This is a genomic window from Streptomyces sp. NBC_00285, from assembly GCF_036174265.1.
Taxonomy (GTDB): Bacteria; Actinomycetota; Actinomycetes; order Streptomycetales; family Streptomycetaceae; genus Streptomyces.
The window spans coordinates 10,034,195-10,091,458 of record NZ_CP108055.1 but is presented as its reverse complement, the minus strand read 5'-3'; the positions used below and the strand labels follow the sequence as shown (position 1 = coordinate 10,091,458).

At 69.1% G+C, this 57,264-nt stretch carries 49 protein-coding genes and 7 pseudogenes (2 of these 56 only partly in view); 24 read left to right on the top strand and 32 right to left on the bottom strand.

Annotated features, from left to right (window positions below; all coding sequences use genetic code 11):
* From OHT57_RS46115 to OHT57_RS46095, 5 genes are all read right to left on the bottom strand, one after another.
* On the bottom strand, window positions 1-303 hold the 5' portion of the coding sequence (locus OHT57_RS46115; RefSeq protein ID WP_328752953.1) for a helix-turn-helix transcriptional regulator. Its footprint begins 525 nt before the window's first position; 303 of the gene's 828 nt are visible here — the first part of the coding sequence; its start codon is at window positions 301-303; its stop codon lies off the left edge, out of view.
* Window positions 304-456: 153 nt separating this feature from the next.
* Window positions 457-1,095 (bottom strand): isochorismatase family protein, encoded by a 639-nt coding sequence (locus OHT57_RS46110; protein WP_328752952.1) that lies wholly within the window; start codon window positions 1,093-1,095, stop codon window positions 457-459.
* A 379-nt stretch (window positions 1,096-1,474) separates the two neighbouring features.
* Window positions 1,475-2,413, bottom strand: coding sequence for an NADP-dependent oxidoreductase (locus OHT57_RS46105; RefSeq protein WP_328752951.1), 939 nt, complete (start codon window positions 2,411-2,413; stop codon window positions 1,475-1,477).
* A gap of 116 nt (window positions 2,414-2,529) precedes the next feature.
* Window positions 2,530-3,357 carry a helix-turn-helix transcriptional regulator gene (locus OHT57_RS46100; RefSeq protein WP_328752950.1) on the bottom strand — a complete coding sequence of 276 codons (828 nt, stop codon included), beginning with the start codon at window positions 3,355-3,357 and terminating at the stop codon, window positions 2,530-2,532.
* A gap of 175 nt (window positions 3,358-3,532) precedes the next feature.
* The gene (locus OHT57_RS46095) at window positions 3,533-4,009 is read right to left on the bottom strand and encodes an IS3 family transposase (protein ID WP_328752949.1); all 477 of its coding nucleotides are present in this window, start codon (window positions 4,007-4,009) and stop codon (window positions 3,533-3,535) included.
* Window positions 4,010-4,141: 132 nt separating this feature from the next.
* Here OHT57_RS46095 and OHT57_RS46090 point away from each other — a divergent pair, with 132 nt between their 5' ends.
* Both OHT57_RS46090 and OHT57_RS46085 read left to right on the top strand, forming a co-directional pair.
* Complete coding sequence (locus tag OHT57_RS46090) at window positions 4,142-4,297, top strand: hypothetical protein (RefSeq protein WP_328752948.1); 156 nt, start codon at window positions 4,142-4,144, stop codon at window positions 4,295-4,297.
* 315 nt (window positions 4,298-4,612) lie between these two features.
* Window positions 4,613-7,204 (top strand): ABC transporter substrate-binding protein, encoded by a 2,592-nt coding sequence (locus OHT57_RS46085; protein ID WP_328752947.1) that lies wholly within the window; start codon window positions 4,613-4,615, stop codon window positions 7,202-7,204.
* Window positions 7,205-7,737: 533 nt separating this feature from the next.
* On the opposite strand, the gene OHT57_RS46080 is transcribed toward OHT57_RS46085, so the two are convergent.
* Both OHT57_RS46080 and OHT57_RS46075 read right to left on the bottom strand, forming a co-directional pair.
* Window positions 7,738-8,163, bottom strand: coding sequence for a hypothetical protein (locus OHT57_RS46080; RefSeq protein ID WP_328752946.1), 426 nt, complete (start codon window positions 8,161-8,163; stop codon window positions 7,738-7,740).
* Window positions 8,164-8,216: 53 nt separating this feature from the next.
* Entirely contained in the window at window positions 8,217-8,810 is a 594-nt protein-coding gene (locus OHT57_RS46075) for a TIGR03086 family metal-binding protein (protein WP_328752945.1), read from the bottom strand.
* A gap of 116 nt (window positions 8,811-8,926) precedes the next feature.
* Between OHT57_RS46075 and pdxR the strand changes: the two genes are divergently transcribed.
* Window positions 8,927-10,378 carry a MocR-like pyridoxine biosynthesis transcription factor PdxR gene (gene pdxR / locus OHT57_RS46070; protein ID WP_328752944.1) on the top strand — a complete coding sequence of 484 codons (1,452 nt, stop codon included), beginning with the start codon at window positions 8,927-8,929 and terminating at the stop codon, window positions 10,376-10,378.
* Here the strand turns inward: pdxR and OHT57_RS47635 are convergent.
* Window positions 10,317-10,700, bottom strand: a complete 384-nt coding sequence (locus OHT57_RS47635; RefSeq protein WP_443053571.1) for a transposase family protein — start codon at window positions 10,698-10,700, stop codon at window positions 10,317-10,319. The genes pdxR and OHT57_RS47635 overlap by 62 nt on opposite strands.
* A gap of 298 nt (window positions 10,701-10,998) precedes the next feature.
* On the opposite strand from OHT57_RS47635, the pseudogene OHT57_RS46065 reads away from it, so the two are divergent.
* Window positions 10,999-11,355: pseudogene (locus OHT57_RS46065) on the top strand (transposase); the annotation flags it as partial.
* A 266-nt stretch (window positions 11,356-11,621) separates the two neighbouring features.
* Here the strand turns inward: OHT57_RS46065 and OHT57_RS46055 are convergent.
* Window positions 11,622-12,230 (bottom strand): TetR/AcrR family transcriptional regulator, encoded by a 609-nt coding sequence (locus OHT57_RS46055; RefSeq protein WP_328752943.1) that lies wholly within the window; start codon window positions 12,228-12,230, stop codon window positions 11,622-11,624.
* 105 nt (window positions 12,231-12,335) lie between these two features.
* Between OHT57_RS46055 and OHT57_RS46050 the strand changes: the two genes are divergently transcribed.
* Entirely contained in the window at window positions 12,336-13,529 is a 1,194-nt protein-coding gene (locus tag OHT57_RS46050) for an MFS transporter (protein ID WP_328752942.1), read from the top strand.
* Between the two features lie 134 nt (window positions 13,530-13,663).
* Window positions 13,664-14,363 (top strand): annotated as a pseudogene (locus OHT57_RS46045) (ISL3 family transposase); the annotation flags it as partial.
* Here OHT57_RS46045 and OHT57_RS46040 read toward each other — a convergent pair.
* From OHT57_RS46040 to OHT57_RS46030, 3 genes are all read right to left on the bottom strand, one after another.
* On the bottom strand, window positions 14,356-14,661 hold the full coding sequence (locus OHT57_RS46040; RefSeq protein WP_328752940.1) for a transposase: 306 nt from the start codon (window positions 14,659-14,661) through the stop codon (window positions 14,356-14,358). The pseudogene OHT57_RS46045 and the gene OHT57_RS46040 overlap by 8 nt on opposite strands.
* A 225-nt stretch (window positions 14,662-14,886) precedes the next feature.
* Window positions 14,887-16,350: an RICIN domain-containing protein gene (locus OHT57_RS46035; RefSeq protein ID WP_328752939.1), complete on the bottom strand. Its 1,464-nt coding sequence runs from the start codon at window positions 16,348-16,350 to the stop codon at window positions 14,887-14,889.
* An 86-nt stretch (window positions 16,351-16,436) separates the two neighbouring features.
* Window positions 16,437-17,348, bottom strand: a complete 912-nt coding sequence (locus OHT57_RS46030) for a hypothetical protein (protein ID WP_328752938.1) — start codon at window positions 17,346-17,348, stop codon at window positions 16,437-16,439.
* Window positions 17,349-17,603: 255 nt separating this feature from the next.
* Here OHT57_RS46030 and OHT57_RS46025 point away from each other — a divergent pair, with 255 nt between their 5' ends.
* The gene (locus OHT57_RS46025; RefSeq protein ID WP_328752937.1) at window positions 17,604-20,492 is read left to right on the top strand and encodes an ATP-binding protein; all 2,889 of its coding nucleotides are present in this window, start codon (window positions 17,604-17,606) and stop codon (window positions 20,490-20,492) included.
* A gap of 713 nt (window positions 20,493-21,205) precedes the next feature.
* On the opposite strand, the gene OHT57_RS46020 is transcribed toward OHT57_RS46025, so the two are convergent.
* Genes OHT57_RS46020 through OHT57_RS46000 form a run of 5 tightly spaced genes read right to left on the bottom strand, consistent with a single transcriptional unit; the run spans window position 21,206 to window position 25,386 of the window.
* A complete protein-coding gene (locus tag OHT57_RS46020) occupies window positions 21,206-21,781 on the bottom strand; it encodes a hypothetical protein (RefSeq protein ID WP_328752936.1) in 576 nt (191 codons plus the stop codon).
* The gene (locus OHT57_RS46015) at window positions 21,778-23,172 is read right to left on the bottom strand and encodes a hypothetical protein (RefSeq protein WP_328752935.1); all 1,395 of its coding nucleotides are present in this window, start codon (window positions 23,170-23,172) and stop codon (window positions 21,778-21,780) included. Before OHT57_RS46015 ends, OHT57_RS46020 begins: the two co-directional genes overlap by 4 nt.
* The gene (locus tag OHT57_RS46010) at window positions 23,169-23,978 is read right to left on the bottom strand and encodes an ABC transporter ATP-binding protein (protein WP_328752934.1); all 810 of its coding nucleotides are present in this window, start codon (window positions 23,976-23,978) and stop codon (window positions 23,169-23,171) included. The genes OHT57_RS46015 and OHT57_RS46010 overlap by 4 nt, the downstream gene beginning before the upstream one ends.
* 32 nt (window positions 23,979-24,010) lie before the next feature.
* The gene (locus tag OHT57_RS46005) at window positions 24,011-24,829 is read right to left on the bottom strand and encodes a zf-HC2 domain-containing protein (RefSeq protein WP_328752933.1); all 819 of its coding nucleotides are present in this window, start codon (window positions 24,827-24,829) and stop codon (window positions 24,011-24,013) included.
* Complete coding sequence (locus OHT57_RS46000) at window positions 24,826-25,386, bottom strand: RNA polymerase sigma factor (protein ID WP_328752932.1); 561 nt, start codon at window positions 25,384-25,386, stop codon at window positions 24,826-24,828. The genes OHT57_RS46005 and OHT57_RS46000 overlap by 4 nt, the downstream gene beginning before the upstream one ends.
* Window positions 25,387-25,469: 83 nt before the next feature.
* Here OHT57_RS46000 and OHT57_RS45995 point away from each other — a divergent pair.
* Together OHT57_RS45995 and OHT57_RS45990 are read left to right on the top strand one after the other, a co-directional pair.
* Window positions 25,470-25,601 (top strand): annotated as a pseudogene (locus OHT57_RS45995) (MBL fold metallo-hydrolase); the annotation flags it as partial.
* A 343-nt stretch (window positions 25,602-25,944) separates the two neighbouring features.
* A complete protein-coding gene (locus tag OHT57_RS45990; protein WP_328752931.1) occupies window positions 25,945-27,234 on the top strand; it encodes an FAD-dependent monooxygenase in 1,290 nt (429 codons plus the stop codon).
* A gap of 327 nt (window positions 27,235-27,561) precedes the next feature.
* Here OHT57_RS45990 and OHT57_RS45985 read toward each other — a convergent pair whose 3' ends face one another.
* Window positions 27,562-28,425, bottom strand: coding sequence for a LysR family transcriptional regulator (locus OHT57_RS45985; RefSeq protein WP_328752930.1), 864 nt, complete (start codon window positions 28,423-28,425; stop codon window positions 27,562-27,564).
* A 92-nt stretch (window positions 28,426-28,517) separates the two neighbouring features.
* Between OHT57_RS45985 and OHT57_RS45980 the strand changes: the two genes are divergently transcribed.
* Complete coding sequence (locus OHT57_RS45980; protein ID WP_328752929.1) at window positions 28,518-29,252, top strand: SDR family oxidoreductase; 735 nt, start codon at window positions 28,518-28,520, stop codon at window positions 29,250-29,252.
* A 545-nt stretch (window positions 29,253-29,797) separates the two neighbouring features.
* Here the strand turns inward: OHT57_RS45980 and OHT57_RS45975 are convergent.
* Window positions 29,798-30,358, bottom strand: a complete 561-nt coding sequence (locus OHT57_RS45975; RefSeq protein WP_328752928.1) for a TetR/AcrR family transcriptional regulator — start codon at window positions 30,356-30,358, stop codon at window positions 29,798-29,800.
* A 94-nt stretch (window positions 30,359-30,452) separates the two neighbouring features.
* Here OHT57_RS45975 and OHT57_RS45970 point away from each other — a divergent pair, with 94 nt between their 5' ends.
* Entirely contained in the window at window positions 30,453-31,196 is a 744-nt protein-coding gene (locus tag OHT57_RS45970; protein WP_328752927.1) for an SDR family oxidoreductase, read from the top strand.
* A 9-nt stretch (window positions 31,197-31,205) separates the two neighbouring features.
* Here the strand turns inward: OHT57_RS45970 and OHT57_RS45965 are convergent, their stop codons facing one another.
* Both OHT57_RS45965 and OHT57_RS45960 read right to left on the bottom strand, forming a co-directional pair.
* Window positions 31,206-31,625, bottom strand: a complete 420-nt coding sequence (locus OHT57_RS45965; RefSeq protein ID WP_328753551.1) for a hypothetical protein — start codon at window positions 31,623-31,625, stop codon at window positions 31,206-31,208.
* Window positions 31,626-31,786: 161 nt separating this feature from the next.
* Window positions 31,787-31,981: pseudogene (locus OHT57_RS45960) on the bottom strand (recombinase family protein); the annotation flags it as partial.
* Window positions 31,982-31,995: 14 nt separating this feature from the next.
* Between OHT57_RS45960 and OHT57_RS45955 the strand changes: the two are divergent.
* The 4 genes and pseudogenes from OHT57_RS45955 to OHT57_RS45940 all read left to right on the top strand — a co-directional run.
* Window positions 31,996-32,133, top strand: a pseudogene (locus tag OHT57_RS45955) (winged helix-turn-helix transcriptional regulator); the annotation flags it as partial.
* A gap of 2 nt (window positions 32,134-32,135) precedes the next feature.
* A pseudogene (locus OHT57_RS45950) lies at window positions 32,136-32,534 on the top strand (transposase); the annotation flags it as partial.
* Complete coding sequence (locus OHT57_RS45945; protein ID WP_328752926.1) at window positions 32,531-32,998, top strand: hypothetical protein; 468 nt, start codon at window positions 32,531-32,533, stop codon at window positions 32,996-32,998. The pseudogene OHT57_RS45950 and the gene OHT57_RS45945, both read left to right, overlap by 4 nt.
* Window positions 32,999-33,140: 142 nt before the next feature.
* On the top strand, window positions 33,141-33,995 hold the full coding sequence (locus tag OHT57_RS45940; RefSeq protein WP_328752925.1) for a glycoside hydrolase family 16 protein: 855 nt from the start codon (window positions 33,141-33,143) through the stop codon (window positions 33,993-33,995).
* 765 nt (window positions 33,996-34,760) lie between these two features.
* On the opposite strand, the gene OHT57_RS45935 is transcribed toward OHT57_RS45940, so the two are convergent.
* Entirely contained in the window at window positions 34,761-34,931 is a 171-nt protein-coding gene (locus OHT57_RS45935) for a winged helix-turn-helix transcriptional regulator (RefSeq protein ID WP_328752924.1), read from the bottom strand.
* 345 nt (window positions 34,932-35,276) lie between these two features.
* On the opposite strand from OHT57_RS45935, the gene OHT57_RS45930 reads away from it, so the two are divergent.
* The 9 genes from OHT57_RS45930 (at window position 35,277) to OHT57_RS45890 (ending at window position 43,797) form a co-directional block, all read left to right on the top strand.
* Window positions 35,277-36,575, top strand: a complete 1,299-nt coding sequence (locus tag OHT57_RS45930) for a poly(ethylene terephthalate) hydrolase family protein (RefSeq protein WP_443053570.1) — start codon at window positions 35,277-35,279, stop codon at window positions 36,573-36,575.
* 139 nt (window positions 36,576-36,714) lie between these two features.
* Window positions 36,715-38,130, top strand: a complete 1,416-nt coding sequence (locus OHT57_RS45925) for a ricin-type beta-trefoil lectin domain protein (protein ID WP_328752923.1) — start codon at window positions 36,715-36,717, stop codon at window positions 38,128-38,130.
* Window positions 38,131-38,798: 668 nt separating this feature from the next.
* Window positions 38,799-39,398 carry a HutD family protein gene (locus tag OHT57_RS45920; protein ID WP_328752922.1) on the top strand — a complete coding sequence of 200 codons (600 nt, stop codon included), beginning with the start codon at window positions 38,799-38,801 and terminating at the stop codon, window positions 39,396-39,398.
* 54 nt (window positions 39,399-39,452) lie between these two features.
* Complete coding sequence (locus OHT57_RS47630; protein WP_443053569.1) at window positions 39,453-39,776, top strand: CGNR zinc finger domain-containing protein; 324 nt, start codon at window positions 39,453-39,455, stop codon at window positions 39,774-39,776.
* A gap of 249 nt (window positions 39,777-40,025) precedes the next feature.
* A complete protein-coding gene (locus OHT57_RS45910) occupies window positions 40,026-40,841 on the top strand; it encodes an oxidoreductase (RefSeq protein WP_328752921.1) in 816 nt (271 codons plus the stop codon).
* A gap of 153 nt (window positions 40,842-40,994) precedes the next feature.
* The gene (locus OHT57_RS45905; RefSeq protein WP_328752920.1) at window positions 40,995-42,068 is read left to right on the top strand and encodes an SMP-30/gluconolactonase/LRE family protein; all 1,074 of its coding nucleotides are present in this window, start codon (window positions 40,995-40,997) and stop codon (window positions 42,066-42,068) included.
* Window positions 42,069-42,123: 55 nt separating this feature from the next.
* The gene (locus OHT57_RS45900; RefSeq protein WP_328752919.1) at window positions 42,124-42,711 is read left to right on the top strand and encodes a TetR/AcrR family transcriptional regulator; all 588 of its coding nucleotides are present in this window, start codon (window positions 42,124-42,126) and stop codon (window positions 42,709-42,711) included.
* Between the two features lie 383 nt (window positions 42,712-43,094).
* Window positions 43,095-43,247 (top strand): hypothetical protein, encoded by a 153-nt coding sequence (locus tag OHT57_RS45895; protein WP_328752918.1) that lies wholly within the window; start codon window positions 43,095-43,097, stop codon window positions 43,245-43,247.
* Window positions 43,248-43,446: 199 nt separating this feature from the next.
* The gene (locus OHT57_RS45890; protein WP_328752917.1) at window positions 43,447-43,797 is read left to right on the top strand and encodes a DoxX family protein; all 351 of its coding nucleotides are present in this window, start codon (window positions 43,447-43,449) and stop codon (window positions 43,795-43,797) included.
* A gap of 536 nt (window positions 43,798-44,333) precedes the next feature.
* On the opposite strand, the gene OHT57_RS45885 is transcribed toward OHT57_RS45890, so the two are convergent.
* From OHT57_RS45885 to OHT57_RS45840, 10 genes and pseudogenes are all read right to left on the bottom strand, one after another.
* Window positions 44,334-45,251 carry an alpha/beta hydrolase gene (locus tag OHT57_RS45885; protein WP_328752916.1) on the bottom strand — a complete coding sequence of 306 codons (918 nt, stop codon included), beginning with the start codon at window positions 45,249-45,251 and terminating at the stop codon, window positions 44,334-44,336.
* 61 nt (window positions 45,252-45,312) lie between these two features.
* Window positions 45,313-46,375 (bottom strand): annotated as a pseudogene (locus OHT57_RS45880) (alkene reductase).
* A gap of 206 nt (window positions 46,376-46,581) precedes the next feature.
* Window positions 46,582-47,373, bottom strand: coding sequence for an SDR family NAD(P)-dependent oxidoreductase (locus tag OHT57_RS45875; RefSeq protein ID WP_328752915.1), 792 nt, complete (start codon window positions 47,371-47,373; stop codon window positions 46,582-46,584).
* Between the two features lie 199 nt (window positions 47,374-47,572).
* Window positions 47,573-48,136, bottom strand: a complete 564-nt coding sequence (locus OHT57_RS45870; RefSeq protein WP_328752914.1) for a hypothetical protein — start codon at window positions 48,134-48,136, stop codon at window positions 47,573-47,575.
* Window positions 48,133-49,161: a DUF4232 domain-containing protein gene (locus OHT57_RS45865; RefSeq protein ID WP_328752913.1), complete on the bottom strand. Its 1,029-nt coding sequence runs from the start codon at window positions 49,159-49,161 to the stop codon at window positions 48,133-48,135. The genes OHT57_RS45870 and OHT57_RS45865 overlap by 4 nt, the downstream gene beginning before the upstream one ends.
* A 420-nt stretch (window positions 49,162-49,581) precedes the next feature.
* A complete protein-coding gene (locus OHT57_RS45860; RefSeq protein ID WP_328752912.1) occupies window positions 49,582-51,006 on the bottom strand; it encodes a non-reducing end alpha-L-arabinofuranosidase family hydrolase in 1,425 nt (474 codons plus the stop codon).
* Window positions 51,007-51,318: 312 nt separating this feature from the next.
* A complete protein-coding gene (locus OHT57_RS45855; RefSeq protein ID WP_328753523.1) occupies window positions 51,319-51,627 on the bottom strand; it encodes a TetR/AcrR family transcriptional regulator in 309 nt (102 codons plus the stop codon).
* Window positions 51,628-51,720: 93 nt separating this feature from the next.
* A complete protein-coding gene (locus tag OHT57_RS45850; protein WP_328753522.1) occupies window positions 51,721-53,037 on the bottom strand; it encodes a ricin-type beta-trefoil lectin domain protein in 1,317 nt (438 codons plus the stop codon).
* Window positions 53,038-53,124: 87 nt separating this feature from the next.
* Window positions 53,125-55,107, bottom strand: a complete 1,983-nt coding sequence (locus OHT57_RS45845) for an alpha-L-fucosidase (RefSeq protein ID WP_328752911.1) — start codon at window positions 55,105-55,107, stop codon at window positions 53,125-53,127.
* A gap of 57 nt (window positions 55,108-55,164) precedes the next feature.
* Window positions 55,165-57,264, bottom strand: the 3' portion of a protein-coding gene (locus OHT57_RS45840; RefSeq protein WP_328752910.1) for a ricin-type beta-trefoil lectin domain protein. 309 nt of this gene lie beyond the right edge of the window; only the last 2,100 of its 2,409 coding nucleotides appear in the window; the start codon falls outside the window, past its right edge — the gene reads right to left on this strand; it ends in the stop codon at window positions 55,165-55,167.

Below are 57,264 nucleotides of genomic sequence, written 5' to 3'. Positions count from 1 at the left end.
ATGATCATCTCGTATGATCCGCCGGGGCGCCGCGATGCCGCCGAGGACGAAGAGGTGGTCGCGCTCGTTCAGGCTGAGCCGCAACGCCCGGGCGAGCGCGACAAGCATCCGTTCCGAGGGCGCCGGACCACGCTGCTGCTCGATCCGGCTGTAGTAGTCGGCCGACATGCCGGCCAGCGTCGCCACCTCCTCGCGCCGCAACCCACCAGTGCGGCGCCGCTGTCCGCGAGGAAGCCCGACATCCTCCGGCTGCAACACCTCACGACGCGCGCGGAGAAAATCCGCCAGCAACACCCGGTCCATCGTCCGACCTCCTCTGTTCGACACCCCCATCCTGGCGCGGACGGGAGAGCGGATGAAGGGCCACTTCATCAGGGGACGAGTTGTCCGTGGCTGGGCCGACAGCGGCGCACAGGGACAGCCGGACGGCCCTCATCCGCCCCCGGGCGGCATGCCTCATGCCGAACTCGGCCCAGTCTGCTGGAGGGCGGACAGGTAGGACTGGACACCCATGGCCATGGTCGGCACGTGCTCGCGCATCAGCCGCTGGAAGTGGGGTGCGGTCGCGGACCGGTGGTCCACGGTGAACTCCCCGGCCAGGGAGAACCAGGTGACCGGGGAGACGCCGGCCCGCACCATGCGCTCGACCGCGACGGCGTGGGTCTCGGCTGTCAGACTCGCTGTGGCATCCACGACCAGGTAGACCTCGTAGTCCTCGCGCAGCGCGCCCAGCACGGTCTGCAGGACGCATCCCTCGGTGGACACCCCCGCGATGGCGAGCTTGCGGCGCCCGGTCTCGCGTACCGCTCGTGCGAAGTCCGCGTCCAGAAAGCCGTTGAAGTTGCCGCCCCGCTCGACCACGGGGTGGTCCCCGATCGTCTCCTTCAGTTGCGGGTAGAGCGGTCCGGACGGCTTGTCGGGTCGGCCGTTGGTCACGACCAGGCCGCTTCCGTACCACAAGGCTGTCTTTGCCAGTCCGACCACGTTGTTGATGTGCTCCGCCGTGTCGTGCGACCGCAGCAGGTTGGCGAATCCGACGGCGTGGTCCACCAGGACGACCGTGGTGTTCTCGGGGGTCAGTGGTTCGAGGTTCACGAGGTGCTCCGATGGCTGGCGACGGCACTGATGACCGTCGCGGCATGAGTGGATTCAGCGTTGTCGATAACCGCTGTGCGCCGGGTCGATGAGTGCGGAGAGCCGGATCAGAGAACGACAGCATCCTGATGCGAGTGAGGCGGCCATCGTGAAGGCCGGACGCTCCGCGTGCGCCGAACACGGTGACAGCCGCGCCATCATCCGGGAGATCGCCCGGCAGGCCGGCTCACCCACGGCCTGATGATGCGGGCCTGTCCGTCGAAGGAACAACTGGTCATCATCTCGATGACCAGAGCCGCCGGGCCCGTCCGAACGTCCCAGGGCTGCGTCGCACGCAGGGAACAAGCCGGCGGCAGCACGCTGTGAGGGGCGACGCTGCCTAGACGAGTGCGGCGGGGGGAAGGACGATGACCTTTCCGGAGATCGGGCCCGCGGCGGCTTCGGCATGCAGAGCCGGCAGGTCGACCAGTGGCACCCGCCGGGCGATGTCGACACGCAGCTCGCCGGAGTCGACCAGCGTCACCAGTTGCGCCAGCTGGGCAGCGTCGCTGTTGACGAACAGGTCGATGCCGCGCACGCCACGTTCCTCGTCGGACGGAGCGGGCATCCACACCGTCGTGTTCACCACGACACCGCCGTCGCGGACCACACCGGCCAGCGCGGCCAGCTGCGCCGGATCGACCGGCGCGAGGTTGAGCACCACGTCGACCGGCTCAGCCAGTTCGGGAAGGCCGTGACCGAGAACCTCATCGGCGCCAGCCGCCTTGACACGCTCGCTGCTGCGCGGCCCGGCCGTGGCGATCACGTAGGCGCCGGCGTGCTTGGCCAGCTGCACGGCGTAGCCGCCGACCGCGCCACCCGCGCCGTTGACCAGCACGCGCTGGCCGGCGGTCAGCCCGGCGTGGTCGAAGAGGGCCTGCCAGGCGGTGAGGCCGACCAACGGCAGTCCGCCGGCGTCGGCCAGCGGAATGCTCGTGGGTGCCGGCGTCAGGATCCCAGCCGGTGCGAGGACGTATTCCGCGGCCGCGCCGGCGCCGGTCATCGGCAGGAAGCCGACCACCCGGTCACCGACCTCGACGCCGTCCGCGCCCTCGCCCAGCGCGTCGACCGTGCCGGCGACGTCGATGCCGGGGGTGTGAGGCAGAGCCACCGGGATGGGGCCCTGCATGAAGCCGGCACGGATGTTGCCGTCGACCGGGTTGAACGATGTCGCAGCCACCCGGATCCGCACCTCTCCGATGCCGGGGACCGGCTGTTCCACCTCCTCGTAGCGCAGGACGTCCGGGGTGCCGTACTTGTGGAAACGCACTGCCTTCATGGCATGCCTCAGCTTTCACAATGCGGGAACGAACTGATTCAGATTTGAATCAGTTGTGGTTGGAGCACGCTTCGACTTCGAAACGACGCTCAGGGGTGTGAGGGAGCCGAAAACCGCTAAGGGGCGACAGCGGCCAGGAGCTGGAGCTTGCGATGGCTCGGGGAGCCGGGCGTGGCGGTGAACACCAGCAGCTGCTGGCACTGCTCGGGATCTATCAGCATCTCGGAGTAGAGCTCCAGTTCACCCAGCTCGGGGTGCAGGTAACGCTTGAGGTCGTGGTGATGAGTCACCCCCACCTCATGCAACCGCCAGACCTCCGCGAACTCGGGACTGACATCGAGCAGAGCCGCGACGATCTCACCGGCCCTACCCGTGGGGTCCGCCGTGTACGCGTCCCGGATCTCCGCGGCGAACACCCTGCCCCGCAGCGAATGATCCTCCACCGGATACAGGCCGCGGACCTGCGGGTCATGAGTGAACCAGCGGTAGACCAGATACCGGGACAGCCCCGAGTACCGAGTGAAGTCACCGAGCAGCGCAACCGCCGGACGCGTCTGCAGCAACGCCTCACCGAACCGTGACAGCACGATGGCGGGCACGTCCGAGAGGCCGGTGACGATCCGCATCATCGTCGGCCCAACATGATCATCACGCACGATCCGCCGGGGCGCCGCGATCCCGCCGAGGACGAAAAGATGGTCACGCTCGCTCAGGCTGAGCCGCAACGCCCGGGCGAGCGCGACAAGCATCCGCTCCGAGGGCGCCGGACCACGCTGCTGCTCGATCCGGCTGTAGTAGTCGGCCGACATACCGGCCAGCGCCGCCACCTCCTCGCGCCGCAACCCACCAGTACGGCGCCGCTGCCCACGAGGAAGCCCGACATCCTCCGGCTGCAACACCTCACGACGCGCGCGAAGAAAATCCGCCAGCAACACCCGGTCCATCGTCCGACCTCCTCTGTTCGACACCCCCATCCTGGCGCGAACCGAAAATTAGATGAAGGCCGACTTTAACCGCGGACAAGTTGTCCCTGGCTGGGCTTCAGTCGGCCCGCCCGGGCCTGCGCATCTGCCTGCCGGACGGGCACCGTCCCCAACACCCGGACCACTGGCTCGAGACCTACCGGAGCGGCAGGGTGCGCTGCCCCGCGTTTCGCAGCCTCCGGTGATCTTGTTTCAGGCGTACTGCCAGGTCCGGCGGGCGGGGCACCGACGGCTCCGACACGGTGGTCCGCCGCCGCTGTCCGCGGCTCACGCTCTCCAGGCCCAGCACCACCATCAGCCGCTCGATGGTGCAGCGGGCCACGCCGATGCCCTTGCGCCGCAGCGCACGGGTGCTCCGCCGGCCCCCATAGGTGCTGCCGCCCGACTCGGCGTGAACTTGCTGGATCAGCGGCATGAGCTGCTTGTCACGGAGCCGGCGCGCGGACTTCGGCCGCTTCCTGTGGGCGTGGTAGGCCGACTCGGACCAGCCGAGCACCCGGCAGTCGGGCCCGACTCCGAAGCGGGTCGCACGCAGGCCGGCATCGCTGCGCAGGGGCGAGGTGTTGTTGATCCCGGCGAAGACGAGGCCGCGGGTGGGATCGCGGAAGATCACGCCCTCTTGCCGAAGGGCCTGGAAGACATACCCATCGCCAGGGGATGGCTGGACAACTCACCGGCCGTGAGGATCTGTCGTAGACCGTCGGCCTCGACGGTGCAGGGAACCTCTGAAGGGCTTTCGACCAGCATGAAGACATTCCTCAGCAAGACCAAGGGCGTGCTCGCCGCGGGGCTTGCGGTCTCCGCCCTCGCCCCGTCGAGGTCGGCGTGGGAGGCGTGGTCCGGTAGTGCGGCAGGTGAGGGCGGGGGCGCCCTGCGGTGGCGCGACATGCTCCGCCAGTAACGCCGAGGGAGAGGGGGCAACCGCCCCACGCCCCCCACCTTTTGTGTCTTCGAGGCACCTTTCGTGCACACGCGAGACGTGTGAAGCAAGACGGCAAAGAAGACATTCCGTAACGAGGTGCTGCCATCCGCCGGCGCCGAAATGATCCGGACCAGGCAGTAAGAGCCACTGGCGGACACAGACCAGTTGCCGACCGTATGCGCGTGGCATGTTGACCTCCCTACTTCTTCCCGGGAGGCCTGTGTGCCCAACTCTCCCGCCCCGTCGGATACGACACCGGCCTATCCCCGGTGGTCGGATCGTCTGGTACGCCAGTTGGACACGTTCGCGGCCAGGCGGTCCGGGGCCGAGAGAGTGCCCGCCCTGGTGCTCGGCAGGCAGGACGGCGGTGATCCGCGATGGCCTGCCTACCTCATCCGGGAGTACCAGCACCGGCTGGCAGGCCACGGCAACGCGCACGGCCGGATGGCGCACGCGCTCGTCGACGACGCTGAACTGAGCGGCGGCTTCCTCGCGGCGATCGACCGGATGGCGCTGAGGTTTCAGCAAACCATGCCGTCAGGGCGCCTTCGGCTGCGGGCCTTCCACACCTGCCGGGCCGTACTGGAGTCGGAGCGCGGCACGGGAGACCTCCAGTCGCAGCAGCAGCCCATCGTCGACGCGCTCTACGCGGAACTGTTGAAGCGACGATGGTCCCTGCGGGTCGGCGGGCACATGGCGGACTTCCTGGGACAGCGTGTTCTGACCGGCTGGCTGCAGGGAATCGTCGCCGCCGCGGTCGTCGGGGTTCCCAAGCTGTTCTACCGCTGGTTCCTGCGCCGCTGGGGGCTGAGGTGGGTGGCGGACGAATGCCGTACCGCCACCTTCCTGGACGCCGCCCTGTCCTTCTGCCGGGAGGGCGAACTGGACCGTGAGGACCCGCGCGTGCGGCGGATTCTGCTGCGCGCTCTTCTCACCGACCTGCGCGCAGCGACCCGGCGCAGGTCCCGGCTGAGCCATCTGTGGGCCCGGCGGCGCTGGTCCTTCGTCGTCCTCATCCCGGAGATCGACGCGGTGGACGGACCCGGCCGGGCTCTGCTGGGCACGTTCGCGGAACTGGCCGGTGACCATCCGTCCCGGCCCCTGCTGGTGCTCGCGGGCTGCGCGGGCCCGCCGCCGGACTACGCCGTCCCGCTCGGCGCCGACCTCGACCGGCCGAACGGCATCGCCGACAAGGTGTTCGCCGTCCTCAGCGAGGACAACGCCGAACCCGTACGTCTCGTCGCGCTGCCGGCTGAGGACGACACGGAGGGCACCGCAAGGAACAAGATCGAGAAGGGCAGCGGGATCACGGTCCGCAAGGACCACTTCCTCGACTGGGTGCGTCCCTCGGTGCTGCCGGTCCTGGCCCTGGCGACCGCGGCTTTCTACCTGCTCCCCGTCTCGCTCTGGCCGGGCACAGCACGTCCCGAACCGCCCTCGTGCGTCACGGTGCCCACGGGTGAACGTGTGGGGGTCACCGACGGCGAACAGTGCGATCTCGCCGTGCCCGGAGACCCCGGCAAGGAACTCCGGGAGCTGGAACGCCAGGTCGCCAAGGAGAACGCCCGGATCCCCGCCGGGCGGTACCGCACCCTTGTCTTCCTCGCGCCGCTCAGCCTGCAAAAGGGTGTCTACGACGATCCGCCGCTCGGCCTGCAGATCCTGCGCGGCGCGATCGCCGAGCAGCACCGGCTGAACGCCGGCGTCCGCCAGAACAAGATGCCCGTCCGCCTGCTCATCGCCAACACCGGCCAGTACTTCCAGTACGGCGCCCGCAACGACAAGGCGCCCAAGGACCCGGACGTCGCACAGATGATCATCGACCGGCAGCGTGAGGACCACATCGCCGCGGTCATCGGCATCACCCAGAGCCGCCGCCAGTCGCTGCGGGCGGTCCAGGAACTCGACCGGGCCAGCATCCCGGTCGTCGCCAACGGCGTATCCGGCAGCACCATGGTCGGACCCGACTCGCCGCAGCGCTACTTCCAGATCTCCGCCCCCAACACGCGCCTGGGCCCCGTCTTCGCCGACTTCATCCGCCACTCCCCCGAGATCCACCGCCTCACCGGGAGTCGGCCGCACGCCGTCGTCGTCTACGACCCGACCGATCCCTCCTTCAGCACGGACCTCAGGAACGTCTTCCTCCACGCCTACCAGCCCTACGGCGGCATCGAGGAGATCACCTACAGCGAGAAACCCGGAGCCACCACACCGGACAGCATCGCCACCGACGTGTGCAACAAGGTCTCCGCCACCCACGGCATCGTCGTCTACCTCGCACGGTCGGGCGTGCTGCCCAGCCTCCTCAACGCCATGCAGAGCGCCGGCGGGCAGTGCCAGCCGGCCCAGGGCACGACCATCCCGCTGATCGCCGAGAGCGCCCCCATCGACTTCCAGCTCGATCCCGCCCGGACGGCACGCGCCTACCCGTACATGACGCTGTTCTACGAGACGGCGAACGCCCCCACCTCCGACCCCCGCGACCCCTACGCCCAGTTCACCCAGGACTTCGCGGCCGTCTTCGGGCACCTGAGCGCCGACGCCGACGCGGCCGGCGGCTTCGACACCGTCGGCATCGTCTCCAAGGTCATCGAAAACCTGCTGCCGGCCTCCCCCGACGTCCAGCCCAACGACATCTACCTGTGGCTCACCGCCCACGGCGTGTCCCAGTACCCCGGCGCCTCGGGCGTACTGCGCCTGGACGCCAAGAACAAGTACCCGCCCGACAAGGCCGTCTACATCCGCGAGATCACCCAACCGGACGGCGCCACGACCACGCTGCTCAACTGCGGCATCCTGCCCGACCGGCAAAACCGCAGGACGTGGGGCACCGCACCGGACACCTTCCCCTGCCCCCGCAAAGGAGCGGCAGCACCGTTCGGCTGACACGGCTCCACGGCGTCAGTGGGCGAGCGAGGCTACGCTCGGGTCCGGCCCGAAATTGACGTCTGAAGGTCAGCCCGACAGATGGGATCAAGCTGCCCCTACGGGTTCGAAGCGGACGGTCAGGCCAAGGGCGTTGGCTTGACGACCGGTTCACCGGCGAGCGCTTCGAGAAGGCCCTGAACATCACCCTCGACTCGGTGGTGTTCCGCTCCTCCGGCCAGGACCTGACCACCGCCCGCACTACAGCGTGATGACCTCGCGCCTGGCCGAACCCGTCCTCCTGGGCCTCGCCGTCCGCAACCGCGTCAAACGCTGACCACGGCGGTCCTCTCCCGCGCGGTCACCCCCGCCTCCGGCAGTGGCAGGGCAGCCGCGCGGCCCGCCACGGGTTGGGCCAGCCGCCGGGGTAGTGCCGCAAGCGGCGACGGACCGGCGGCGGCTTCGCCAACCGGTACGGCGCCGCGCCATGCGCAGCCGGGACACGTCGATGAGCTGCTTCAAGTGCTCCTGGCCCTTGAGCTGAGAACCCGTTGTCAACCGCTTTGCCGTGGTGCCTCCCGCGCGGCACGGCAGCGATCGTCCGACGTCAGCCACGCCTCCGCGTCCCGCCAGATCCGCGCCGCGTCGACGTTCTCGTACTCCCGGATCACCGACCTGGTCGTACCTCGCTCGCGGTACGCATCCATGATCGCGACATGCTCCGGCAGGCGTACGAACCCCGCCAGGGCCCGCCGCCCGGTCCACACCGAGACCGATCCGCAGCGCCGGGCCAAGGGCGCGGACCACAGCCACATGCCGACCGCGCCGTCGAGATGCGGCCAGCGGCGCCGCAGCGCGAAGCCGCGACGCGCGATGCCGGGCAGGTCCCGGTAGTTGTCGCTGGTGAAGTCGGTGACGCTGACGATCAGCGGCCCGCTCCGGCCACCGCACATGGCGCTGTCGACGCTGACGCCATGCACCGCGACACGGTCGTCAAGGGAGTCCCCGGCCGGACCCTGGCACCAGCGGCTCCTCAGCATGGCGCCGGCTTCCAGGACGGGTCGCGCCCGAGCAGGGCGAGCAACCGGTCGCCCGGCGGGGCGTCGTCGGGGACAGCGATCCGTCGGCGGAACGCGGCACCGGCCCCGCGACCCTCGTCCGGGACCAGGGAGGCGACGCGCAACGCGGCGGCGGTGAGTTCGGCGGCGGGCTCCCACGGGGCACCGATCGTCACCGCGACGTCCCAGGCGTGCGCCACGTAGTCGAGCAGGTGGAAGCCGATCGCTGTCCGTCCGGGGACAGCGAAGCCCTCGCCCACCTCCGGCAGCACGAACCGCCGCTCCAGCACGTCGTCTTCCGCGAACGCCGCGGTGACCTCGCCGACCGACGCCTCATACGCTCCGGCCGGGTCATCACCGAGGTCGCCGTCGCGCCACACGGCCCACGGCTCGCCCGCGCCGCGGGCGGAGGCGGCGAACCCCTCGTTCTGGCTGACCAGATGGCGAAGCAGGCCGTACAGAGTCCAGTCCACGCACGGCGTCGCCCACCTCAAGTGGTCGGTCTTCACCCGGGAGACCACCTCCCCGGTCAGCAACAGCGCCTGGCGGTCCAGTCGTCGAATGTCCATGGCAGGAGCCTAAAATCCCACAGCGGCTCAGCTCCAGAGCCAATAAGCTGCCAAGTGATTGAGCCAATTGCCGGACCGAAAGCCAGCAACAGCCGAGCCGAAAGCAGAAAGCCGGGATGGACGTCCACGTCAGGCTCGACGGACAGCGCGACCTGTCCGGCCAGATCTACCGCCAGCTGCGCACCGCGATCCACGACGGGCTGCTACGGCCCGGCGACCCGCTGCCCCCGACCCGGGAGTTGGCCCGCCGCCTCGCGGTGGCCCGCAACACCGTCGGCGTCGCCTACGAACGGCTCGTCGCCGAGGGCTACGCGGACAGCAGGGTCGGCTCCGGGACCTATGTGCGTACGACGGGCCTGCCCACGCGCGGGGCCGCGACCGCCACCGATACCACCGGCTCGGGACTGCGCCCCCGCGCCCTGTGGGCGGGCTTGTCCCCATGGGCAGCCCCGGAGGCCACGGGAGCGACCCCGGCGGCCCACGACTTCCGGGTCGGCCTGCCGGACGTCCGGCTCTTCCCGTACGACGCCTGGCGTCCCCTGATCGCCCGGGAACTGCGCCCTTCGGCGGCCGGGTCGGTCGGGTACGGCGATCCATCCGGCCACGCCGGGCTGCGGACCGCACTTGCCCGGCACATCGGGCTCTCCCGCGGTGTGCGGACCCGCCCGGACGACGTGCTGGTGACCACCAGCACGCAGCAGGCCCTGGACCTCATCGGACGGGTCCTGCTCGAACCGGGCGACCGTGTGGCCGTGGAAGAGCCCGGCTACCCACCGGCCCGGCTGCCGTTCCTGGCGCAGGGCGCCGAGGTCACGGGCGTACCGGTGGACGCCGAGGGCCTGCTCGTGGACGCCCTCCCACCGGACACCCGCGCCGTGTACGTCACCCCCGCCCACCAGTTCCCCCTCGGCATGCCGATGTCCCTGCGGCGCCGAACGGCACTGCTGCAGTGGGCGCGGCGGCATGGCGCGGCAGTGATCGAGGACGACTACGACAGCGAATTCCGGTTCGGCGGGCGGCCGGTCGAGACGCTGCAGAGTCTGGACCGGGACGGACACGTCATCTATGTGGGGTCGTTCTCCAAGGTGATGCTCCCCTCCCTGCGCGTCGGCTTCCTCGTGGCGCCCGCCCCACTGCGCACCGCGCTGCGCACCGCCAAGTACACCGCCGACTGGCACACAGCGGTCCCCACCCAGGCGGCGCTCGCCCGCTTCGTCGACGACGGGTTGCTCGCCCGGCACATCCGCCGGATGCAGCACACGTACGCGGCCCGGCACCACGCCATCACCCGCGAGCTCACCGATCACTTCGCGGACCTGGCCGAGCTGGTGCCGTCCGCCGCGGGTCTGCACCTGACGACATTCACCCGAGGCCACCTCGCCGACCCCGACGCCCTCGCGGACCGAGCCCGCCGGGCCCGAGCATCCGGCGTGGCGGTCCACACCCTGGCGCAGGTCGCCGCGAACCCCTCCGCGCGCCCGGGCTTCGTCTTCGGCTACGGCTCGATCAGCGCCCCGGACATCGAGGCCGGCCTGCACTGCGTACTCGGTCCGCCCAAGGACGACTGAACGCGGAAGGAGGCGCCCGCACAGGGCTCACCCGATTCACCACCACCACGACGACCTTCTGGACATGAGTTCGTCTCAGTTCCGTGACCCAGTCCAAGGCCTGTCCCACTACGGGAGTCTTGGGACAACCGGAGTTCTCGCAGTACAGGCGGCGCACCGACAGGTCGATGACGACGGCCCGGCCACCCACCGCCTCGCCCGCGACATGCCCCACGTACCGGGAGTGCACCCGGTCCGACTCCGTCCCGCACGCTGGGCAGACAGCTGCGGCACCGTCCCAGGTCCGGGCCGTGATCTGCAGCAGATCACGGCTGGCCTCCACACGATCGACCCGTACCGCGGACAGCTGCGGTAACAGGTCTTCCAGCCGTATCGCACACACCACCACGATGACGCCGCCAACCAGACGACACCACAGGCCAGTTGACCCGATCACCGCCTACGCAAATCTTGGAAGACCCGTTGACTGGACAGACCCAGAAGGCGGTTCGTGAGTACCTGACTGGTTCTGTTGTCATCTGGCGGTGTGGGCGCGGTCGGAGTCTGCCCGCCCTGGGCTGATGGCCTGTCGGGGTGGCGGGGTGGCGGGGTGAAGTGAACGCGAGGCCTACCCGAGCGACCTGTCGGACAAGCAGTGGTCGTTGATCGAGCCGGTGCTCGCGGCGTGGAAGAGCCGGCACCGGTCGGTGAGTGGCCATCAGGGCAGCTACGCGATGCGGGAGATCGTGAACTCGATCCTCTACCAGGGCAGGACCGGCTGCCAGTGGGCCTGCCTTCCGCACGACCTGCCGCCGAAGAGCGCGCCGTATTACCACTTCGCCATGTGGCGGGAGGACGGGACCGACCAGGTCATCCATGAACCCCTGCGCTGCCGAGTCCGTGAGCGGGCCAGCCGATCAGAGAACCCGACCCTGGTGGTCCCGGACACGCAGAGTGTCCACGTGGCCGCCCGGGATCAGGGCGTGGGGGCGAGCACGGGATCTTGCCGAGCGGGCCCGCTTCCCAGGGTGTGGTCGGCGAGGGCGGCCAAGTGGGGTCGGCGTCCGGGGCGGCGGCGCAGCTGGTGCCGGCGGCGGTGATGGCCTGTCGGTAGGTGTGGTCGACGACGTCGCCGGGGGCGAACACTCCGGGAATGCTCGGCGGGTGGTCGGAGCCTGGTCGTAGTGAAGGTGACCATTGCGGCCCGTGGTGCTCCTTCCGCTCCCAGGTCGTGGTCCAGGGCCCCGCCCAGCGCGCGTAGGCCTCAGCGTCCCGGTGTGTCCCAGTTCGCGAGCACGGCGTCGGCCGCGGCGTGCAGGTGCCGTGCTGATGTGCCGTCGCAGACCTGTGTCGAAATGCCGAGCAAGAAGCCGTGGATCATGGATGTGACGCCGTCCACGTCGGTGTCTTCGGCGAGTTCTCCTGAGGCGATGCCTCGTACGACGCACGCCCTGATGCGTGCCCGGTCCGCCGCGCGGCGCGCCGCTACGACCTTGCGCACGCCGTCCTCGCCCGCTCCCGATGCCCGGACCGTCCCCGAGAGGGCGACGAGGCATCCGCGAGGGTGGGATGTGTCGGTCTGCATGTTGATCGACCCGTGGAGGAGCCGGGCGATGGCCTCGCGGGGACTTTCCGCCTCGTCGGCCACGATATCGGTGACGCTGCCCGGTCCGGCGATGTAGTGCTCGACGGCTTTCTCGAACAGTCCCTCCTTCGAGCCGAAGGCGCCGTAGAGGCTCGCGGAGGACAGTCCTGTGGTCTCGCGGAGCTGGGCCAGCGATGTCGCTTCGTAGCCCTGTTCCCAGAACAGCAGCATCGCGGCCTCCAGGACGGCCTCCATGTCGAAGATGCGGGGACGACCGATGGCGGGCACGGCAAACCTCCACTAGTTACGGACTGACTGATCCAGTTTGACGCCCGCCGACGCGTCGGTCAATATCGGATCGGTCAATCCATAACTAGTGAGGAGTGCGACCCGATGACCACAACGAGCCCCACGCCGGTCCGCGAGCGAGCGCACGAGTCGCTCCCCGTACCGGCACTGGTGGTGATGGCGTTGACCGGATTCATCGTGATCATGACCGAGACGCTGCCGGCGGGGCTGCTCCCGCAGCTCGCTGCCGGACTCGACGTCTCCGAAGGCGGCGCCGGCCAGCTCGTGAGCGCCTACGCGATCGGAACGGTCCTAGCCGCGATACCCGCGATCACGCTGACGCGCGGAGCACGACGCAAGCCCCTCCTCCTGGTGGGCCTGCTCGGGTTCCTTGTCGCGAACACCGTCACCGCGGTATCGCCGTCGTTCACCATCGCCCTTGCCGCCCGGTTCGTCGCGGGAGCCTTCTCCGGTCTGCTGTGGGGCATGCTCGCCGGATACGCCCGGCGTATCGCCGCACCTGAGCACGCCGGGCGTGCACTTGCCATCGCCATGACCGGAACCCCGCTCGCGCTGTCCATCGGAACCCCCCTCGGCTCCTGGCTGGGCTCGACGGTCGGGTGGCGCTGGTCGTTCGCCGCGATGTCACTGCTCAGCGTCATCGTCGTGGTCCTCGCGAAGTTCCTCGTGCCCGACGCCCAGGGGCAGCCGGCGCGGACACGCGCTCCGCTCAGCCGGGTGCTGGGCATTCCCGGCGTGGCGACCATCCTCGGCGTCGTACTCGTCTGGATGCTCGCGCACAACCTGCTCTACACCTACATCGCCTCCTACCTGCATCAGATGAGTCTCGCGCTCCGGCCCGACATCACACTTCTCGTCTTCGGCATCGCCGCGCTCGGAGGCATCTGGATCACCGGTGTGTTCATCGACCGCGCGCTTCGCAGGCTCACCCTGGCGAGCGTGATCGTGTTCATCGTCGCCGCAGCGTTTCTTGCCACAGCGCAGCAGTCCACTGCGCTCGCGCTGATCGCGATCGTCCTGTGGGGCCTCGCGTTCGGCGGCTCGGCGACGCAGTTGCAGACGGCCATGGGTGAGGCCGCGGGCGACAACGCCGATACGGCGAACGCGATGCTGACGACATCCTTCAACATGGCGATCTTCGCGGGCGGCGCTGTGGGGGCTGTGGTCGTCGATGGCGTGGGCGCATCGTTCCTTCCAGCCGGGATGATCGCTCTCACCCTCGTGGCGCTCGTCACGGTCGCCTTCGGCCGACGCGCGGCATTCCCCGCAGGGCGTTGATCCCGTCCGTTGCGGGTCTGTCCAGCCAACGGCTCTGTCCCGTAATCGACTCTGTCCCGGAATCGGTGGTAGCGAAGGGTGACGGTTGTCGTTTGGCATGGTGTGCGCGATGTCAACGAGCTTGTGGGCGTGGTGTGCGCGATGTCAACGAGCTTGTGGGCGTGGTGTTTTCGGGACTGTCGGCCCTCATCGTCGAGGGCGTGAAGGACGAGGGTGAGGTCATCCGGGTGTCGGCGCGGACCCGGGATGATCCGGTGCCGTGCCCGCGTGCGGGACACGAACATCGCAGATGCACGGGTTTCCTGGGCGAGTGCTCGCAGACGTGCCGGTGACGGTCGGCGGGTCTTCGCCTCGGTGCGGGTCCGCCGCCTGGTGTGCACGGTGCTCGGCTGCCCGCGGCAGACGTTCCGCGAGCAGGTGCCCGGCGTCGTGGAGCGCTACCAGCGCCGCACCAACCGCCTGGCCGGCCAACTCGGCTCTGTAGTCAAGGAGTTAGCGGGCCGGGCGGACTCCCGCCTCTGTCGCGTTGTGGCCTGCGCGATCTCCCACTCGACCGCCCTGCGCATGCTCATGCGCCAGGCAGTGCCACCGCTGCGCGTCCCGCGCGTGCTCCGCGTCGACGACTTCGCCCTCAAGCGCAGGCACCGCTAAGCCACGGTCATCATCGACGCCGAGACCGGCGAGCGGATCGACGTCCTGCCCGACCGCACCGCCCAGACCCTGACCACGTGGCTGCGCGAGCACCCCGGGGCCCAGTACGTCTGCCGCGACGGCTCTGCCACCTACGCCGAAGCGATCCGCAAAGCCCTCCCCGAAGCGGTACAGGTCAGCGACAGTCGATGTCGCCGGCCGCGTCGGCGTGGGCTTGGATCTGCCGGAGTGCCCGGGTGAACATGCCGTCCACGGCGTAACGGCGGAAGCGGGTGTAGACCGTCTGCCAGGGCCCGTAGCGTTCCAGCAGGTCACGCCAGGAGATCCCGGTCCGGATCTTGTAGACCATCCCGTTGATGACCTGCCGGTCCACCACTCGCGGACGGCCTGTCGCTGCCCGCGATATGAGTGGAGCAAGCAACTCCCACTCCTGATCGGTGAGTTCATGACGGCGCACCCTCGGCACCTGACCCCCGACCATCAAGATCCCCGACAGAGTCCAAGCTGAGGGCCGCGGACAAACATTCGGCCCTGCATCTCAGTCTCTCGCGGTACTCGATCGGCGGCGACTTGAACGGCCGATGATCGACAACGAGGGAGCGGAGCGCGACACATGAACCGGCCCGGGTTGCGCACGACAGGTTCGCGCAACCCGGGCCGGTTCGCCGTCCGCCCGGGCAATGCCCGCGGCGGCGACCGCCACTCGTCAGTTGATCGGAGTCAGCTGCCAGAGCTCGGAATCGGTCCCGTTGTCGGTGTTCTGGAGCGCGCTCGCTCCGGGGTCGGTCGAGGCTTTGTCGACGTCCAACGGGAGCCCGCTGCGCACGTTGACCAGCTTGACGTAGCCGCGGTCGGCGTCGACCACCTTCCACAGGTGGTCGTCGTGGCCATTGTCGTCCCATTGCACGGCGGGGGCGCCCGGGTTGCTGACGCCGCCGGCGATGCCGAGCAGAAGGCCGCTGTTGACGTTCTTGAGCTTGTACTGGCCGTTGCCGGCGAAGATCAGCCGCCACTGCTGGTTGGCGGTGGCATCCGCGGTCTGCTGCACGACCCCAGCGTTGTACGCGGTGGAGGCGCCGTCGATCCCCAGGTCGAGGTTGCTTTGCTTGTTGACGATCTGCATCGCCGGGGCCGTCTGGCTGTGGATGGTGACCTGGTCGGGGTAGGCGGCCACCAGTGGGTCGGTGACCGAGGAGGGGGCGTCGGTGCTCACCACGATCCGGTCGCTCATCCCGTCGTAGTGGGCGGCGGCGTAGTAGATCGTCGAGCCGACCGGCTCGATCTGCGCGACGGTGGCGGTGATGATCTTCTGAACCTGCGCGGCGGTGAACTTGACGCTGCGGGTGGTGGTCGGAGTGGGCCAACTGGTCGGGGTGTCGCCGTTGGAGTCGGTCCAGTGCTGCGGGATCTGCAGGTTGTTGATGTCACCGGCGTAGTCGGACGGGAAGGTGATCACCGGGCCGGTATTCGGGTCCTGGTAGGCGGACAGGGCGCAGTTGTAGTCGGCCATGGCCTGCAACTGGTCGCTCGCCGCGGTCGCGCCGCGGGTGTTGCCGGGGTCGGACGTGAGCGAGGTCTGCTCCGTGCACATGGTGGGCGGGGTGCTCGCGGGCGGGCCCTGGATGGCGACCTGGTTGGGGTACTTGGCGGCCAGCGGGTCGGTGACGGACGAGGGGGCGTTGGTCTGCACGACCACCCGGTCGCTCGCGCCGTCGTAGGCGGCAGCCAGGGAGTAGGTGGTGGTGTCGTCGCCGGGCTGGATGGCGTCGAGGACCGCGTTCTGCACGTTGTTGAGCTGGTCCTGCGTGAACATGGGGCTTTTGGCGGTCGTGGGGGTGGGCCAACTGGTCGGCGTGGCGCCTGTGGAGTCGGTCCAGTCGCTCGGGTGTTTCAGGTTGTGGATGTCACCGGTGTAGTCGGACGGGAAGATGATCGTCGGGCCGCTTTTCGGGTCGTCGAACGCGGTCAGGGCGCCGTTGTAGCCCGCGAGTTCCACAACCTCCTCCCAGTCGGCGCCGGTGGCGGTGGCGGTGTCGGCGTGTGCGGCCGCGGCCGGCAGCAGCGACCCGCTCGCCAGCACAAGCGACAGGAGGGCGAGCAGGGCGGAGCGCGGCCGCTCCCGCGGCGCGGAGTGCGTGCGGTGCGGCGCTGTCGATGCGTTTTTCGACATGGTCTTCCTTGGGTCCGAGGGGAGGGCGATCACGGCGGCGTCTGCGTGGCCGGTTGTGTCGGGAGTCGAGCCGGTTTCAGCCATGGTTACCGGCACTGGGCGATCGCTTCGCAGCCGCGGGTATACGGGTTCGCCGCGATCGCGGGCGTGCCGAGGTCGGTGCTCGGGCCGAAGTGGGCGCTCGGGTCAGCGGCCGGGTTATAGGTGCTCCGCGCCTCGGCATGGGCGGGATTGCCGATGAAGCGGTCGAACGTGAACGTCTGACCCCGGTATTCGAGCTGGCCATTGTGGACCTGCGCCCTCATGCGGTACACGCGCACGCCGATGATCGCGGTGTTCGGGATGTGGTGGAGGTACGCCCACTCCTGCTGGCCCCCGAAACGCGCCAGCCCGGGGTTTCCGCGCACCTGGTCGTCGGTGTAAAGAGCGTTTCGCGCCATGTGGGAATCGATTTGGTACACGTAGGTGTCCGCCTCCACCCAGCGGTTGGTGCACTGACCGGTCAGCGTCCAACCCATCCCCGGAAAGGGAGTCCACATCGCAACCGGGCGGCCGGTCCGGCAGTTGGGATTCGCCATCGCCGCACCCAGATTGCGGCCACCCTGGCTGCGGGCGAAGCGTTCCGACTGCGACAGATCCGCGCTCGTGGAGATGTAGCCGCTGCCGTCGCGGCCTTGTATGTGGCGCGGGAGATCGTAGTCGGTCCCGACCGCCGTGAAGCCGTGGGTGAAGATCTCGTACGGCGACCGCGAGTCCCCGCGGTACACCTGGGCCGGCAACTGCCGTTCGCGGACGGTGTCGTTGCTGGAAATGTTGGAACACGAGGAGGAGTTGCCGAAGCCGGTCGGGCAGTTGTTCCACCCTGCCGCGTGCGCCGGGCTGGTCGAGACGATGGCCTGGGTCAGGATGATCGCGACGGCGGCGAGGAGCGCCGCGAGTGCTGATATCCGGTAGCGCATCCGCCACATGGGCAAAAGCGTTTCTGCTCGATTGAACATGAGCTCTCCGTGTCGGGAAGTGGTTGCGGCCGTGCCACTGCACGCGCCAGTTGGAGTGCGAGAGCGTCCTCACGCGTTATCGCGGCTTCCACCTGTGTGGATGGCATCAAAATGCAGGTGAAGGACAGGCCGAAACAATGGGGGACGCATTGAATGGGTAGGCGGCCGTCCTAGGATGGGTAGGGCCGATGACGTCGGCCCCGGCGGCCACTGCGGGTAACCGGATCGGGGCGTCCCGTGAAGGACGGTGGTGGTGTGGCGACCCAGCAGGGATCTCATGGGCTTGGCCGGGGCTTCGTATTCGTCGGTCGCCGCCACGAACTCGACCTGCTGCTCGCCGCCATCCGACAGCCACCGGCCGTGGTGATGGTCGAGGGCGACGCCGGCATGGGCAAGTCCCGGCTGGTACGCGAAGCCACCACGATCCTGAAGTCGGAAGGGTGGCGGGTGATGACAGGCTTCTGCCACCCGCTGCGTGAGCCCCTGCCGTACGGGCCGGTGATCGACGCGCTCGGCAAGATCGGTCCGTGGCTGCCGGACGCCGCCCTGCCGCCGACCACCGGCGCCCTGGCCCCGCTGCTCCCGGACCTGGCCGACCGCCTACCGCCGGCGCCGGCAAAGCCGCAGGGCCCGGGCGCAGCGCGCCACCAGATGATCCAGGCCGTCCGCTCCGTGCTCGACACGGTCGGGCGGGTGATCCTGGTCGTCGAGGACCTGCACTGGGCCGACGACGCCACCCGCGAACTGCTCCTGCTGCTCGCCCGCGACCTGCCCGACCAGTTCGCGCTGGTGGTCACCTACCGGGCCGAGGACTTGCCGCCCGGGGCCGCGGCCTTGGGCGCCGCCTACCGCCCGCCACCCTGCGCCAGCGGCACGGTGATCCGGCTGTCGCCGCTGACCAGGACCGACGTGGCCGAACTGGCCGGTGCCGCGCTCGGCGCCCAGGCCACGCCCGAGCTGTGCGCGGCGCTCCATGGCCGCAGCGAGGGCCTGCCACTGGTCGCCGAGGAAGACCTGATCACGCTACGGGACCAGGCGCGCCCGGACGTCGGGGAACTGGAGCGGGCCGAGGTGCCGGGCAGCCTGCGGGAAGCGGTCAGCGAACGGCTGACCACTCTGTCGCCGGCCGGTGCGGCGGTCGTGAACGCGGCGGCCGTACTGGCCGTGCCGTCCACCGAGACACTGCTCGCCGAGGTCGCCGCCCTGAACGGCGACGAGGCCGCGGACGGGCTGATCGGCGCGCTGCGGGCGGCCGTGCTGCGCGAGACCGCGAGCGGCCTCTACGGCTTCCGTCACATGCTGGCTCAGCAGGTCGCCTACCGGCACATCCCCGGGCCGTGGCGCACGCGCCTGCACCGGCGTGCCCTCGACGAACTCCAGACGCACGACCCGCTGCCGCTGGTGCAGATCGCGCACCACACGCTCGCCGTCGGCGACCAGCAGGGCTGGCTCGATCGCACCGAGCAGGCTGCCGAACAGGCCGTCGCGCTGGGCGACACCGGCACCGCGGGCACGCTCCTGCAACAGATCCTGGCCCAGTCCGGGGCGGACACCGAGCGACGTTCCCGGGCTGCGCTCGCGCTCGCCCGTATCGTCAACTTCGGCGTCGACTACGCGGCGACCGTCCGCGAGCTGCGCGCCGTGCTGGCCGATCCGCGGCTGCCTGCGGCCACCCGGGGTGAGATCCGCCTGGAACTCGGTCTGACCATGCTCAACATCGACCGCGACCCTGCCGGCTTCCGCGAGCTCGAACACGCCATCGGCGAGCTGGCCACCCTCCCGCACAAGGCGGTGAAGGCGATGATCGCGCTGGCCCTGCACGACCTCGACGGCGCCGCCACGCAGGGGTGGAAATGGCTCGGCCGGGCCGAGCAGGCCGTGGCGGACGGTACCGACGAGGCGAGCCGGATGGTGGTCAGGAACGTCCGACTGCTGTTGATGGCCAGGGACGGTGATCCCGCCGTCTGGCCCTTGGTGGACCGGCTGCCGCGGCGCGGCGCTGACGGCGTGGTGCTGAGCCCGACCATTTTCGCCCTGTACAACCTCACCACCGCGGCCATCCAGCTCGGCCACGACCGGCGGGCCCGCGCCCTGCTGCTCGAGATGAGAGACCTGGCCGACGGCGCGGACGGTCGGCCGTTCGAGTGCCTCGTCCGCGCCCAGGAACTGAACATGGACCGGCTGGTCTGCCGCTGGGCCGACCTGGACGGCGAGTACGCGGCCCTGGGACGTGCCCACCCCGATATGAGACAGGTCGAGGTCGACCGACTGCTGTGCCAGGGACACCGTGCCCTCGCCCAGGGCCGGCACTCCCGGGCCCTCGACCACTTCGTCGCCGCCGCGGAGCACGGAGGCACCTCGGCGGACGTCACCATGAGGATCGCCGCCGCCCTCACGGCCGTCCGGCTCGCCCAGCACGACCCGCAGGCTGCCTGGGCGGCCGCCGAACCGGCGTTGTCGACGTTGCGTGGACTCGGTTCCTGGACACGGACCTTCGGTCTGCTTCCCGTCGCGGTCGAGGCCGCGTTGGGCTGCGGGCACCGCGCGGCGGCCGAACAACTCGTGACGGAGGCCGAGTCCGGTGTCCGCGACCGGGACGCGCCCGCTGCCCTGTCCGAACTGGAAGTGGCCCAGGGGCTGCTGCTGCTCCGCGCCACCGGGCCGACGGCGACCACCGAGCGGGTGAAAGCCGCCGAGCACTTCGCCGAGGCGCAGCGCAGATGGCAGGACATTGGCCGGCCCTACGAGGCGACCAAGGCCGCCGAACACCGGGGTGACGCCCTGGCCTGCTCGTCTCCCGAAGACGCGGTGGCGCACCTGGCCGACGCCGCGCGTGGCTTCACCGAACTCGGCGCGACCGGCGATGCCGCACGCTGCCAACACCGCCTACGCGAACTCGGTGTCCAGACATCGCCACCAGGAAGCCGCGGCTACGGAATGCAGCTGTCACCCCGTGAACGGGAAGTCGCCGAACTGCTCGCAGGCGGCGCCACCAACCAGGACATCGCCCAGACCCTGTTCTTGTCCCCCCGCACCGTCGAAAAGCACGTCGCCCGCGCCCTGGTGAAACTGCGCACCAGCCGGAAGAACATCCAAAGCAACCTGCCGAACTCCGACAGACCCGGATCCGAAGAATCCGCCTGAGAAACACGCCGAACACCACCGATAAGGCTGGAGACGCCGAGCAGAGCCGCTGGACCGCGAGGGCATGCTCCAGACCCTCATGGCCTCCTCGGCTGTCGTCCAAGGCCATCAGTGCGTCCAGGCCGCTGCGCCCCGGCCCACCGTTCGTACGGATCGGCGTCATCGACAACGCCCGCACACTGCCGGAAATGACCAAGCCCGGAGCCGACCTCCTCGCCACCGGCCGGGGCCTGCTCCTGATCGACGCTCTCGCCGAACGCCGAGGGAACCGACATATACCGCTGGGGCAAACAAGTCTGCAGCGAGCTGCTCTGCGAGCCGGCCACATGAACGAAACCGATGCACGAGCCCGGAAACCAACACCGCCCACACCGCCTGCGCCCCCAACCCCGACCAGCGGCGCATCAGCATGCAAGCCCACAAATCCTCTTGCGAACGCTGCGCCCGAATCGGCACTGATCCCCTTCATCACCCAGCGGGAGCCGATCACCTGCCTGGCTGGGGCGGAGCCGGTGGCAGGTGCGGGGATGCCGGGGGTGCAGCGGCTGCAGTTCTTCCTGTCCACGTGCCGAAGACGGGTCGGCCGCCCACCATCAGCGTCGATCAGGTGGAGGCGGTGGTGGTCACCACGCTGGAACAACCGCGGCATCGCCGCGATCAGCCGGCCGATGCGGCCCGGCGGCGGTCTCCCGGTCCGGGGTTTCGGGGTCCGGCTACCTCCTCGGACCCGCAACGGCGTACGCCGTGGTGCCGACGACCGTAAGGACCAGGGCTGTCCAGGTGCCCGCAGCCGTGCCGGGAGGCAGCGTCATCCACATCGCCACGCGCATCGGCGCATTCGTCGGGGGCGGTGCGAAGAACACCAGCGACAGCCAGACGAACGGCAGCGTCCATGCGTACTGCCCGCCCGAGAGCGCCGCGCCGAGGGCGACCAGTCCCATCAGGCCCGCGCTGTCCCGGACGACGAACGCGGTGGTGGCCATGGATACGCCCATGGTCTGCACTGTCAGCAGTGCCGCGGCGACGGCCGCGCCGGCGAGCAGCACATGCGCCGCTCTGCGGGGCATCCAGCGGATCGCGGCCGTCCGGTCCAGCGCGAGGTCCTGGCCGCTGAGCCCGACCGAGGCCGCCATCGCCCCTGTGGCGAGGACGAGTACGGGCAGCCGCGGATCACCGGGCCCCGCGCCCCCGTCCCGGGTGAGTGCCCACACCCCCACCGCGCCGATCAGCATCGCCGCGAGTGCCGCAGGCACCTGACGTGAACGCGCGTACAAGGTCAGCCATCTCACCGGGACGCACCGCCGGACAGCACCTCGAACGGGTCGCCCTCACAGGAGAGCGCGGCGGCGCGCATCGCGTTGATCCGCGAGAGCTGCTCGGCCCGTGGAAGTGCCATGAGTTCCTTCCACACCGTGCGGGTCTCGGCTTGGGCGCGGGCGGGCAAACGAGCCGACGGGCCGCCGAGCGGCTTGAGGTCCCCGAGGACCCAACCCAGCGCGACCGTCCGCGCGTATTCGTCTCCGCCCATGCCGCTCCAGCCGACGGGGGTGCACCCTGGCACCATGCCTTTGGCGATCAGAGCCCAGGTCAGCTCCTCGCCCTTCGCGGTGGCGACGATGTCGTCGTCGAAGTCGAAGAGCACGGTGCTGCGGGACCACCGTGGCGTGGAGCCCTCCGGCAGTACGGCGGTGCTCTCCCGGACCGAGTCCGGTGCCTGATCACCGAGGGCATCGTGCAGCAGGCGCAGTGCCTCCTTGCCGGGGCCCGCAAGGTCCGCGAGTCGTGCCCGCTGTGTCTTCGTCACGCACACCGGGCCGTCGCACACCGGCTCTGCGGCGGCCTTGTCGACGACGTACATCTGGCGCGGGTCGGTGGGGAGGACGAGCAGGGCGATCGCCGCACCCGCCAGGACGGGTGTCAGGGCGGTCAGCCGGGCGCGCGGGGTCGCGGCGACGAGCAGTGCGAAGCCGGTCGCGGCCATGCCCAGCAGCCAGATCGTCTGCCCGACGTGCACGGAGGCGGAGAGCGTGACGAACGCCTCGCGCACGTCTTCCACCGTCGGTGACAGCAGCGAGAGCCGGTTCGGCTCCGTGATGGGGATTCCCGACGCCGTGTCCGTCTCCGTCCGGCCCAGCGACATGTACATGAGAGCCGTGAACACGACGGCGCTCATGGCCAGCGCGGGCGGGGTGAGCGGGGACGGCAGAGCCCGCCCGGCCCCCATGCCCAGCACGGCCCCTGCGACGAGGAAGAGCGCCCCCACAAGCGAGATCGGCAGCCATCCGAGGTGCATGTACTCGGTGTGGTCGAGCACCTGGACCCCGCCCACGAGGACGAGGAGCGCGAAGGCCGAGACAAGCGTGATCGCTGTCGCGCCCGCCAGGATGGCCGCCCGGTGCCGGGCGGGCCGTGGCGTACTCGTCAGCAGTTCGGCCATCTTCGAGCGGTGGTCGCGCAGACCCTGCAGTGCCCCGAGCCCCACGGCGAGCGGCCACAGGTAGAACATCAGGGAGCGGGTCCACAGGGCCATGGGCGTCCACTGGGCCGTCCACGCCGTGGTGCCCATGCGCCACTGTCCGGAGAGCAGGTACAGGAACGCCAGCGCCGGCGCCAGGACCATGACGCCGGCCCATGGGGCGACGGAACGCTTCAGTTCGATACGCAGGACGCGGCCGTTCACCAAGTGCCCCTTGCCTGCTCGGGGTTGAGCAGCAGAGCCGAGTAGCCGCGTTCCAGCGGGCTGTCACCCACATGCTCCGGGCCGCCCGCCGAGGCCAGCTCGTCCGGAGACCCCTTGAAGACCAGCCGCCCTTCGGCGAGGAGCACCACGTCGGTGCAGGCGGCGGCGACGTCCTCCACCAGATGGGTCGAGACGAGCACACAGGTGTCCGTGCCCAGCTCCTGCAGCAGCTCGCGGAAGCGCAGGCGTTGTGCCGGGTCCAGGCCCACCGTCGGCTCGTCGAGGAGCAGGATCGTCGGGTCGTTGACGATGGCCTGGGCAATACCGACCCTGCGCACCATGCCGCCCGACAGGGATTTCATCCTCTCGTCGGCGCGGTCCGCCAGCCCCACCCGTTCCACGGCGCGTTGCACCGCCGCGGGGATGCCCGCTTTGGGCACCTCCTTCAGCCAGGCCATGTACTCGACGAACTCGCGTACGGTGAAGCGCTTGTAGTAGCCGAACTCCTGTGGCAGATAGCCGATTCGGCGGCGCACCGCACGGTGCTGGCTCATGGCACCCACGGACTCGCCGAGCAGTTCCAGGCTGCCCTCGGTGGGGCGCAGCACGGTGGCCAGCGTCCGGATGAGGGTGGTCTTGCCCGCCCCGTTGGGGCCGAGGAGTCCGTGCACGCCGACGCCCAGCGAGAGGTCGAGGCCGTCGACGGCCATCCGTTTCTTGCCGACCCTGACTTTCAGCCCGGTGGCCTGGATCTCCCAGGCGTAGGCCGTCGGTGCGATGTCGGCCGCGCTCACGGCGGACGTCATGTGGTGTTCCTTTCCCATGTTCTTTCCGATGGTCATCGATGAGTTTCCAGGACGGTGTACGCGCCTCTGCGGGCGATCACGACGCCGATACCGACCGCGAGGATCAGCCCCCACGCGGGCAGTCCGCCCGTCTGCAGGGCGAAGGTCGTACGGTTGGTGGCCAGGGTCGGCGCCACGACCACGCCGGCCCACACGGCGGCCAGCACGAAGGCGGCGCGGGTCACACCGATGACACCGCCGAGCGCCAGGGTCGCCGAGGTGAAGGCCAGACAGGGCAGCAACCACTGCACCACCATCACTCCCGTCACCCAGCCGCCCACCAGCAGCGCGGGGACCACCACACCGAGCACGGACGTGGTGCGCCGCAGCACCAGATGGAGCCCGCTCCTGGGGACCGAGGCCGTCAGCTCGTAGGCCGGGTCCAGACCGCGCGACCAGGACGCGGCGACGCCGAGCACGGGCAGCACCGGCGCGAGGAGCAGGACCAACGACACCTCGCCGGAGCCGGTGTAGGCCAGGTCGAGCAGCGGGGCCATCAGCGTCATGCCCACGACCATGGCCAGCCAGGGCACCATCGCGGGGGTCATCCACCTCGACAGCCGCGCCGACCAGCGCCGTCGGCGCGGCATCGTGGCAGTGACCGCGAGTCGGGGTTCGAGGCCGGACCACACCGTGTCGACGAGCTGTACCACGTCGGGTGCCCCGGCACCGACCGCGGCGGACAACCGGTCACGGCACAGCTGGCACCTCTCCAGATGCGCCTCCACGGCCCACACCTCGTCGGCGGACAGGTGCGCGCCGCCGAGCAGGTATCCCTCGATGATCCGCTTCGATGCGTGTTCGACACTCATGCCAGCGTCCTCCGCATCTCGATACGGGCCCGGCGGGCACGGGTCTTGACCGTGCCTTCGGGCAGCCCGAGCAGGACCGCGGTCTCCCGGACGGACAGCCCGTCGAGCACCATCGCCTGCAGTACCTGTCTCAGCTCCGGCGCGAGGCACCGCAATGCGTCCCCGACGTCACCGCCTACGGTCTCCGCGAGCGCCAACTCCTCGGCGGCGGGTGCCACGTCGGGCGCAGCGGCGGCCGGCGGTGGCTCCGCGTGGTGAGCCCTGCGCCGGAACGCGTCGACCAGGCGGCGTGCGGCGATCGTCCACAGCCAACCGATGGCCGTCCCCCCGACAGCCGTTCCGGCGAACGCACCTGCCGCGCGCCAGACCGCCAAGTAGGTCTCCTGCATGACCTCCGCGACGATCTGCTCGTCCACACACCGGCGGCGCAGCCGCACCGCCATCCACGGCGACGTACGCCGGTACAGCTCCTCGAACGCGGCGCGGTCGCCCTTTGCCACCAGCCGGACGAGGCGCTCCTCGTCCACCTCGTGCAGCGCTGCTCTGACTGATCTCACACCTGCTAGACGCCCGGACCGGGCAACAGGTTTTCCCGGCGTCGTGATCCACGTCACACAGAGAGGCTTGCTGTCACGGGCCTTCGGGTACCACCCGCCGCGAGCTGCTCCGCTCCCTCGCCGGCACGGACACCCTCCTCCTCGGCACCCACTTCACACCGCCCACCGCCGGCCGCGTGATCACCCACAGGGACGCCTACCGACTGGAGCCCATCCCCCGCTTCCTGATGCCGTCGCCACGCCGCCCCGGTCACCGCAGGTACTGCCAGCCGCTCCCGCCCCCACCAGGGCCGCTCCTCTCGAATTCGCCGCCACGGTCGACCTGACGTCTCATCGGCGTTGGCGTTTCTCGTCGATGTCTGCCGAGGATCGAGCCGATCACGACCATGCCCGCCGCGCACGCAAGCCGAGCTCAAGGTGTTTGCGGGAGCGCGGACGCGATTGCGGCCGTGCCGATGAGTTTTGGGCGGATCCGCAGTCGATGCTGCTGGATCCACCGACAGCGGTGGTCCAGTGGTGGAAACGTGCCGGCCCGGGAGGAAGCACATGGAGACAGTGATGAGCGTCGACGACTCCGAGCAGGAGCGCACGATCCGCACAGGCGAGCAGGGGACGCCGGTGAGCGGTCCCCGGGTGTTGGTGGCGGGCGCGAGCATCGCGGGACCCGCGCTGGCCCACTGGCTGCACCGACGGGGGGCCGAGGTGACCGTGGTGGAGCGGGCTTGCGAGCTGCGTCCCGGCGGGCAGGCGGTGGACGCACGCGGGGTCGCCAAGGAGGTCATCGGACGCATGGGACTGGACGCGGCGGTCCGTGCGGCGTGCACCGATACCGCGGGCGCGCACACCGTGAACGCGGACGGGCAGGTGCTGGAGACCTTCCGCGCGGACGACGACGGTGGCGACGGGTTCATCGCGGACATCGAGATCCTGCGCGGAGACCTGTCCCAGCTGCTCTACGACGACACCCGCGACGGCGTCGAGTACATCTTCGGCGACCGAATCGCCGAGCTCACCCAGGACGCGGACGGGGTCGACGTGGTCTTCGCGGGCGGCGACCGGCGGCGCTTCGACCTGGTGGTCGGGGCCGACGGGCTGCACTCGGAACTGCGGGCGATGGTCTTCGGCCCGCATGAGCAGTTCGTCAGCCATCTCGGGCACGTGCTGGCCTTCTACAGTGTGCCCAACGAGTTCGGGCTGGACCGCTGGCTGCTCGAGTACCAGGACCAGGAGTCCGGGCGCTCCGCACTCCTGCGACCCATCCAGGACGCCACCCGGGCGATGGCCATGTTCTACTCCGCCTCGGCCGACTTCCACGTCGACCACCGTGACGTAGCGGCCCAAAAGCGCCTGCTGCGTGAGCGGATGGCGGGCCTGGGCTGGCTGGCCCCGGCCATCCTCGCGCACCTGGACGACACCCCGGACTTCTACCTCGACCAGGTCGCCCAGGTGGTGATGGACCGCTGGTCGAACGGACGGGTGGGGCTGCTCGGGGACGCGGCGTTCAGCTCGTCGCCGATGTCCGGGCAGGGCACCGGGCTGGCCCTGGTCGGCGCCTATCTGCTGGCCGGAGAGCTGGCCGCCGCCGGATGGGACCCCGGCACCGGATTCGCCCGCTACGAGGCGCGGATGCGCTCGTTCGTCGAGGCCAACCAGGAGATCGGCCGATTGAACGCCCGCAGCCGCGACCTCCCCGGGCCGGACGCCGAGCCGGGCCCAGATTTCGCCGGCGAATGGTTCACCGAGCTGGTCGGGCGCGCGATCAACGGCGTCGAGCTGCCCGACTACCCGGGGGTGCCGGACTCCGCCGCCCCGGCCGGATCGCCTGTCACCTCGTCGGCCATGCCGTAGGTGTCACACGACGTGTCGAGAGGGACAAGGCTCCGGTGGGGCGCCGTCGAACGGCCTCCGCTCATGGCGCATGGTGCGCGTGGACTATGGAGACATCGACCCCGTGGGACTTCACAAGGTCCAGGAGGTCGGGCACGGTGAGAGCGTCCAAACCCGTTGATCCCCAGCCGGTGTCCCATCAGGTGATCCGGTCCCTGCCTCCAGTGATCTGGTCCGATTCGCTCGCAGTCCCCGATGATCTGGTCCCGTGGGTCTGCTTCTTCGGTCTCGCCGGCCCTGGTGGCATCCGAGCTGTCCCGGGAGCTGACCGATGGGGCCAGCAGCTGGTCACGGCCGTGCGGCCGTGCGGATCAGGCCAGCCAGCGCGAGGGAGCGGCTGTGGGCGGGCCAGACGATGTGGGTCACGACGGGAGGCGCGTCGGTCACAGGGACGGCCGTGTGCTCGGCCCACAGCCAGGAGCGGGCGGAGTCGGGGACGACCGCCAGGGTGCGTCCGAGGGCGATCAACTGGGCCAGTTGCGTCTGGTTGTGGATCTCGGGGCCCGGGCCGGGCGCGTAGGTGCCGTGGGTGGGCCAGCGGGCGAGCGGCAGATCGGGGACGTCCCTGACCTCGGCCAGGGACAGGGTCTCGCGGGCGGCGAGGGGGTGCCCAGCAGGCAGGAGGGCAACCTGCCCCTCGGTCGCCAGTGCCTCGCTGTCGAACCCGGTCAGGGAGTTCCACGGCGTGTGCATGAGCGCCACATCAGCGCGTCCGTCGCGCAGCAGTTCTTCCTGCTCGCAAAGGCCGCACGGCAGCACCTCGATCTCGGCACTGTCGGGCTCGGCCGCGTAGGCGTCGAGAAGCTTCCGCAGCAGTTCGTGGGTCGCGGCGGCCTTCACCGCGAGGACCAGCCGACCGCGGGGGCCGCCAGGGCTGTCGGCACCGCCGGCGCGCCGGGTGCGGCGAGCGGCGGCAGCGGTCGCGTCGAGGGCCGCCCGGCCCTCGTGCAACAGCACCTCTCCGGCACCGGTCAGGCGGACGCCACGGCGGTTGCGCTGCAGCAGGCAGACCCCGAGGCGCCGTTCGAGCTGCTGGATCGCCCGTGACAGCGGCGGCTGGGCCATGCCGAGGCGCTCGGCGGCGCGCCCGAAGTGCAGTTCCTCGGCGACGGCCACGAAGTACCTCAGCTCGCGGGTCTCCAGGGTGTCCACGGCCGCAGCATACGCGGTGATACCTGGCAGGTATGACAGGGCACCGTATCGGTATTGGCCGCGCCGCTTGTCCGAGAGCCACCATCATCAGCATGAGCGAAACGATGATCGCGCTGGTGACCGGCGCGAACAAGGGCATCGGGTACGAGATCGCGGCGGGGCTGGGCAGCCTGGGGTACCGCGTGGGCGTAGGAGCCCGCGATGCAGCCCGACGCGAAACCGCCGTCGGGAAGCTGCGTGCCGCCGGCGTGGACGCGTTCGGGGTACCGCTGGACGTGACCGACGGCCAGAGCGTCACTGATGCCGCGGAACTGATCGAACGGCTGTCCGGGCGCCTGGACGCCCTGATCAACAATGCCGGCATCTCGGGCGAGATGGACCCGGGGTGGGTGCAGGACCCGACCGCGCTCGACCTGGAGGTGCTCCGCAGGGTCGTGGACACCAACGTCGTGGGGGTCGTCCGGGTGACCAACGCGATGCTGCCACTGCTGCGGCGCTCGGCCGCGCCACGCATCGTCAACGTCTCCAGTAGCGTCGGCTCCCTGGCCCGGCAGGCGGACCCGGACACCGAGATCCCGATCATGGCGGCCTACGCGCCGTCGAAGTCGTTCCTCAACGCCCTCACCGTGCAGTACGCCCGGCAGTTCGCCGGTACGAACATCCTGATCAACGCCGCCTGCCCGGGTCTGGTCGCGACCGACTTCACCGGCTGCCAAGGGCCCCGCACTCCTGAACAGGGCGCGGCCACAGCGATCCGGCTCGCCACCCTGCCCGATGGCGGCCCGACCGGTTCGTTCTTCGAGGACGACGGCGTCGTCCCCTGGTGATCACGAACCCGCCGTGAACCGACGAGGCTCCAGCAGGTCCACGAAAGGCACTCCCGGCGGCCTCGACGACCTCGTCCACCAGCCTCGTGACCAGCACTTGGCGGCCGCGGGAGCCCTGCATCGCAGCCTCGGCACCCAGCGTGACCAGCAGGCGGGACAGTTCGGCCGTTGCACGCTCCGGGTCGCTCGGGTCGCCGACCAGCAGCCGGTTGGCGGCGTAGGTGAGGTCTTCGGCCTGGGTGGGGTCGTGGTCGGCGTGGGCCGACGCCCAGCGCCGGGAGGTGGCGGACGTCGCCCGGCCTGGCCGGTGATGCTGTCCTCGCGCGGGGAGTCGGGGTGGCTACAGAGAAGTCGGGGTGTTGAGGATCTCTGCGGCGAGGGACTCGGTGAGCGCCGGCGCGGGCAGAATGTCGTCCACGGTGAGCCGGCTGGCTTCGTAGGCGGGAGCGAGAACTGACACCGCACGGTGGCGAATTCGATGCCTCTCCTCTGGTATTTGGTGATGCTGCGGTCACTGTTCAGGATGTCTTCGGGATCTGCTGCCCTCACCGATCCGCGTCCTGTCGGCGAAGGCCCTCAAGGATGACGTTCATCAGAGGCCGTGCTGTCGATTCCCACTCATCTCGGGCCAGTCGGCCGAGGTAGGCGATGAGCAGGATGACCCCACGGGCGTCCACGTCCGTGCGGATGGAACCGGCTGCCTTCCCGGCGTCCAGCAGGCGGCCGAGGGCGCCTTCGATGGGGTTCTGGCTGTGGGCGACAAGGTCTTGCCACGCTGCCGGCTCGAGCACCGCCAGAACGCCGTACTTGATCTCCGCGTAGTCCATCACTCGGTCGAGCCAGTGACGCAAGGCTTCCACGGGCTCGTGTGCTGCCAGCAGATCGGAGGCGGCGGTCACGAGTTCTTCGACGTCGCGTCGGTAGACCTCCGCGAGGAGTGCTTCACGGTTGGGAAAGTTCCGGTAGAGCGTTCCCTGTCCCACACCGGCGCGCTTGGCGATCTCGTTGAGGTGGACGCTGGGGGACTCGGCGAGGGCTGCACGCGCAGCCTCGACGATGCGGGTCCGGTTCCGCACCGCATCCGGACGGCGTGCTGGCGCGCTCATGGGCCTCTCCTGATGTTCCGCTTCCGACAAGTGGACATGTGTCCGGTAGGCTGCCTACGAAGTGGACACGTGTCCACTTTACTTGGAGGCAGTAGTGCTCTCTCTTCACGGCAAGACCGTCGCCATCACCGGAGCGAGTGGCGGCATCGGCGAAGCCACCGCCCGGCTGCTCGCCCAGCGCGGCGCGGCAGTCGTCCTCGCAGCACGCCGCGGCGAGCGCATCGATGCCATAGCGCAGGAGATCCGGGAGCAGGGCGGCCGTGCGGCCACGTGCGTCGTCGACGTCACCAAGGCCGCGGACCTGCAGCGCCTGGTCGCCGCAACCATCGACCAGTACGGCCGCATCGACGTTCTGGTCAACAACGCCGGCGTCGCCCCGATCAGCCCACTGGCCGACCTGGACACCGAGAGTTGGTCGGCCATGATCGATGTCAACCTCCGCGGCACGCTCAACGGCATCGCCGCCGTGCTGCCCGCCTTCCGCGAGCAGCGATCGGGCCACCTGGTGAGCATCGTCTCCGTGGCCGGCCTGTCCGGCGTGTCCCCCTCGATGGCCGTCTACGCCGCGACCAAGAACGCGGTGCGCACCGTCCACGAGGGACTGCGCAGGGAGTCCACCGATGGGGTGATGCGCACGACCGCCATCTCGCCGGGATACATCCGCACCGATCTCGCCGACTCCATGGCGGACCCGAACATCCGCGAGCAGACGCGCAAGAACATGGACGCGATGGGCATCGCTCCGGCGGCGGTCGCCCGCGCGGTGGCCTTCGCCATCGAGCAGCCCAACGACGTCGAGATCGGCGAGATCAATGTTCGCCCCACCGTCCAGGCGTGACACCTGCCATCACCAGGCAAATCGGGGTTCCGGCAGGAACTGACCGCGCCGTACGGTGACGCCCTGGTCGGGCGCGGCCCGCTCGGCGGGTTCCAACTCGGTGGCGCGGAGGAAGTCCGCGAACTTGCTCAACAGGTCAAGGACGGCTGCCAGTTCCGGAGCCGTGGCGTCCTGGTCGGCCTTGTATTCGGGGAGGAGATCGGCGATGGCGGCGCGGCTGACATGGTGGTCGCGGCCGCGGGCAGCGATGGACCGGCTCTCCAGGTACGCGGTGCGGACGGGGGCGGTCTTCTCGGCCGGGACGGCCGGGCGGCGCCCGCCCTTTTGTTGGCTATCACCTCGGCGGCCCGCAGCCCGCAGCCCGTCATCGGTCGGCTCCCGTTGGAGGTCGCGCTGGAGTTCGCCGGCGGCGGCGAGGGTCTGCACCATGAACTACACGGTCGACAGCAGCTCGCCGGTGCGCTGGCGGCGGGCAGTGAGGTCCATCGCGGAGAACACTCCGTCATGGATGCGCACGACGAGGCGGTCGCGGTAAGGATGTCGAGGAAGCGGCCGATGCCACGTGCGAGACGGAACATCTCGGAGATCTGCAGGGTGTCGCCCGGCCGCGCGTACGTGAGCAGTTCGCCGAACTTCGGCCGCTGAAGCGGATGAAGGCGGCTCGATGTGCGGGGCTCCTCCTCGAAGACGACTGGCTCCTCGATCCCGGCCTCGTCCAGGATGAGGTTCTGACGGTCGGTCGACTGCGGGCCGGTCGAGACCCGCTCGTAGACCAGATTGGCCATGCTCTTCCTCGCTCCAGCGTATGCTCACCGTCACCCTGCGCGGTCTGGAACGCGACGGGATCCTCACACGGACCGTCCGCAACGTCATGCCGCCGCACGTCAGTTACGAACTCACTCCGATGGGCAAGACCCTCCGCGTAGCCACCGCACCCCAGCGATGCAGGAGATCTACAACGCCGAGGACCGCACCCACGCAGAGAAGGCGACCGAGGCGTTCGCGAAGACCTACGGGGCGAAGTTCCCGAAGGCCGTCGCGAAGATCACCGAGGACCGGGGCGAACTGCTCGCCTTCTACGAATTCCCAGCCGAGCACTGGATTCACTTGCGGACCGCCAACCCCATCGAGTCAACCTTCTCCACGGTCAAGCTCCGTACCAAGGTCACACGCGGCGCGGGCAGCCCGGCGGCCGCCCTCGCGATGGTGTTCAAGCTGGTCGAGTCGGCTCAGGCGCGATGGCGTGCGATCATCGGAGCTCACCTGGTGTCCCTGGTCCGCGCCGGTGCACGATTCGAGAACGGCGTCCTGGTCGAGCGCGAGGAGCAGGTCGCATGAACGTCCACGACATCCTGCAGAATCCGGACGAGCATGTCCGCTTCGCGGCCTACCTCGACAAGCTGGAGCACGTTGCCGAGGCGACCGAGATTGACCTGGTCAGCCGCGTGCTCACCGATGCAGACCTAACGATGGCCCAGTCTGCTGTGCTGCGGCACCTGGACCGTCGAGCCGCCGCCCTCTACCCCGATCCCGCCTACGAGGGATGGGCGCAGGCGATGACCCAGGCCACGATCGACCACCCCTTCCTGGCTCAGCGCCTGCGGGAGTGGTCACTGTTCCGCGCCATCATGCTCAAGCTGCCTTGGCAGCCGGAGAACCTGCTCGCGTCAACCAACTGGCTCCAGCTCAAGACCGCCGTCGGGACGAACACCGAGGCCATCGAGATCCTCGCCGAAGCCGGCCGCACCAAACGGATCCGCAACACCGCCAGAATCACCCTCAACCACCGCAGCGAGAGCTGAAGTCAGCTCACCCACAACTCTTGACGATTGCTCCCTGGCCTGCGGCATCATCTGCTGGCGCCGACTGGTCAACCTCTCACTTTGTGAGGAATTCTTAGAGTGCCTACGGCCCCGACCCGCACAGCCTCACAGGAGCACTGCGATGAACCTATGTACCCGCCTGGCACTCGTGCTGGCGCTGGGCGGACTGCTCTGCGGCTGCGGTGCTGCTCCGGGCACACGCTCCGGCCCGGCCCAGGAAAGGCCGTTCTGGCGGGCCGAGTTCGGTGGAGCGGCCGCCACTCGGCCGGCCGAGGAGTCCTGGAACACCGAGACCGGGAACCGGGACGCCGAGGGATGGGGCAACAACGAGCTGCAGTACTACACGGACGACGCGGCCAACTCCGCCCTCGACGGCGACGGACACCTCCTGATATCGGCACGGCCGGCCCCCGCCGGATCCGAGCTGCCGTGCTACACACGGGAGTTCTGCACCTGGACCTCGGCCCGTCTGACCACCGAGGGAAAAACCGCGCTCACCCATGGACGCGTGGTGGTCCGCGCGAAGCTGCCCACCGGCACGGGGCTGCTGCCGGCCATCTGGATGCTCGGCAACAACGGGGTGGAGTGGCCCGGACAGGGCGAGATCGACATCTGCGAGGTGGTCGGCGCCGAACCGCGCACGGTGTACGGCACCGCGCACGGGCCGACCTACTTCAACGAGAACGGCATCGGCGGCTCCACCACCCTCCCGGCCGATGCCTCCCGCGCCTTCCACACCTACGCCGTCGACAAGCGGCCGCGCCGCATCACCTGGTCCGTCGACGGAAAGCCGTACTTCACCCTCACTCCGTCCAAGCTGCCCGCCGCGCGCGACTGGGTCTTCGAACAGGACATGCACCTGCTGCTCAACGTCGCCGTCGGGGGTGACTGGCCCGGCCCTCCCGACGCCTCGACGCCGTCGCCCGCGACGATGACAGTCGACTATGTGCGCTTCTACGGCGAAGGCCGCGCGTGACGGTCCGCGCCCCCGTGGGCGGCCACCGTTGGTTCTTTGCCTACTCTGCGTCGACAGGCGTCCGCGTCGCGTGTGGCCGTCCCTCCCCCGCAAGCCCTGACAGCACCCTACGGGGCGGGGCGGGAGGCGGGGCGGGGCAGGCGAGTTCGTGCAGCAGGGGACCGGGCGGCCCCGCTGCGACCTGGTCGAACCTCTCGCACCTCCTCCTCACCGGCCAGCGCGTCCGCGAGGCCCCCACTGCGTGAGCGCAACGATGCTGGGGCGTCAGCGAACGGCGTCCAGGAGGGCGAGCCTGATCGGCCTTGATCTCTTGAGGGGGTTGTCGTGCAGGACGCTGTCGCTGTCCGCGAGCGGTGCCAGGGCCGCTGCGATGTCAGTGGGCAGTCCGTGGTGGTGGCCAGAATGCCGGCCATGAGGACCCGCTGATGATCTGGATTGCTGCCTGAACCCGCGCCACCCTCTTGACCTGCAGGAACGTTCAGCAACCCCAGATAGGACCAGCGCCGAGCCTGGCAGCCCGATCCGGGCGCATCTCGGCCATCACAAGTGGGTGTGGCTCACCTTGAGGGACGTTCCTGATCAGGCCGGGGAGTGTAAATCCAACAGCCCTGTCTCACATTCGGGTCGTCGCTGTCGATCATTCCTCCAGCAGACATCCGTTCCCTTGGGGACAGACTTCGTGGCCGGGCGCCCCACCGTGGCGGACGGGGTTGTGTGCCGCTGCGTCAGCGCCTGTCCGCGGGCCCGGCAGTCGGCGGGTCCTTGCTATCGATCTTCGACGGGGGCCGCGCCGGTGCGGGGAAGGTCTTGTTCGGCCCAGGCGTCCATGGTGGCCAACACAACCTCGAGTCGTGCGCCTGCCGGGGTGAGTTCGTACTCCACGCGGGGCGGGATCTCCGGATAGGCCGCGCGGGTGACCAGCCCTAGGAAAACCATAGGGCGGCAGTGGGTTGCGGCCCAGCCAATCCGCGACATGGGACCTCTGTAGGGAGGTTGGCTGTCCTGATCGCTCCCCTCGCTTCACTGCGAGTGCGAACAAGCTCTTGTAGTCGACGCATTGCTATGGCATCTTCACCCAGCAGTGGACTCGACGCGCTATACATCCCATCACTGAGGTGCTTGGTCTGATCTCAACCTTTCTGCGCATGCCACTATCCAGGAACTCTCGCTCTTCCCGCCGGGAGGTTCACCATGCCGTTGTCGAGATCAACGCAGGGACGTGCCGAAGCGGGGAGCCCGAGAACGGGGCGGCGGCGGTCGTGGACGGCCACGATGACGGCGGTGGCGGCCGTCGCGGCGGTCCTCGCTGCGATGTTCGTGGCGGCACCGGCGTCGGCCACGTCGGAGTCAGGCGCCGCCGCGCCGCGGGTCGCCCAGAGCAACTCGTACCAGCGCGGCCCCGATCCCACCGTGGCCGGCATCGAGGCCTCGCGCGGCCCGTTCCCCACCGCACAGATGGATGTGGCGCCGGGTAACGGGTTCAACGGCGGGGTGGTCTACTACCCGACGGACACGAGCCTGGGCACCTGGGGGGCACTGGCGATCGTGCCGGGCTACTCGGCGCTGTGCGCCCAGGAGGAAGCGTGGATGGGCCCGTGGCTCTCCTCGTTCGGGTTCGTGGTGATCTGCGTCGAGACCAACAGCCGCACCGACGGCGCCGATGCCCGGGCCGCCGAACTGCTGGCGGGGCTGGACTGGCTGACCACACGCAGCCCCGTCAAGGCGGAGGTCGACCCGAACCGGCTGTCCGTACTCGGACACTCCGCGGGCGGAGCCGGAGCGATCATCGCGGCGGAACGCCGGCCGTCGCTGAAGGCGATGATCGGTCTGGCTCCGGGGTTCCCCGGCAACGGCTTGAGCATGGCCACCGACACGGTGCCCACGCTGGTCATCGGCGGCCAGAACGACACGGTCGTGACCCCCTCGTATCTCAGCAGTCTGTACGCCACGCTGCCGGGCACCACGCAGAGCGCTTTCGCCCAGATCGCCGGAGCGGACCACGTGTACTACACCCGTCCGAACAACGTGGAGATGAAGCTGCTGATCCCCTGGCTGAAGGTGTTCGTGGACAGCGACACCCGCTATACGCAGTTCCTCTGCCCGACACTGCCGGATCCCTCCACCGTCTCGGTCTACCAGCCGAAGTGCCCCTACGTTCCCGCTGACGGTTCGACGCCGCCTGCCGGCGGTCAGCCGGTCCACGCGGTGGGTGCCGGCAAGTGCCTGGACGTACCGGGTTCCGGCACGGCAGCGGGCACACAGACGGACATCTACACCTGCAACCGCGGGGCCTCCCAGTCGTGGACGCGCACCTCCTCCGGTCAGCTGACGGTCTACAGCGGTGGCTCGACCATGTGCCTGGACGCCGCCGGACAGGGCGCCCGTCCTGGTACGAAGGTGCAGATCTGGTCGTGCAACGGCGGCTCGAACCAGCAGTGGAATGTGAACGCGAACGGCACGATCACCGGGGCAGGGTCCGGCCTGTGCCTGGACGTGACCGGCGCGTCCACCGTGAACGGAGCCTTGGTCGAACTGTGGACCTGCACCGGCGGAACCAATCAGCGCTGGACACTCGGATAGCCCGGCAGGCGCGCCGCTTCATCCACCCGAGGGGCCGCATCTCGTTGGCCCGTGCGTTGCAGGGGCTGCACACAGAAGGGACAAGCCGATGGGAGACTCGATGGGCACCCGGACAGCCGATACACGTGGAATACCGGCCATGATGACCAGAGTGCTGGCGGTGTTCGCACTCGTCGCGGCGATTCTGGTGGCCGTTCCGCACCAGGCGCACGCTGCCACCTCGCAGTTCAGAGGAGTGAACTGGGCCGACCAGAGAGACAACTTCGTCAACGGCGTCCTGCACCCGTCCGGGCTCGGCGCGTCGGACACCTACTCCTCGGCTTCCACCGTGGCGGACCAGGTCGTCGGCCAGATGTACGCGACGACGGGCGCCAACACAGTGCGCATGCCCATCAATGAGCCCACTGTCGCCGACTACTGGAACACCTACACCGGGGCGATCGACACGGCCCTCACCAAGGGAAACGTGATCCTCGCCTACTGGGCGTACACCGGCGGCAAGCCGACGAGCACTGCCGGGTTCAACCAGATGTGGGACAAGGTCGTCCAGAAGTACGGCTCCAACTCCCACGCCTACTTCGAGGTCATCAACGAGCCCTACGGTTACGGCACAACCGCCCTGGACGACATGTACAGCGGCTGGTTGGCCAGGTACCCCTCGGTGCCCCGCTCCAGGGTGATCCTCGACGGCGCGGGGCTGGCCCAGAACGTCGCGGCGGTCGGAGGCGACAGCCGTCTGGACGGCACTTTCCTCGCGGTGCACGACTACTCGTTCTTCGCGGGATACGAGGACGAGACCGAGTGGGCGGAGCACCTCGCCGGCTACATCGGCGGCTACGCCGCCCGCACGATCGCCACCGAGTGGGGCGGCCCGATGAGCCCGGGCAGCAAGAACGGTGTCAACTACAGCGCCATCGACTACAGCATCCCCAGTGGTTCGTTCTTCGCCGACTACGTCCGGGGTGTCAGCAGCGAACTGCGCGCCCTCGGCATGGGAAGCGTCTACTGGCCGGGCCTGCGCGACGGCGACTGGTACAGCATGACCAGCAAGAGCGGCACCGGCTCGGGCATCAGGCTGTCTCTGGTGAACGCCTCGGGACTGACCCGCCTTCAGTACGCCTGGGGGATCGGCAGCGGCGGCGGCACCTACGTGCGGATCACCAACGCCGCCACCGGCCTGTACATCGACGGTGAGGGCCGCACCACCAGCGGGTCCGCCGTCGGCGAAGCCAGCGGCAGCAGCAGCAGGAACGAGCAGCAGTGGACCGTCGAGAACGCCGGGCACTACGTGCGCATCAAGAACCGGGCGACCGGCCTGTACCTGGACGGGGCCGGCCGTACCTCGGACGGATCCGCGGCCGCCCAGTACGGTGACAGCAACAGCACGAGCCAGCAGTGGTCGGTGCTGACCGACGCCGACAACGTGCGCATCAAGAACCGCGCCACCGGCAAGTACATCGACGGCATGGGCCGCACCGGCAGCGGATCCGATCTGGGCCAGTGGAGTGACAGCACCAGCGCGAACCAGCGGTGGCGGATCGTCGCCGCCGGTTGACCACCACCCGCATCGCCTGCCGCGTACCCACGGCACCGGGCGACCTGTCGGTGGTCATGTTGGTCCAGGGCTTCGAGCACCTCGTCTCCCTCGCCCGTCCCGCCGGATCCCCCGACCGCAGCGCGCTCCCCCATCACCGGCAACGACGACGCGGCCAAAGAGTCCGTCACCGCTCTGCTCGGCGGTCTCGGCTACGACACCGTCGACGCCGGGGCCACAGCGGAGAGCTGGCGCGTCCAGGACTGCAGCCCCGCCTGGGTTGTCCCCTATCTGTCCGACCCCCGGCCGCCCTGGCCTCAGGACCCGGGAAAGCCCACCGGCGTCAAGGAGATCCGTACGGCCCTGGAACAGGCAGCCCGCAGTTCCTGAAGAGGACGTATCAAACCCCGGCGAGGAAGCAGGCCAACAAGCTGATCGCGTCCGTCTGCGTGGTCTACGAGCACGGCTTCGCCCACCTGAAATGAGGGGCACTTCCGGCTCGCGAGCCTCGCGGCTTGCCCTGTCCGGTGAGGCACCCCCGCCCTCCGCCTCTGGTCGGTGCGTAGGCTGGCCCTGGACTCGATGATCACGTGGCTGGGCACTCCTGCGATCTGACGACCGAGAGACCGGTGGCCCGGGTCCGTCGGTGACGCGGCCGGCTGGATGACGGTGCAAGGAGGCGGTGTCGGATGGGCGGAGATGCTCTGCGCTGGAGCGAGTACCGCAGGGTGCCGTGGAAGAACCACGGCGGTACGACCCGAGAGGTCGCGGCGGGCACCGTGCACGCTCCCCTGGCCTCGACGGAGCCCGCGGACGGCTTCGACTGGCGGGTGAGTGTCGCCGACGTGGACGCGCGAGGCCCTTTCTCCGCCTTTCCCGGGATCGACCGCGTGATCACCCTCGTCGAGGGCGAGGGCATGGTGCTGACGGTGGACGGAACACCCCATCCGGTCGGGCCGTTGAGTCCCTTCGCCTTCTCAGGCGACGCAGTGACGGACTGTCAGTTGGAAGCGGGCGCGGTCCGCAACATGAATGTGATGACCCGTAGAAGCCGGGCGACGGCAAGGGTGCGGATCATCACCGTCACGTCACGGGGGACGGAAATGGCCTGCGCCGCGGGCGAGACCCTGCTCGCCATGGCCGTCACCGAGGGGATCGCCGTCGGCGGACCGGACGGTCGGGAGACCACGCTCGGCCGGCTCGACTGTGTGCGTCACGAAGGCCCGGTGGCTCTGACTCTACGAGGCGATGGCACGGTGGTCGGGATCAGGATCACCGCACTGTGCTGACGGCGGGAACGGGCCGCTCATCGGCGGCGTACTCACCGAAAACCTCTCCGGACAGTGGATCTTCTGGGTGAACGTACCGTCCGCGTCTGCGGAGCGGACCGCTGCGCACTGCGCTTCCTGGATCGCTCCCCGGCCCGCAACCGTCGCTGGTGCTCCATGTCCCGGTGCGGAAACCGCACCAAGGTCCGTCTCCATCAGGCGCGCACGACAGAGCGGCCGGCACAGGGAAAGCTGACGAGGAGTCCTCAGCTCACTCGGACAACCTCACACGCAAGGCTGGGCCGGGCACGCTCCCGATGCCCTTCGCCCGAACCGGGCGCGACAGGCGAAGGTCACTCCCCCGCCGGTGAGGGTGCGGTTGGGTGCCTTCCTGCATGACGTCGCCTCGACCTCCTTGCGCGTCGTTCACTGCCGTGCCCTCCTCCACGGAGTCTCCGGACTGCGGCTGCAGTCCGCTCGGTCGCCGGCAGAACACGCGCAGGAGTAAGAACCCTGTTCTGTTGAGCCCTTCTTTCCGGATCGTTTGCTGAATCTCCGGTCGCGACCACTTGCAATCGATCGACGACGCCCGTATGGTCGTACGAACGTAAGACATACGACTGTAAGACAAAGGCGAGGGAGTACGTGATGGCGGCAACTCGGCCGGTGGCGCTCGTGACAGGGGCCTCATCCGGGATCGGCAATCAGACGGCCCGCGCCCTCGTCGCGGCGGGTTTCGACGTCATCGGAACCGGACGGAGAACCTCGGGACTCACCCCGCCCGCCGGGGTGACGTACCTCGACCTCGACGTAGCGAGCGACGAATCCGCCGCCGCCGTGGTCGAGCAGGCGATCGACCGGTTCGGGCGGATCGACGTCCTGGTCAACAACGCCGGTATCGGTTCAGCCGGTGCCGTCGAGGAGAACTCGCTCGCCCAGGCCCAGAGCGTCTTCGACATCAACGTCTTCGGTGTCATGCGGATGACGAAGGCGGTCCTGCCGCACATGCGCGCCCAGGGAGGGGGACGCATCATCAACGTCTCGTCCGTCCTCGGGCTCATCCCCCAGCCCTTCATGGCCCTCTACGTCTCGGCAAAGCACGCGCTCGAGGGCTACTCCGAGTCCCTGGACCACGAGGTCCGCGAGCACGGCGTCCGGGTCCTTCTCGTAGAGCCCGGATACACCAAGACCAGCTTCGACACGAACGCCGCGCAGCCCGACACCCCGCTGCCGCTGTACGCGGAGCGACGGCGCATCTTCGACGAGATGATCGCGGACGCGATGAAGGACGGCGATGACCCCGCCGTCGTCGCCAAGGTGATCGTCACAGCAGCATCCGACAAGAAGCCGAAGTTGCGCTACACCGCGGGCCCCCTCGCCACACGCATCAGCGCAGCGCGCCGCCTCGTCCCCACCGGGACGTTCGACAAGCAGGTCCGCAAGACCAACAGGATGCCCACCTGACATCGCCGCCCGGAGCAATGAGTGCCGGCGTCATCCCGTCCGGCCGCAAGGGTGCCGCTCCTGCCGAATGTCCGATGTGGCGGACATCGTCGGCTTCCCTGATGTCCCTGAAGGCCCATTGCCCAGTAGCTCACATCCTTGTCGAGGAGAGTCATGCAGCAGCAAACGGCACTGCGCAGTGCAACGAGCGCAAAGCGTTTTCTGAAGAAGAGCGTCGGCTCAGCGCTGGCGGTCACCGCCTCGGCGGCCGTCCTGATCTCGGCGCGGTCTGCGTCCGCAGGGACAGGACACCCGTACAGCGGATCCGCAGTCAGCAACGTACGAACCGCGGCCAATTTCGACTACGCCGCCGGCGAGATCCCCGAGAACATCACCGCCAACCCCGACGGTTCGGTGACCCTGTCCCTGCTCGGCAGCTGCGCGGTGTGCCAGCGCACCCACGGTCCGGAATTGATGCGCATCTCCGCCTCCGGAGTGCGCACGGTGCTTGCCACCGGGCAGGTGGGTGAGGCGATCAGCGGCAACGCCCGTGGCAGTGACGGCACCGTCTACTACGCGCTGTGGGCCCCGGGCAACGCGGCCAGGAACGGCGTGTACAAGCTGCTTGCCGACGGTTCCTCTCACCGTGTCGCCGCTCTGCCCGCCGACTCGGGACCCAATGGTCTGGCCGTCGACTCGGCCGGACGCACTCTCTACATCGCGGACAGCCTCAAGGGCATCATCTGGTCCGTTCCGGTCTCAGGCGGATCGGTGACCCCGTGGCTGATCGACGACGCTCTCGCGCCGGTGCCGACCGAAGCCCTGCCGATCGGCGCCAACGGGCTCCGGTTCCACAACGGCGCCCTGTGGATCACCAACTTCAACAAGGGCACCCTACTGCGGGTACCGATCACCGGCACCGGCACGGCCGGTCCCGTCCGCGTTGTCGCCGGCGGCCTGCCCAACATCGACGATCTCAGCTTCCTGACCCCCCACTCCGACGTGGTCTTCGCGGCGCAGAACGGCTCCTCCTCGAACAACGGCCCGGACAGAGTCGTGGTCATCTACCCCAACGGCACCTACAAGCCCGTCCTGACCAGCACGGACGGTCTCGCCTCGCCCTCCGCCACCGCCGTACGCGGCGACCGGCTGTACATCACCGACGGCGGCGTCCCCGAGCCCCACGACCCGAAACTGCAGACCGCGACGATCAACTTCCCCGCTCTCCTCGCAGGCGCAGCACACTGACCTGACCAGGGCGGCAGCCAGGGCTCGCGCCCCGGCTGCCAGGGAGGAACCCACCGTGCGGTACACGAAGGAACACAAACAGCAGACACGGCAGCGGATCATCACGACGGCCGGCCGCCGGCTCAAGCGCAACGGCATCGACGGCTCCGGAGTCGCCACGCTCATGAAGGACGCGGGCCTGACCAACGGCACCTTCTACGCCTACTTCTCCTCCAAGGAAGAACTCGTCGCCACCGCGGTCGCCGACCAGATGCGCGCACAGCACGAGAACATCGTCGCGCAGGCAGCGCCCGGCCGTGCCGGACTCGAGCAGATCGTGCGCTGGTACTTCTCCGCCGAGCAGCGCGACGGCATCGAGGACGGCTGCCCCAATGCCGCCCTGCTCGACGAGATCTCTCGCTCCACGGATCACACCAAGCAGGCGTACACCGACGGCGCACTGACGCTCATCGACGGCTTCGCCGCACGACTGGCACCCCACGATCCGCCGTCGGCCCGCCTGAAGTCACTCAGCCTCCTCGGCATGATGGCCGGGACACTGCAACTCTCCCGTGCCCTGACCGACCGGCCGTTCGCCGACGAACTCCTCGAACAGGGCATCCGCAACGCCCTGGCAATTCTGGGTGCCGAGCAGCACGACTGATCGCTTCAGCCGACGACCTGTTGTGCACGTCGGGGAAGTGAGACCGACGATCCCCGGCCGGTGTGATTCCAGTGCGGAGCACACCAGGTAGGGATCTGAGCACGCCGATGCGCCGGCCAACCATAGCGATCTTTCCTTTTCCGCCCCGGTTCACTCGGGCATGCCCTGTTCCTGCCGCCCGCAGCAAGGCCGGGGCTCCTCTCCCCCATCCGCGGGCGGGAGGCGGACCTGCTCAAGCGCTGCCGATGCAGTGACCTGCGCCGGCTTAAGCAGTAAGCACTCCCACTGGCTGTTCGACATGCCCAGCCTGCTCCTCGCCGAAGCACACGGCGTCGTCGGCGGGACGGTCCTGCCTCTACCGACGCACCTGGCCGACACCGGCCATGGGCGGCGCGTTCGGCGCCTGCCACGGGCCGGACGTCGGACTGGATTTCGGCAACCTGAGCGCAGGCCTCAGCGCTCTCGTGATCGGTGAGCAGCCCATCGCCGACGCAGTGGCCCTGTCGCAGTGGATGCGCTCCGCGTGGGTGGCCTGACCATCCGCCGCCGGCACGAGGCCCGTTTCCGAACCGGTGAGAACGGTTGCGACCGCTCCTCCTCGGCATCACCACGATCACCTCGCCGACGCCTACCACAGTGCCGCGGACGCGAGGCAGTCACGTACTGCAGCCCATCGTTTGCTGCCCTGCATTCCTGGACCGATCGACGGTCCCGTCAATCCCTGCGGAGTTCTTCATGTACATCGCCTATGTCGTCATCGCGGTCGTGCTGTCCCTGGTGCTGGCCCTCTCCGCCGTTCCCGACATCACCAGCGACCCGAAGATCACAGATGGAATCAAGGCACTCGGGGTACCTGACAGCTGGTTCTTGCCCCTGGGCCTGATCAAGATCGCGGGTGCTCTGGGGCTGCTCGCAGGCATCGTTTATCGACCGCTGGGCATCGCGGCGGCGATCGGTGTCGTCCTGTACTTCCTGGGTGCTGTGATCACGCACGTCCGTGGAGGCGACACGAAGAGCATCGGCCTCCCGGCGACCATCATGCTCGTTGCCGTGGCACCGCTGGTGCTGGGTTTCGCGACCGTCTGATCGTGCTCCACGATCGCGGTCGGACCAGCTCGCGATCACGCGGCACGGCAACTGCCGGACTCTTGCCTCCAGCGCCCGGGCTGGAGGCAAGTCGCTACCGGGACGTGGAATCCGTCAGGACGCGTGACACGTTGCGTCTCGGTGTGTGCATCGCCGTTCCCCTGTTTGTCGAGGTGTCGGTCGCGTCTGGACGACGTCCCGAGGCCTGCAGACCCAGAGGTGGTCCGCACCTGTCTCCGAGCGCCGGGGTTGCCGTCGCCGGACCGCTGGAGACATTGGCGTCGTCGACGGCCGCGGCGATGTCCCCGTCGACCGGATGCGATGGATCCTCGGCCCGGACGGCGACCCGCAAGTCGGCGCGCTCGGTTGCGCACGGCGGTGCACGCACATGGCTGAAACCGCTGTTGTGGTCGTCCGTCCCGGCCGTCGCCTGCCGGACCGGGACGAGGTCGCGGGCATCGCCGACCTGCGTGCCACCGCAGGCCATGTCGACGTCCGTCCACCGGCCCGGTCCGGCAGGCGCGCGGACTCCTCGGTCAGATCTTCGTCTTCTCCCGGACCCACGCGCCGATCTTCGCAATGGCGGCGTCGGTCTCCGGAACCCGGCCGGCGCCGTAGACGTACGAGTGCTGGCCGCCGGGGACCACCACGGTTGCTGTGTCGATTCCGGCGTCCTTGACGCGGGTGGCGAACTCCTCGTCCTCGCCGGCCAGGACCTCGTAGGTTCCCCAGGAGACGAGGGTCGGGGGCAGGCCGCTCAGGTCCGCCCGGTTCAGGTTGATCCGGGTGTCCGTGAACTCGATGCCCGTGCCGCCGATCCAGGACTCGCGGAAGAAGGCCAGCAGTTCCTTGCTGAGAATCTTGTCCGTCCCGGCGTTGGTCTCGATGGTCTCGCCTGCGATCTCGAGGTCGCACCAAGGGGAAATCGACACGATGGCGCCGGGCAGGGGCAGCTTCTTGTCGCGGAGGCGAAGCGCCAGGGCGACGGCGATGAACCCGCCGATGGAGTGGCCGATCGTGATGATGTTCCCCGGCTCGTACCCTTCGGAGAGCAGCCAGTTGAAGGCCGCCTCCGCATCGTCCACCTGAGCCGGGTACTTGTGTTCCGGCGCGCGCCGGAAGTCCAGCACCAGCACGGGGGCCCCGGCGGCCTTGGCGATGTGGCCGGCGAGCTTCCGGTCGACGAACGCCGACGACAGAACGGAGCCCCCCGCGTGACCGTGCAGGAGAACGTAGTCGGTGTTGGCATCGACCGGTTCGCACCAGATTCCCGGAACGCCACCCGCGTCCACCTCTCGGTAGGTGACCCCTTCCGGCTCCCGGGCCTTGAGATGGACGCCCTCCGACACGATGCGCATCGCATCCAACTCAGACTCGGGAACCGCCAGTCCGGCGAAGAATTCCGCGAACTCGGCTGCTTCCGGGCTCAGTTCAACTGCAGTGCGATCAGACATGTGGAACCTCCATGGGTGGTTTGGGGGCACCGGCCCACTGGGACCGGTAGCCCCGTATTTGTCAGGCAGTGAGGGTGGGGTAGTCGGTGTAGCCGGTTGCGTCGCCGCCGTAGAAGGTGGCGGGGTCCGGGGTGTTCAGCGGTGCGCCGGTGCGTACGCGCTCGACCAGGTCGGGGTTGGCGAGCGCCATGGTGCCGACGGTGACGACGTCGGCGACGCCGTCTTCGATGTCCTTGGCGCGGGTGTCGATGTCGGTGCCGGCCCGGTTGAGGACCAGGGTGGTCGGCCACAGCTTGCGGAGGGTGTGCAGGAGTTCGTCGTCGCCGCCGTGGACGATGTGAAGGTAGGCGAGGCCGAGCGGAGCGAGGGCGCGCACGAGTGCCGCGTACAGCTCATGGGTGTCGGTCTCGGCGATGTCGTTGAACGGGTTCCCGGGAGAGATCCGCAGGCCGGTGCGGCCGGCGCCGATCTCCTCGGCCACGGCGGTGGCGACCTCGACGGCGAAGCGGATGCGGTTCTGGACGGAGCCGCCGTACTGGTCGGCGCGCTGGTTGGTGTTGGTGGCGAGGAACTGGTGCAGAAGGTAGCCGTTGGCGCCGTGGATCTCGACGCCGTCGGCGCCGGCCGCGATGGCGGCCGCGGCGGCGCGCCGGAAGTCGTCGACCGTCGCGGCGACCTCCTCGGTGGACAACTCGCGCGGTACCGGCATCTCCAGGAGCCCCGAGGCGGTGAACATCTCGCCCGCCGGCTGGACCGGGGAGGGGGCGACCGGCTGCCGGTGGTGGGAGGTGTTGTCGGGGTGGGAGATGCGTCCTGCGTGCATGAGCTGGATGACGACGCGTCCGTCGGCCTTGTGTACGGCGTCGGTGACTTTGCGCCAGCCGGTGATGTGCTCGTCCGTGTAAATGCCGGGGGTCACGGCGTAGCCCTGGCCGTCGGCGGAGGGCTGGGTGCCCTCGGTGATGATGAGGGCGTGCGAGGCGCGCTGGGCGTAGTACTCGGCGTTCAGCTCGGTCGGCACGCCTTCGGGGGTGGACCGGTTCCGGGTCAGGGGGGGCCATGGCCAGCCGGTGGGGCAGGGCGATCTCCCCGACGACGATGGGGTTCCACAGGGCGTTCGACATGGGTATTTCCTCAAAATGAAGGGTGCGAGGGACTTGCGTGGTGCTCGATGGGCCTGGTGGCCATCGACCGTGGGAGCGCAGATCTTGCGGAGGGGCAGTCGACGGTGCGGGGGCTTTGCCGCGCTCAGGACCAGGACGTATCGGCCGGGTGTGGCGCCTGCCGCACCGTGGAAAAATGGGCTCCCGCACCGGAGTTGGAACGGCGGTCAGCCGCGGTAGCGATCGGCGGGGACCTTGAGCGACAGGTTCGGGACGAGCGTCTGCCGGGCCTTCTCGAGCGACTCCCAGTCGCTGATCTGGGGCAGCGACGGGATGGTGACGGGCTCCCCCGCGTCGAGTCCGGCGAGGGCCGCGTCGACGACGTCGTCCGCACTCATGATCCACTCGTCGGGGAACGCCCCGAGGTCGGCGCCGGAGCCGTCCCAGAACTCCGTGCGGACAGCGCCCGGCAGCACGGCCTGCACCACGACGGGGCTCTCGGCGAGCTCCTGCTGCAGGGCCTGGGTGAACGTCAGCACGTAGCTCTTGGTGCCGCTGTAGACGGCGCTGACGGGCAGGATGTTGAGAGCCAGCGCGGAGGAGATGTTCACCACGGTGCCGTGCCCGCGGGCCGTCAGGCGCGGCAGGACCGCGGTGGTCAGCCTGGTCAGTGCGGTTACGTTGAGGCCGATCAGCGCTTCGGAGGCCGCGGCGTCGGAGGCCACCAGCGGGGTGAACAGCCCTCCGCCGGCGTTGTTGATCAGTACCTCGATGCTCTCGTCGGTGCGCAGACGCTCCTCGACCGCGGAGATCTGGGCCGCATCGGTGAGGTCCGCGGTGACGACGTCCACCGCGCGGCCCGTGCGGCTGCGGATGTCCGACGCCAACGTCTGCAACCGCGCGGCGTTGCGGGCCACCAGGACCAGGTCGTAGCCCCGATCGGCAAGCCGCTGCGCGTAGGCGGCACCCAGGCCGGCGGATGCGCCGGTGACGACAGCGGTCTTTTTCTGCGTGGTCATGGGGGATCTCAATTCTGGGCCGGCGGAGGAGGAGAGGGGCCGGGGTCGACCCACTTTAGATTACGATAACTATCTAAAGAGCTCCGGTCAACGCGCGTGATCCCGACAACCACCGCCCTCGGCGTAGGTTCTCCTCAGGGACCTCGATGGAGACGCGAGTTCACAAGGGTCGATGAGGCGGACGGGGAACGGTGGTCCCTCAACCGGCTGGGCCTATTTCGGAGCGGAGCTGCCGCACGAGCGCCCTCGGGTGCCGTACGGCCTGCCACAGACCGACCGACAGCAGCGCCAGACTGATGGCGAAGCAGACCCAGAACACGAACTGGGTGCCGGTCGCGAGGTCGTGAGTGCTGCCGTCCTCGTAGCGGCAGTACGCCTGTGGGGGAAACGCCTTCGAGCCGCCGACCCCGCCGTAGTACATGGAACACGGGTCCTCGCCGGGGTCCTTCAGCGTGTCGTCCGCCGTGACGATCAGCAACCAGGCCAGCGCCGCCCCCGGAACCGTGCCGAACACGATCATCTTCGACCAGGTCGGCAGGCGGGGGTGGGCGAGAAGCCCGATCAGCGCGATCAGTATGACGACGAACACCGCTACGACGAACCCGGCGGTGAGCCACCTCTCGTACACCTCGACCAAGAGCCAGACGACTCCGGCCACCGGTGGCGCGGTCAGGAGAAGCACCTTGATCCCGGACGCGATACGCGGATGCGCAAGCAGGTACACGGCGAGCGCACACCCGATCGCCACGAGGAGCGCGATCACGGACGCTCGGCTGCGGTGCCGCCCGCGGAGTCCCTGTGCGTCTCGTCCTTCCGCCACGGACCGACGCCGAGCTTTCCGGTCGTCCCGAGGTCGAGTTCCGGCACGACCATCACGGGATCGGCTGCGGGCTCGGCCCAGACGCGGACGTACGGCGCGTTCACCGGTTCGCCGGCCTGGGTGGTGTTGCGCCAGGCCAGCCCGGCCACCGCAGCCTCACGCGGACGCAGGACGACCGGTTGGGGGCCGCTGTCCCCTCCGAGACCGGTACTGATCTGATCGGTCCCCTGGAGAATCCGTACGCCGTCCACGAGGCGGTGGTCCTCATCCTGGATCGTGAGTCTCGGGTAGCCGTTGAGCCGAATGGGCCGGGTACCGCAGTTGACCAGGTGCAGGCCGACGGCGCGCAACCCCATGGCCGCGTCGCCCTCGTCGGCGTAAAGGTGCATGCCCGACTTCGGGCACGTTCCCGAGGCGGACGACGCCTCGGCTTGAGGAACGCTCCGCACCTTGATCACCTTCACTCCCGTCACCTCGGGGGCGTTGTCGACCCTCTCCCCCACGACGACGGTGCCCTTGACGGTCCGTCCCGGACCGACCGCTTGGACGGTCTGCTCCGCGTTGTCGACCGCGCCTCCGGAGGCCGAGAGGAACCCGAAGGTCAGCGTGTAAGTGGCGGTCTCCGTCTGCCGGTTGGTGAGCTCGAAGTCCGCGCTGTTGTCGACTCCCGCGCAGCCACTCTCCAGGCCCCAGGCGTACAGCGCGGTGATCTTGACGCCGTCCTCGGCCACACCGTTCACGGAGGGCAGGGGCAGCGCGGTCGGCGTGCCGGAGGGGCGAACGGATGGCTCCGAGGACGATGCGCTGCCGTACCGGGCGATCTCCGACGGGCACAGTGCCTCGGCCCGGCCCGGATGGCCGTCACCCTCCCCGACCTCCCCGCCGGACGAAGCGCTCTCGGAACCGCAGGCGGCGAGCAGCAGGGCGGCGGCGAGGACGGCGGGAGCGGCGCGGGAGGCGGTCGACATCCGCCCACCCCACCAGGGGGACGCCCTGGTGGCTGTGGTGGAACCCACACCTCCGGTCACAGCGGTGTCACAGATCATTTGATCCGGATACGGCGCACGGTGTGCAGTGTCCTGGCATAGGTCCCCGAGGCGTCGAGGAGGGACGCAGCGCCGAGATCGCACAGGGTGGGCCCGTTGACCGTCTCGCGGCTGGAGAGGAATCGGCGTTTGGTCGTTGTCGAGTCCCAGGTGGATGCCGACGTGGTCGATCGTCAGGCTGCCCCAGGTAGGCGCACCCGGCCTCGCCCAGCGCTTGCCTGCCCTGCTCGTCAGGGCGCCCCCTGATTTCGGCCACGCGCGAGGCGCGATCAGCGGCCGTACGGAGGGACCCCAGCCGACGCGCGGCTGGGGTCCCTCGACGCGATGAGCATCTGTCAACGGTCAGCGTTGCAGAGTGAGGACGCCCGGCCGCCACGGCAGTTGGTCGTAGGGGCCGCTCGCGCTGGGGGACTTGCCCTGGTAGAGGAGCTGCAGGTTGCAGGGGTCGATGGTCTTGGTCTGGTCGGGGTTGTTGCGGACCAGGTCACCATGGCTGATGTCGTTGGTCCAGGTGGCACCGCTGTTGGCCTTGCCCGCGAAGGGGTTGGATTCGGTGGCGGCCTGCGGGGTCCACGAACCGTTCAGGCTGGAGGCGGTGAACGAGCGGAAGAAGCGCTGCTCGTTCGCACCCCGAGCCTCGACGATCATCAGGTACTGGTTCTGACCCTGGACCTTGTAGACCTCCGGTGCTTCGAACAGGTTCTTCACCGTGTCGCTCATGACCGTCGTGTAGGACGAGCCGAAGTTGCCAGGGAAGTTCCCGATCGGCATGCTCGCCCGGTAGATCTTGCCGTTGTCACCGGCGAAGAACAGGTACATGTTCTGGTCGTCGGCGATCAGGGTCTGGTCGATCGGGGCGGCCCCGGAGATGCTGCCGGTGAACAGCGGCTGGGGTGCGGACCAGCCGTTGGGGTTGGTGGGGTCGCTCGACGTGCGGTAGATGAAGGGCCACGCACCCCACTGGTACGCCAGCACCCAGATGTTCTTGGGCGCGAAATAGAACAGCGTGGGCGCCACCGCGGCCTGACTCATGCCGGTCTGGCCGGCCGACGCCATGTCCGACCAGTTCGTGAAGGGACTGAACGCCATCGAGCCGTACGACGATCCCGACACGTTTGACGCGTAGACCAGGTGCTTGCCGTTGTACGTCACGTTGGTGAAGTCCTTCAGCGAGACCCACCCGTTCGCCGGCTGCGCCAACGTTCCCGTCGACGTCCACCGGTACGACGACGGCAGAGCGCAGTTACCTCCGCCCGGCGGGGTCGTCCCGGACAGGCCGGTCCACTTCTGGTTGCTGCCGCCGTTGCACGCCCAGATCTCCACCGCCGTGCCGTTGGCCGTACCGGAGCCCGTGACGTCCAGGCACAGTCCGGACTCCACGCCGACGATCGTGCCGTCGGAGTTCACTCGCCACTGCTGGTTCGCACCCCCGCTGCAGGTCCAGATCTGCACGCGCGTACCGGCCGTGGTGGCGTGGCCCGGAACATCGAGGCACTTGTTGCCGAACACGGTCAGCTGGTTGCTGTCCGTCGCCGTCCACTGCTGGTTGGTCCCGCCCGAGCAGTCCCAGATCTGCAGGTACGTGCCGTCGGTCTGGCTGGAGTTCGGCACATCGAGACATCGGCCGGCGGCGACACCGCGCAAGGCGCCGCTGGTGGCCGCCTGAGCCGGGTTGGCGACGAGCATCGCCGCCAACGAGACCAGGGCCGCGATCGCAGCGGCGAGCACCACGGACACACGTCCGCGGTCGAAACTACGTCTGCGCATGGGGACCTCGTTGTCCTTGAGTGAGCGGTTCCGGCTGCCCCGCGCGGAGGCCGGCCGGACTGTCTCGGTGGTGCGGTGCGTAACGGTCCGCGGCGGCCAGGGGCCGGTGGTCGCCGTCAGCGCACGACGACGAAAGCCGGGTTGACACGGTCATGACATATGCATCGTGCGGCGCATCCCTTGCGACTCAGCGTTGCGGCAGACGTGTGCGGTGACGTCCTGCTGTGCGAGTGGAGCGGCCCTCTCGTTCGCCATACCGAACAACAGTCGAACCATCGAGCACTCTGGATGATAGGGAACCGCAGAACGGCGTCAATACTTCTCGCATGATTCGCCGGGAATCCCGAAACATTCGATGCGGCGAGGGGGTCGGGCCAACTGCGTCACGTCGGCCGGCGAGGGTCCGGACGTGTGGGATGCGGTGAGAAGCGCGCCGTGGACTGCTGAGGACGCCGCCCGCCTGACGTAGCGATCCCGGTCCGGAGGCCAAGCGTCACGGTCTTGGCGGATGAGCAGGGAACTGCACACCCGCAGGCACGTGGCATGGACGAGTTCCCGCTTCGAGGCGAAGTGGAGGTAGACGGCCGGCGGGCTGACTCCCGCACGTGTTGGCGCGAGCACGTAGACCTCTTCGGCCTCAAGTGTGACCACGGGCTGCTCCCGTCCCGAGTTAACGACATTGACTTGACGTCGTTAACTCGGGACGTCAATCGTTCAGTTCTGCAGGCGCCAGTGCTGGTTGGCGCCGCCCGAGCAGCTCCACAGCTGGGCTTTCGTCCCGTTGGCGGTCGCCTGGCCGCTGGCGTCCAGGCAGAGCCCCGACTGGGCTGCTGTGATCGTGCCGTCGGGGTTGACGTTCCATTGCTGGTCTGACTGTCCGTTGCAGTCCCAGATCGCCGCCGGGGTGCCGTTGCCCGCTCCCTGGCCGACGCCCAGGCACTTGTTGCCGTAGACGACCAGCTGCTTTCCGGTGGAGTAGGTCCACCGCTGGTTGGAGCCGCCGTTGCAGTCCCACAGCTGTGCCTGCGTGCCGTTGGCCGTGGTCGAGTTGTTGATGTCGAGGCAGCGCCCCGACTGCTGGCCGACGATCTCCTGGTTGCCGGACTGCGGGGGCGGCTGCTGGTCCGAGCCGAACTGGGTGAAGAACTGCCACACCGCCGCCGACGTCCAGGTGCGCCAGCCGTCACCGGTGGAGCCGTCGATGGGACCGGGGTCGTGGCCCGCTCCGTCGAACGCGGCCCAGACGACGGGGTATCCGGACCTGCATCCGGAGTACGTGGTGATGATGTGCGTCAGGCTTCCGTTGGCCGGCTCGGGCGGGTTCTGCGGGGTGCAGCCGTTGGTCCGGACGAAGGTGTCGCGCAGGTCTCGTCCCGACTGGATGGGCAGTACGTTGTCCCTGAGGCCGTGCAGTCCCATGTAGGCGATGGGCTGGTTGCCGCCGTTGCATCCGCTGAGGTTCGCGCCGGAGTAGACCGCGACCGCGCGGAAGACCGTTGCCCGGGAGCAGGCGAGGGCGTACGACATCGCGGCGCCGTAGCTGAAGCCGGCGGAGAACAGCTGGGTGGTGTCGACGCACAGGCCTGATTCGATCTGGTTGACCATGGCGTCGACGAAGGTCACGTCCTGGCCGCCGGGGTTGGCCCAGCCGTTGCCGTTGCCCTGGGGGGCGACGAAGATCGTGCTGTTGTTCGCGTTGTCGGCCAGCCGCCTGAGGCCGTAGTAGGACCAGTTGTACCCGTCCGTGCCGCCCGAGTCGACGTCGTTCGCCGTGCCGCCGCGCCAGTGGAAGCCGAAGACCAGCCGGTAGGGGTGGTTGCTGTCGTAGCCGGCCGGGACCCGCAGGATGTAACTGCGGTTCTGGCCGCCGCTCTGAATCGTGTGGTTGCCGCTGGTCAGCGTCGGGGCCTTGCCGCAGCCCGCGCTCGCCGCGGCGGCGGACCTCGTGGCCGGCGCGGGCGCGCCGAGGGCGCTGCTGAACGAGGTGCCCGCGGTGGTCAGGATGAGGAGCAGTGCGGCCGCGATGGACATTAGGAGCGGTTTACGTTCCATGCTCTCCTTCTTCCGTCGTCGAGTTCTTCCGTCGTCGAGTTCTTCTGTCGTACGGGGAGCGCCGGTTCACACGCCGGTGATGGTCCAGGCGTTGTTGGTGCTGGAGTTCGGGGTCCACAGCACCGTGGTGGAGCCGGCCGTGGTGCTGCCGCTGCCGTCGAGGGCGGTGCCGGTGCCCCGGTTGACGATCTGGTAGCGGTTGTCGCCGAGGCTGCCCAGCGACCACTGCTGGTTGTTGCCGCCGTTCCACGCTTCCTGCCGGGCGGGAGCGCCGTTGGCGGCGTTGCCCCAGCTGTCGGCGGCCATGCCGTTGGTGCGGTTCATGAGGCGGTAGTAGCCGTTGCCCAGGTCGATCAGCTGCCACTGCAGGTTGGTGCTGCCGTCGTAGTTCCACTGCTTGAGGTTGGAGCCGGAGGCGACGTTGCCCCCGCTGTCGAGCACCAGTCCGCTGGTCACGTTGGCGATCCTGACCCAGGTCGTGGAGCCGCCCGGCGCGCCCAGGACGGGGATCTCGCCGGAGAAGGTCAGCTTGACCGTGTATGCCAGCGCGCTGAACGGCGTGCTGGAGGAGGGCATGGTGAGGTGCAGGCCGGACGCGTCCTGGGTCGGTGCGGGCAGGTTGATGTAGGTGCCGGCGGTGTTGCCGAGCAGTTGGGCGCCGGTCAGGCTGCTGAGGTTGATCTGGTTGGAGTTCAGCGTCGTGATCGTCATGGTGCCGCCCTGCCAGCCCAGGGCGGTGGCGTACAGGACCTTGTTGTCCCGGCTGCGGGTGAAGCGGACGTCCTGCGGTTTGCCGGCCACCGGTCCGCTGAACGAGCCTCCGCCCATCTTGGTGGGGCCCTCGCCGTAACTGGACCAGGAGCGGGTGGAGTAGACCGCCTCTCCGAAGCGGCCGAGCCAGTCGCCCATGGCGAGCAGGATGGACTGCTGCCCGGAGGGGATGGTGCCGTCGGCCATCGGGGCGATGTTGAGCAGCATGTTGCCGCCCTTGCTGACCCGGTCGATCAGCGAGTGGAGCATGGCCGGCGTCGAGTAGTAGCCGATGCCCACCGTGTAGCACCAGCTGGAGGAGGAGATGCTGTCGTCGGTCAGCCAGTAGGGGGTGAGCAGACCTGCCGGGCCGCCGCGCTCGAAGTCGAGGACCTCGCCCTTGTTGTTGAGGCCGTCCTTGTAGGTCGCGACCACGTCCTTGTTCCACGCGACGGCCTGGTTGTAGTAGTGCGCGAGGAACTGGAGCCGGTAGGACTCCTCCACCCGGCCCAGGTTGAAGTCCTGCCAGACCAGGTCCGGCTGGTAGCCGTCGATGACCTCGATCAGCTTGTCGTACCAGAGCTTGTTCTCCGCAGCCGAGCCCTGCTGGCCGTAGAGGATGCGCAGGTTCGGGTCGGACTGGTTCGGTACGTTGTCGTAGAAGCCGGTGAAGTGGTAGGCGTGGTGCAGGGAGGCCATGAACTTCAGTCCCTGCCCGCGGATGGCCTGCGCGTGTAGCCCCACCAGGTCGAGCCTGGGGCCGTGCTGGACCGAGTTCCACGGGTTGGCGCGGCTGTTCCACATGGAGAAGCCGTCGTGGTGCTCGGCGACCGGGCCGGCGAACCGGGCGCCCGCGGCCTTGAACAGCTGGGCCCAGGCGTCCGGGTCGAATTTGCCGCCCTGGGAGACCAGTTTGGGGGCGAACTGGACGACGTTGCCCGCCTTGTCGCGGCCACCGTCGATGAAGTTGTGGTACGGCCAGGCCGAGGGGTCGCCGTAGGTGGACTTGTGGTGGTTGTTCTCGGCCGAGCCGCCGATGTACATGTTGCGCGGATACCACTCGTTGCCGAACGCCGGAACGCTGAAGACGCCCCAGTGGTAGTAGATGCCGAACTTGGCGTCCTGGAACCAGGCCGGGGCCGGGGGGTGCTGGTCCACGGAGGACCAGCTCGCGGTGTAGCTTCCGGGGCCGTCGGTCGCGGCGGCCTCGGGGGCGAACCGCAGCAGGCCGACGGCCGTCGACGCACCGGCCGCCGCCAGCAGCCGGCGCCGGCTGAGCGGCAGGGACGAGGAAGTCATGGGGGGCCTTTCAGAGGGATCGGGGAGGCTCAGGAAATCCGGCCGCCGGTCACGGGATCAGTCGCGCGTCCACTTCTGGTTGCTGCTGCCGTTGCAGGTCCACAGCTGCAGCAGGGTGCCGTTGGCCGTTCCGGCGCCGGTGGCGTCCAGGCACAGGCCGGACTGGTCACCGGTGATCGTGCCGTCGGCGTGGAGCGTCCACTTCTGGTTGCCGCCCCCCGTGCAGCCCCAGATGTCCACCTTGGTGCCGGGGCTGGTGCCCTGGCCCGCGGCGTCCAGGCAGTCGCTGCCGTAGACCCGCAGCTCACCGGAGGAGGTGTTCGTCCACTGCTGGTTGCTGCCGCCGTTGCAGTCCCACAGCGCCACCTGGGTGCCGGCCGTCTGCGACTGGTTCGGTACGTCCACGCACCGGCCGGAGCCGACCCCGACGATCGCGCCGGTCGTGCCGCCGTCGTTCCCGCCGCTGCCGGGCGTGATGGACAGGTTGTCGAACTGTGCCGTCTCGCCCTGGCTGGTCCCGTAGCCGATCTGCCCGGCGGCCCAGGTGCCGTCGTTCACGGAACCGACCGTGGCGCCGTCGATGACGGCGGTGATCGTGGTGCCGGAGAAGGTGAGGGCCGCGGTGTGCCACCGGTTGGTGCCGAGTGCCGCGGTCGTGCCGCGGGCCAGGGTGGTGACGGTGCCGTTGGTGTTCGAGTTCAGGATCGACCAGGCCCCGGTGTCGCTCACCCGCAGGCGGTAGGCGTTCTGACCGCCGGTGCGGTCGTAGTCGTGCCCGCCCGCACGGCCGATCAGCTCGGCGTATCCGGGCTGTTCCAGCAGCACGTCCGACGTGAGGGTGTAGTTGCCCCAGCCCACGTCACCGAGCAGGGCGTGCGGATCGGTCAGCGAGTCCCAGGTGATCGGCTTCTGCGGGCTCATCTGGCGCACGCACTGTCCGCTGCGGCCGCCGCCGCAGGTCACCGTCTCGAAGGCGCCCTGCCAGTCCATGAGGTACTTCGCCTCGGTGCCGGTGGCGTAGCCGTCGAAGGAGTCGCTGTACGGCAGCTTCAGCGCGCTGCGGGCGGGACCGGTGGCGGTTCCCTTGCCCTGGCCGGTCGTGGTGGTCAGGGTGTACAGGTGGCCTGGCTGGACGGTCAGGCTGAATCCGCCGCCGGACGGGGTGAGGTCCGTGGTGTGCACGAAGTGGTCGGCCGGGTTGGCGGACCCGACGTCCGTGGACCAGACGTGGACGGTCCCGGCGGACAGTCCCCCGGTGACGTTGAAGTTCAGCGTCTGCGCGCTGCCGGCGTCCATGGTCTCGATGACCGTGGAGTAGTCGGAGTTGTTCGTGGACTTGAGCGAGACGTAGCTTCCGCCTGCGCGGTTGCCACCGATGTAGCCGCTGGAGGCGTCGAGGTAGTGCCATCCGGGGGCGGTGAACTGGCTGGTGTGCGCCATCACCCAGGTGTTCTTGCCGATCGAGTACGCCCCGGACCACGGCTGCGAGGCCAGGGCCATACCCATGGTGGGATACGGCAGGTTGGGGGTGAGCGCGGCGACCACCGGCCAGTTGAGGTACGCGGTCATCCGTCCGTCGATGTATCCGCGGTTGATGCCGCGGGCCATGGCCTGCGCTCCCCCGTTGTAGTCGTCCGAGCCGTTCTCGCTCGCCCACAGCGGCTTGCCGGACGACATGGCGGCCGCGGGCACCGAGCAGGTGGACTGGGACGACCGGTAGCCGCAGGGGTAGTGCGTGCCGATGGCGCTCACCGAGGAGGCGAACGCCGGGTTGGAGTTGACGTCGTTCGCGACGGACCAGTCCGAGTCGGCCGCGACGATCTTGACGCTGCCGTAGCCGTTGCTGTTGAGCGCGCCCCGCAGCTGCTGGTACCAGGAGACGTTGTAGCCCCGCTCGTTCCATCCGCCGAGGTAGTCGATGCTCAGCCCGTGCTGCTTGGCGCAGCCCAGCCACGAGACCAGGTAGTTGACCATGTCCGTGGACCAGAAGTTCCCGTTGCCGATCCAGCCCGGGGCGCCCCAGGCGAGCCCGTACAGCTTGATGTTCGGGTTGCGGGCTTTGGCCTGCTCCATCAGCCACCATTCGTAGCCCCGGTCGCAGTTCAGGTCGGAGCGGGTGTGCTGGTGGCTGGGCTCGGCTCCCGAGGTGGAGTTGGT

Coding starts and splice junctions, on each gene's coding strand:
- OHT57_RS45865 (WP_328752913.1), bottom strand. CDS start 49,161: ATGTCGACCGCCTCCCGCGCCGCTCCCGCCGTCCTCGCCGCCGCCCTG.
- OHT57_RS45885 (WP_328752916.1), bottom strand. CDS start 45,251: ATGTCTGATCGCACTGCAGTTGAACTGAGCCCGGAAGCAGCCGAGTTC.
- OHT57_RS45925 (WP_328752923.1), top strand. CDS start 36,715: ATGATGACCAGAGTGCTGGCGGTGTTCGCACTCGTCGCGGCGATTCTG.
- OHT57_RS45910 (WP_328752921.1), top strand. CDS start 40,026: ATGGCGGCAACTCGGCCGGTGGCGCTCGTGACAGGGGCCTCATCCGGG.
- OHT57_RS46040 (WP_328752940.1), bottom strand. CDS start 14,661: ATGGTCGGGGGTCAGGTGCCGAGGGTGCGCCGTCATGAACTCACCGAT.
- OHT57_RS45945 (WP_328752926.1), top strand. CDS start 32,531: ATGAACGTCCACGACATCCTGCAGAATCCGGACGAGCATGTCCGCTTC.
- OHT57_RS46090 (WP_328752948.1), top strand. CDS start 4,142: ATGAAGACATTCCTCAGCAAGACCAAGGGCGTGCTCGCCGCGGGGCTT.
- OHT57_RS46100 (WP_328752950.1), bottom strand. CDS start 3,357: ATGGACCGGGTGTTGCTGGCGGATTTTCTTCGCGCGCGTCGTGAGGTG.
- OHT57_RS46005 (WP_328752933.1), bottom strand. CDS start 24,829: ATGAGTGTCGAACACGCATCGAAGCGGATCATCGAGGGATACCTGCTC.
- OHT57_RS45890 (WP_328752917.1), top strand. CDS start 43,447: ATGTACATCGCCTATGTCGTCATCGCGGTCGTGCTGTCCCTGGTGCTG.
- pdxR (WP_328752944.1), top strand. CDS start 8,927: ATGGACGTCCACGTCAGGCTCGACGGACAGCGCGACCTGTCCGGCCAG.
- OHT57_RS45935 (WP_328752924.1), bottom strand. CDS start 34,931: ATGGTTTTCCTAGGGCTGGTCACCCGCGCGGCCTATCCGGAGATCCCG.
- OHT57_RS46075 (WP_328752945.1), bottom strand. CDS start 8,810: ATGGACATTCGACGACTGGACCGCCAGGCGCTGTTGCTGACCGGGGAG.
- OHT57_RS46010 (WP_328752934.1), bottom strand. CDS start 23,978: ATGACGTCCGCCGTGAGCGCGGCCGACATCGCACCGACGGCCTACGCC.
- OHT57_RS45965 (WP_328753551.1), bottom strand. CDS start 31,625: ATGGTGCAGACCCTCGCCGCCGCCGGCGAACTCCAGCGCGACCTCCAA.
- OHT57_RS45940 (WP_328752925.1), top strand. CDS start 33,141: ATGAACCTATGTACCCGCCTGGCACTCGTGCTGGCGCTGGGCGGACTG.
- OHT57_RS45850 (WP_328753522.1), bottom strand. CDS start 53,037: ATGTCCATCGCGGCCGCACTGCTCCTCATCCTGACCACCGCGGGCACC.
- OHT57_RS45975 (WP_328752928.1), bottom strand. CDS start 30,358: ATGAGCGCGCCAGCACGCCGTCCGGATGCGGTGCGGAACCGGACCCGC.
- OHT57_RS46050 (WP_328752942.1), top strand. CDS start 12,336: ATGACCACAACGAGCCCCACGCCGGTCCGCGAGCGAGCGCACGAGTCG.
- OHT57_RS45990 (WP_328752931.1), top strand. CDS start 25,945: ATGAGCGTCGACGACTCCGAGCAGGAGCGCACGATCCGCACAGGCGAG.
- OHT57_RS45905 (WP_328752920.1), top strand. CDS start 40,995: ATGCAGCAGCAAACGGCACTGCGCAGTGCAACGAGCGCAAAGCGTTTT.
- OHT57_RS45875 (WP_328752915.1), bottom strand. CDS start 47,373: ATGACCACGCAGAAAAAGACCGCTGTCGTCACCGGCGCATCCGCCGGC.
- OHT57_RS45860 (WP_328752912.1), bottom strand. CDS start 51,006: ATGCGCAGACGTAGTTTCGACCGCGGACGTGTGTCCGTGGTGCTCGCC.
- OHT57_RS45920 (WP_328752922.1), top strand. CDS start 38,799: ATGGGCGGAGATGCTCTGCGCTGGAGCGAGTACCGCAGGGTGCCGTGG.
- OHT57_RS46105 (WP_328752951.1), bottom strand. CDS start 2,413: ATGAAGGCAGTGCGTTTCCACAAGTACGGCACCCCGGACGTCCTGCGC.
- OHT57_RS46030 (WP_328752938.1), bottom strand. CDS start 17,348: ATGTTCAATCGAGCAGAAACGCTTTTGCCCATGTGGCGGATGCGCTAC.
- OHT57_RS46035 (WP_328752939.1), bottom strand. CDS start 16,350: ATGTCGAAAAACGCATCGACAGCGCCGCACCGCACGCACTCCGCGCCG.
- OHT57_RS45895 (WP_328752918.1), top strand. CDS start 43,095: ATGGGCGGCGCGTTCGGCGCCTGCCACGGGCCGGACGTCGGACTGGAT.
- OHT57_RS45980 (WP_328752929.1), top strand. CDS start 28,518: ATGAGCGAAACGATGATCGCGCTGGTGACCGGCGCGAACAAGGGCATC.
- OHT57_RS45845 (WP_328752911.1), bottom strand. CDS start 55,107: ATGACTTCCTCGTCCCTGCCGCTCAGCCGGCGCCGGCTGCTGGCGGCG.